At 65.8% G+C, this 54714-nt stretch carries 56 protein-coding genes and 4 pseudogenes (1 of these 60 only partly in view); 28 read left to right on the forward strand and 32 right to left on the reverse strand.

Going from position 1 to position 54714, the window contains the following annotated elements; genetic code table 11:
- The 6 genes and pseudogenes from AC3WMR_RS17775 to AC3WMR_RS17800 all read right to left on the reverse strand — a co-directional run.
- Window positions 1–311, reverse strand: a pseudogene (locus AC3WMR_RS17775) (transposase); the annotation flags it as partial.
- Between the two features lie 85 nt (window positions 312–396).
- A complete protein-coding gene (locus tag AC3WMR_RS17780) occupies window positions 397–720 on the reverse strand; it encodes a hypothetical protein (RefSeq protein ID WP_492265558.1) in 324 nt (107 codons plus the stop codon).
- Window positions 707–1546: an RHS repeat-associated core domain-containing protein gene (locus tag AC3WMR_RS17785; protein WP_492265559.1), complete on the reverse strand. Its 840-nt coding sequence runs from the start codon at window positions 1544–1546 to the stop codon at window positions 707–709. Before AC3WMR_RS17785 ends, AC3WMR_RS17780 begins: the two co-directional genes overlap by 14 nt.
- A gap of 170 nt (window positions 1547–1716) precedes the next feature.
- Complete coding sequence (locus AC3WMR_RS17790; RefSeq protein WP_492265560.1) at window positions 1717–2109, reverse strand: hypothetical protein; 393 nt, start codon at window positions 2107–2109, stop codon at window positions 1717–1719.
- A 250-nt stretch (window positions 2110–2359) separates the two neighbouring features.
- Window positions 2360–2773, reverse strand: coding sequence for an SMI1/KNR4 family protein (locus AC3WMR_RS17795; protein ID WP_492265561.1), 414 nt, complete (start codon window positions 2771–2773; stop codon window positions 2360–2362).
- A gap of 105 nt (window positions 2774–2878) precedes the next feature.
- Window positions 2879–3262: a hypothetical protein gene (locus AC3WMR_RS17800; RefSeq protein ID WP_492265562.1), complete on the reverse strand. Its 384-nt coding sequence runs from the start codon at window positions 3260–3262 to the stop codon at window positions 2879–2881.
- Between the two features lie 658 nt (window positions 3263–3920).
- Between AC3WMR_RS17800 and AC3WMR_RS17805 the strand changes: the two genes are divergently transcribed.
- Both AC3WMR_RS17805 and AC3WMR_RS17810 read left to right on the forward strand, forming a co-directional pair.
- Entirely contained in the window at window positions 3921–4109 is a 189-nt protein-coding gene (locus tag AC3WMR_RS17805; RefSeq protein ID WP_492265711.1) for a SymE family type I addiction module toxin, read from the forward strand.
- Entirely contained in the window at window positions 4073–4207 is a 135-nt protein-coding gene (locus AC3WMR_RS17810) for a SymE family type I addiction module toxin (RefSeq protein ID WP_492265563.1), read from the forward strand. The genes AC3WMR_RS17805 and AC3WMR_RS17810 overlap by 37 nt, the downstream gene beginning before the upstream one ends.
- 62 nt (window positions 4208–4269) lie before the next feature.
- Here AC3WMR_RS17810 and AC3WMR_RS17815 read toward each other — a convergent pair whose 3' ends face one another.
- The 10 genes and pseudogenes from AC3WMR_RS17815 to AC3WMR_RS17860 all read right to left on the reverse strand — a co-directional run bounded on the left by AC3WMR_RS17815 (window position 4270) and on the right by AC3WMR_RS17860 (window position 11940).
- Window positions 4270–4560, reverse strand: coding sequence for a MafI2 family immunity protein (locus AC3WMR_RS17815; protein WP_492265564.1), 291 nt, complete (start codon window positions 4558–4560; stop codon window positions 4270–4272).
- A 16-nt stretch (window positions 4561–4576) separates the two neighbouring features.
- A complete protein-coding gene (locus AC3WMR_RS17820) occupies window positions 4577–4900 on the reverse strand; it encodes a polymorphic toxin type 50 domain-containing protein (RefSeq protein ID WP_492265712.1) in 324 nt (107 codons plus the stop codon).
- Between the two features lie 3 nt (window positions 4901–4903).
- Window positions 4904–5020 (reverse strand): annotated as a pseudogene (locus AC3WMR_RS17825) (RHS repeat-associated core domain-containing protein); the annotation flags it as partial.
- Between the two features lie 147 nt (window positions 5021–5167).
- Window positions 5168–5599 (reverse strand): hypothetical protein, encoded by a 432-nt coding sequence (locus tag AC3WMR_RS17830; protein ID WP_492265565.1) that lies wholly within the window; start codon window positions 5597–5599, stop codon window positions 5168–5170.
- 301 nt (window positions 5600–5900) lie between these two features.
- Window positions 5901–6212, reverse strand: a complete 312-nt coding sequence (locus tag AC3WMR_RS17835; RefSeq protein WP_492265566.1) for a hypothetical protein — start codon at window positions 6210–6212, stop codon at window positions 5901–5903.
- Window positions 6213–6883: 671 nt separating this feature from the next.
- Window positions 6884–7255: pseudogene (locus AC3WMR_RS17840) on the reverse strand (alpha/beta hydrolase); the annotation flags it as partial.
- 59 nt (window positions 7256–7314) lie between these two features.
- Window positions 7315–7509, reverse strand: coding sequence for a hypothetical protein (locus tag AC3WMR_RS17845; RefSeq protein WP_492265567.1), 195 nt, complete (start codon window positions 7507–7509; stop codon window positions 7315–7317).
- A gap of 49 nt (window positions 7510–7558) precedes the next feature.
- Window positions 7559–8188 (reverse strand): class I SAM-dependent DNA methyltransferase, encoded by a 630-nt coding sequence (locus tag AC3WMR_RS17850; protein ID WP_492265568.1) that lies wholly within the window; start codon window positions 8186–8188, stop codon window positions 7559–7561.
- Between the two features lie 130 nt (window positions 8189–8318).
- On the reverse strand, window positions 8319–10175 hold the full coding sequence (locus tag AC3WMR_RS17855) for a phosphoenolpyruvate carboxykinase (GTP) (protein WP_492265569.1): 1857 nt from the start codon (window positions 10173–10175) through the stop codon (window positions 8319–8321).
- A 142-nt stretch (window positions 10176–10317) separates the two neighbouring features.
- Window positions 10318–11940 carry an acyl-CoA synthetase gene (locus AC3WMR_RS17860; RefSeq protein WP_492265570.1) on the reverse strand — a complete coding sequence of 541 codons (1623 nt, stop codon included), beginning with the start codon at window positions 11938–11940 and terminating at the stop codon, window positions 10318–10320.
- Between the two features lie 87 nt (window positions 11941–12027).
- On the opposite strand from AC3WMR_RS17860, the gene AC3WMR_RS17865 reads away from it, so the two are divergent.
- Window positions 12028–12753, forward strand: a complete 726-nt coding sequence (locus tag AC3WMR_RS17865) for a TetR/AcrR family transcriptional regulator (RefSeq protein ID WP_492265571.1) — start codon at window positions 12028–12030, stop codon at window positions 12751–12753.
- Here AC3WMR_RS17865 and AC3WMR_RS17870 read toward each other — a convergent pair.
- On the reverse strand, window positions 12717–13625 hold the full coding sequence (locus tag AC3WMR_RS17870; RefSeq protein WP_492265572.1) for an SDR family oxidoreductase: 909 nt from the start codon (window positions 13623–13625) through the stop codon (window positions 12717–12719). The genes AC3WMR_RS17865 and AC3WMR_RS17870 overlap by 37 nt on opposite strands.
- 140 nt (window positions 13626–13765) lie before the next feature.
- On the opposite strand from AC3WMR_RS17870, the gene AC3WMR_RS17875 reads away from it, so the two are divergent.
- The 5 genes from AC3WMR_RS17875 to AC3WMR_RS17895 all read left to right on the forward strand — a co-directional run bounded on the left by AC3WMR_RS17875 (window position 13766) and on the right by AC3WMR_RS17895 (window position 18720).
- On the forward strand, window positions 13766–14557 hold the full coding sequence (locus tag AC3WMR_RS17875; RefSeq protein ID WP_492265573.1) for an enoyl-CoA hydratase/isomerase family protein: 792 nt from the start codon (window positions 13766–13768) through the stop codon (window positions 14555–14557).
- Window positions 14558–14656: 99 nt separating this feature from the next.
- On the forward strand, window positions 14657–16036 hold the full coding sequence (locus AC3WMR_RS17880; protein ID WP_492265574.1) for an MATE family efflux transporter: 1380 nt from the start codon (window positions 14657–14659) through the stop codon (window positions 16034–16036).
- 73 nt (window positions 16037–16109) lie between these two features.
- Complete coding sequence (gene ertE, locus AC3WMR_RS17885) at window positions 16110–17411, forward strand: N-carbamyl-l-glutamate amidohydrolase ErtE (protein WP_492265575.1); 1302 nt, start codon at window positions 16110–16112, stop codon at window positions 17409–17411.
- Between the two features lie 30 nt (window positions 17412–17441).
- Window positions 17442–17777: a thioredoxin family protein gene (locus AC3WMR_RS17890; protein WP_175192475.1), complete on the forward strand. Its 336-nt coding sequence runs from the start codon at window positions 17442–17444 to the stop codon at window positions 17775–17777.
- Window positions 17778–17790: 13 nt separating this feature from the next.
- Window positions 17791–18720, forward strand: a complete 930-nt coding sequence (locus AC3WMR_RS17895; protein WP_492265576.1) for a DMT family transporter — start codon at window positions 17791–17793, stop codon at window positions 18718–18720.
- Window positions 18721–18797: 77 nt separating this feature from the next.
- Here AC3WMR_RS17895 and AC3WMR_RS17900 read toward each other — a convergent pair.
- Together AC3WMR_RS17900 and AC3WMR_RS17905 are read right to left on the reverse strand one after the other, a co-directional pair.
- Window positions 18798–19643: pseudogene (locus AC3WMR_RS17900) on the reverse strand (DMT family transporter); the annotation flags it as partial.
- Window positions 19634–20368, reverse strand: coding sequence for a GNAT family N-acetyltransferase (locus AC3WMR_RS17905; RefSeq protein WP_492265577.1), 735 nt, complete (start codon window positions 20366–20368; stop codon window positions 19634–19636). The gene AC3WMR_RS17905 and the pseudogene AC3WMR_RS17900, both read right to left, overlap by 10 nt.
- A 111-nt stretch (window positions 20369–20479) precedes the next feature.
- On the opposite strand from AC3WMR_RS17905, the gene pdxR reads away from it, so the two are divergent.
- A complete protein-coding gene (gene pdxR, locus AC3WMR_RS17910; RefSeq protein ID WP_492265578.1) occupies window positions 20480–21985 on the forward strand; it encodes a MocR-like pyridoxine biosynthesis transcription factor PdxR in 1506 nt (501 codons plus the stop codon).
- A gap of 114 nt (window positions 21986–22099) precedes the next feature.
- Here pdxR and AC3WMR_RS17915 read toward each other — a convergent pair whose 3' ends face one another.
- A complete protein-coding gene (locus AC3WMR_RS17915; protein WP_492265579.1) occupies window positions 22100–22738 on the reverse strand; it encodes a LysE family translocator in 639 nt (212 codons plus the stop codon).
- The gene (locus AC3WMR_RS17920) at window positions 22738–23370 is read right to left on the reverse strand and encodes a LysE family translocator (protein WP_492265580.1); all 633 of its coding nucleotides are present in this window, start codon (window positions 23368–23370) and stop codon (window positions 22738–22740) included. Before AC3WMR_RS17920 ends, AC3WMR_RS17915 begins: the two co-directional genes overlap by 1 nt.
- Before the next feature lie 242 nt (window positions 23371–23612).
- On the opposite strand from AC3WMR_RS17920, the gene AC3WMR_RS17925 reads away from it, so the two are divergent.
- Window positions 23613–24440, forward strand: coding sequence for a DUF72 domain-containing protein (locus AC3WMR_RS17925; RefSeq protein ID WP_492265581.1), 828 nt, complete (start codon window positions 23613–23615; stop codon window positions 24438–24440).
- A gap of 61 nt (window positions 24441–24501) precedes the next feature.
- Here the strand turns inward: AC3WMR_RS17925 and gorA are convergent, their stop codons facing one another.
- Entirely contained in the window at window positions 24502–25860 is a 1359-nt protein-coding gene (gene gorA / locus AC3WMR_RS17930; RefSeq protein ID WP_492265582.1) for a glutathione-disulfide reductase, read from the reverse strand.
- Window positions 25861–26016: 156 nt separating this feature from the next.
- Between gorA and AC3WMR_RS17935 the strand changes: the two genes are divergently transcribed.
- Window positions 26017–26640: a LysE family translocator gene (locus AC3WMR_RS17935; RefSeq protein WP_492265583.1), complete on the forward strand. Its 624-nt coding sequence runs from the start codon at window positions 26017–26019 to the stop codon at window positions 26638–26640.
- Between the two features lie 85 nt (window positions 26641–26725).
- Here AC3WMR_RS17935 and aceE read toward each other — a convergent pair whose 3' ends face one another.
- Window positions 26726–29389 carry a pyruvate dehydrogenase (acetyl-transferring), homodimeric type gene (gene aceE / locus AC3WMR_RS17940; RefSeq protein ID WP_492265584.1) on the reverse strand — a complete coding sequence of 888 codons (2664 nt, stop codon included), beginning with the start codon at window positions 29387–29389 and terminating at the stop codon, window positions 26726–26728.
- A gap of 198 nt (window positions 29390–29587) precedes the next feature.
- Here aceE and AC3WMR_RS17945 point away from each other — a divergent pair, with 198 nt between their 5' ends.
- The 4 genes from AC3WMR_RS17945 (at window position 29588) to AC3WMR_RS17960 (ending at window position 32502) form a co-directional block, all read left to right on the forward strand.
- A complete protein-coding gene (locus tag AC3WMR_RS17945; protein ID WP_175192484.1) occupies window positions 29588–30046 on the forward strand; it encodes a MarR family winged helix-turn-helix transcriptional regulator in 459 nt (152 codons plus the stop codon).
- Window positions 30047–30126: 80 nt separating this feature from the next.
- The gene (locus AC3WMR_RS17950; protein ID WP_492265585.1) at window positions 30127–30834 is read left to right on the forward strand and encodes an aspartate/glutamate racemase family protein; all 708 of its coding nucleotides are present in this window, start codon (window positions 30127–30129) and stop codon (window positions 30832–30834) included.
- Window positions 30835–30861: 27 nt separating this feature from the next.
- The gene (locus tag AC3WMR_RS17955; protein ID WP_492265586.1) at window positions 30862–31236 is read left to right on the forward strand and encodes a hypothetical protein; all 375 of its coding nucleotides are present in this window, start codon (window positions 30862–30864) and stop codon (window positions 31234–31236) included.
- Window positions 31237–31296: 60 nt separating this feature from the next.
- A complete protein-coding gene (locus tag AC3WMR_RS17960; RefSeq protein ID WP_492265587.1) occupies window positions 31297–32502 on the forward strand; it encodes a GGDEF domain-containing protein in 1206 nt (401 codons plus the stop codon).
- A gap of 67 nt (window positions 32503–32569) precedes the next feature.
- Here the strand turns inward: AC3WMR_RS17960 and AC3WMR_RS17965 are convergent, their stop codons facing one another.
- The gene (locus AC3WMR_RS17965; protein ID WP_492265713.1) at window positions 32570–34963 is read right to left on the reverse strand and encodes a mechanosensitive ion channel domain-containing protein; all 2394 of its coding nucleotides are present in this window, start codon (window positions 34961–34963) and stop codon (window positions 32570–32572) included.
- 298 nt (window positions 34964–35261) lie between these two features.
- Window positions 35262–35597 carry an ISC system 2Fe-2S type ferredoxin gene (gene fdx / locus AC3WMR_RS17970; RefSeq protein ID WP_492265588.1) on the reverse strand — a complete coding sequence of 112 codons (336 nt, stop codon included), beginning with the start codon at window positions 35595–35597 and terminating at the stop codon, window positions 35262–35264.
- Window positions 35598–35876: 279 nt separating this feature from the next.
- Here fdx and AC3WMR_RS17975 point away from each other — a divergent pair, with 279 nt between their 5' ends.
- The 5 genes from AC3WMR_RS17975 to AC3WMR_RS17995 all read left to right on the forward strand — a co-directional run bounded on the left by AC3WMR_RS17975 (window position 35877) and on the right by AC3WMR_RS17995 (window position 38891).
- Window positions 35877–36482: a hypothetical protein gene (locus AC3WMR_RS17975; protein WP_492265589.1), complete on the forward strand. Its 606-nt coding sequence runs from the start codon at window positions 35877–35879 to the stop codon at window positions 36480–36482.
- An 18-nt stretch (window positions 36483–36500) separates the two neighbouring features.
- Entirely contained in the window at window positions 36501–36938 is a 438-nt protein-coding gene (locus AC3WMR_RS17980; RefSeq protein WP_492265590.1) for a hypothetical protein, read from the forward strand.
- Between the two features lie 141 nt (window positions 36939–37079).
- A complete protein-coding gene (locus AC3WMR_RS17985) occupies window positions 37080–38036 on the forward strand; it encodes a sensor domain-containing diguanylate cyclase (RefSeq protein WP_492265591.1) in 957 nt (318 codons plus the stop codon).
- A gap of 37 nt (window positions 38037–38073) precedes the next feature.
- Window positions 38074–38403 (forward strand): YciI family protein, encoded by a 330-nt coding sequence (locus tag AC3WMR_RS17990; RefSeq protein WP_492265592.1) that lies wholly within the window; start codon window positions 38074–38076, stop codon window positions 38401–38403.
- Between the two features lie 101 nt (window positions 38404–38504).
- Window positions 38505–38891, forward strand: coding sequence for a VOC family protein (locus tag AC3WMR_RS17995; protein WP_492265593.1), 387 nt, complete (start codon window positions 38505–38507; stop codon window positions 38889–38891).
- Between the two features lie 187 nt (window positions 38892–39078).
- Here AC3WMR_RS17995 and AC3WMR_RS18000 read toward each other — a convergent pair whose 3' ends face one another.
- A complete protein-coding gene (locus AC3WMR_RS18000; RefSeq protein WP_492265594.1) occupies window positions 39079–39789 on the reverse strand; it encodes a Crp/Fnr family transcriptional regulator in 711 nt (236 codons plus the stop codon).
- Between the two features lie 238 nt (window positions 39790–40027).
- On the opposite strand from AC3WMR_RS18000, the gene AC3WMR_RS18005 reads away from it, so the two are divergent.
- From AC3WMR_RS18005 to AC3WMR_RS18025, 5 genes are all read left to right on the forward strand, one after another.
- Window positions 40028–41665, forward strand: a complete 1638-nt coding sequence (locus AC3WMR_RS18005; protein WP_492265595.1) for an acyl-CoA synthetase — start codon at window positions 40028–40030, stop codon at window positions 41663–41665.
- Between the two features lie 31 nt (window positions 41666–41696).
- A complete protein-coding gene (locus AC3WMR_RS18010) occupies window positions 41697–43466 on the forward strand; it encodes an acyl-CoA dehydrogenase (RefSeq protein WP_492265596.1) in 1770 nt (589 codons plus the stop codon).
- Between the two features lie 182 nt (window positions 43467–43648).
- Window positions 43649–44662 carry an ABC transporter substrate-binding protein gene (locus tag AC3WMR_RS18015; protein WP_492265597.1) on the forward strand — a complete coding sequence of 338 codons (1014 nt, stop codon included), beginning with the start codon at window positions 43649–43651 and terminating at the stop codon, window positions 44660–44662.
- Entirely contained in the window at window positions 44659–45477 is an 819-nt protein-coding gene (locus AC3WMR_RS18020) for an ABC transporter permease (protein WP_492265598.1), read from the forward strand. The genes AC3WMR_RS18015 and AC3WMR_RS18020 overlap by 4 nt, the downstream gene beginning before the upstream one ends.
- A complete protein-coding gene (locus tag AC3WMR_RS18025) occupies window positions 45465–46205 on the forward strand; it encodes an ABC transporter ATP-binding protein (RefSeq protein ID WP_492265599.1) in 741 nt (246 codons plus the stop codon). The genes AC3WMR_RS18020 and AC3WMR_RS18025 overlap by 13 nt, the downstream gene beginning before the upstream one ends.
- Before the next feature lie 45 nt (window positions 46206–46250).
- Here the strand turns inward: AC3WMR_RS18025 and AC3WMR_RS18030 are convergent, their stop codons facing one another.
- The gene (locus AC3WMR_RS18030) at window positions 46251–47480 is read right to left on the reverse strand and encodes an MFS transporter (protein ID WP_492265600.1); all 1230 of its coding nucleotides are present in this window, start codon (window positions 47478–47480) and stop codon (window positions 46251–46253) included.
- A gap of 150 nt (window positions 47481–47630) precedes the next feature.
- Here AC3WMR_RS18030 and AC3WMR_RS18035 point away from each other — a divergent pair, with 150 nt between their 5' ends.
- The gene (locus tag AC3WMR_RS18035; RefSeq protein WP_492265601.1) at window positions 47631–48080 is read left to right on the forward strand and encodes a winged helix-turn-helix transcriptional regulator; all 450 of its coding nucleotides are present in this window, start codon (window positions 47631–47633) and stop codon (window positions 48078–48080) included.
- Window positions 48081–48116: 36 nt separating this feature from the next.
- Here the strand turns inward: AC3WMR_RS18035 and AC3WMR_RS18040 are convergent, their stop codons facing one another.
- The 4 genes from AC3WMR_RS18040 to AC3WMR_RS18055 all read right to left on the reverse strand — a co-directional run bounded on the left by AC3WMR_RS18040 (window position 48117) and on the right by AC3WMR_RS18055 (window position 51777).
- Window positions 48117–49106: a pyridoxamine 5'-phosphate oxidase family protein gene (locus tag AC3WMR_RS18040; RefSeq protein ID WP_492265602.1), complete on the reverse strand. Its 990-nt coding sequence runs from the start codon at window positions 49104–49106 to the stop codon at window positions 48117–48119.
- A gap of 39 nt (window positions 49107–49145) precedes the next feature.
- Window positions 49146–49775: a glutathione S-transferase family protein gene (locus tag AC3WMR_RS18045; RefSeq protein ID WP_492265603.1), complete on the reverse strand. Its 630-nt coding sequence runs from the start codon at window positions 49773–49775 to the stop codon at window positions 49146–49148.
- Window positions 49776–49884: 109 nt separating this feature from the next.
- Window positions 49885–50772, reverse strand: a complete 888-nt coding sequence (locus tag AC3WMR_RS18050) for a LysR family transcriptional regulator (protein ID WP_492265714.1) — start codon at window positions 50770–50772, stop codon at window positions 49885–49887.
- Between the two features lie 51 nt (window positions 50773–50823).
- The gene (locus AC3WMR_RS18055) at window positions 50824–51777 is read right to left on the reverse strand and encodes a LysR substrate-binding domain-containing protein (protein WP_492265604.1); all 954 of its coding nucleotides are present in this window, start codon (window positions 51775–51777) and stop codon (window positions 50824–50826) included.
- Between the two features lie 101 nt (window positions 51778–51878).
- Here AC3WMR_RS18055 and AC3WMR_RS18060 point away from each other — a divergent pair, with 101 nt between their 5' ends.
- On the forward strand, window positions 51879–53249 hold the full coding sequence (locus tag AC3WMR_RS18060) for an MFS transporter (RefSeq protein WP_492265605.1): 1371 nt from the start codon (window positions 51879–51881) through the stop codon (window positions 53247–53249).
- Here AC3WMR_RS18060 and AC3WMR_RS18065 read toward each other — a convergent pair.
- Complete coding sequence (locus tag AC3WMR_RS18065; RefSeq protein WP_492265606.1) at window positions 53246–54139, reverse strand: LysR substrate-binding domain-containing protein; 894 nt, start codon at window positions 54137–54139, stop codon at window positions 53246–53248. The two genes, AC3WMR_RS18060 and AC3WMR_RS18065, sit on opposite strands and share 4 nt — an antisense overlap.
- Window positions 54140–54281: 142 nt before the next feature.
- On the opposite strand from AC3WMR_RS18065, the gene AC3WMR_RS18070 reads away from it, so the two are divergent.
- Window positions 54282–54714, forward strand: the 5' portion of a protein-coding gene (locus AC3WMR_RS18070; RefSeq protein ID WP_492265607.1) for a flavodoxin family protein. It continues 227 nt past the right edge of the window; the window shows 433 of its 660 coding nt (coding positions 1–433); the start codon lies at window positions 54282–54284; its stop codon lies beyond the right edge, outside the window.

Here is a 54714-nt window from a genome sequence, read left to right on the forward strand (position 1 = left end):
GCGCTTCATCAGATCATCCACGAGTACGCGGCGCCGCGAAGGCTTCAGAGCTTTTTTGCCAGAACGTCCTGCAACATTGCCTTGTCCAGCGACAGGTCCGCGACCAGGCGCTTAAGGCGATTGCACTCCTCTTCAAGCTGGCGCAGCCGCCGCAACTCCGAGGGGCCAAGCCCGCCGAATTTCTTCTTCCAGTTGTAGAAAGTCGCTTCGCTCACGCCCATTTTGCGGCAGACCTCGGGTACGGCCGTTCCCAGTTCGGCCTGCTTCAGCGCAAAGGCGATTTGCTCTTCGGTGTATTTCGATCTCTTCACGGCATGGCTCCTATTCCATATGGTGAAATCATGCCGGATTTCTCTAATTTAGATCGGTACTAAAAACTGGGTTAGGGTCAGTTCATCATTTTTCAGCATCAGAGAACCGCCTTTCATACTCAGACATATATTCAATCTCGCCCAACAATTTGCAACACCACTTATAGGGCATCTTGAAATATGGATTCCGAACCACTACCCCCTCAGAAAATACGTAATCTCCATCACCGCAGTCCATGTAAATATATATATATTCGCCTTCTCTTATCGAAAATCTGTGGCCTAAAAAACCAACTACCTCATCGGTCTGTGTAAGGCCAACGATATCCTCATCGAAAGGTCGTTCGTTATCGATATCAGCGAAGACACGTAACTCCTTCGGCCTATAATCCTTTTTAGCAAAGTCCACAGATATTTCCTCTTTGCGATTTTGGCACCGGATTTTCTCCGGCGGGGCCAAACAATTTCTTAGCCTGTTCTGGCGTTAAATTATCAACGGTTGCATGATTTGCGATGTGAGTTCCGCTGGAAGAATTAAGTCTCCCATCCAACGTAATTTTTCCGCCGCTTGCCTCAATGTCCGCTACCGTAGCAACACCTACTTGCCCATTCCTATATGGTGTAGCCAATGTTCCCAAAGATGCTCCCGGCTTTGCTCGAGTTGAGATGCCGGAAATCTTTCCATTTGTGCCTTTCGCTACTCCGCTTCCTGTTTCAAATTGTGATGCAAGGCATGTTCCCCCTCGGCAAACCAAATCGCTAGAAGCGAGAACATCATGCAACCCCAGCGGATCGATCCACTCAACCGGATTAGGCGCATACTGAAACAGGTTCAACCCGCCTGCATACCCGATGGGATCCTTGCTGATGAACCGCCCCACTTCAGGATCGTAATACCGGTAGCGGTTGTAATGCAGCCCGGTCTCCAGATCATGATACTGCCCCTGAAACCGGATCGGGTTCGTGATGGGCGTATTGCCCGACGCTTTCCGTATTGCCTCCCTTGCCACACCCCACGCGCGGTACTCTGCCGCCCATGCAATCTCGCCCTTTTCATCGGTGACCTCCTGCGGCGTGCCCAGGTGATCGCACTGGTACCACGCCATGTGGTCGATGGGCGGGGCAGGCGGGAGCGGTAGCCACAGCGGGTCTTCATCCTGCCGGTAGTTGTCGCCGTACACCGGTTCATCCAGCAGCGCGAGGGTGTCTTCGCGCACCGCCTGCGCGAGCGGCACAAAACTGCCTGGCTCATACACGTAGTGCGTGGTGCGCGCGCCCAGCCCATCGTAGGGGTAGTCGACTTACAAACGTTTATCCCCGTAGTGTGTGAGTCGAATGTAGGGAAGATATGTTCCGGTTTGTTATTCCCTTTAAGGCGTAGTCTGGTTCGCTATTTTTGTGTTATTCAAGTCTGAGGGCAAACAGTCATCGACGTGAACGAAACAAGGATTTGCGCGCCGAAGATGGCCGTGATTTCCATCATCTGCAGTTCGCCACGAACGACTCTTTCGACAACGTTGTGCGCAATCGTCGCTAGCTGCGTCTCGCAGTCCTTTTCCTCGACACCAGTCATCAAGGCGAACGCCGCTTCTCGAAGTTCAATCGTTGGCTCCCCGGTCACCCAATGCGTCATATCTTCAATGACGTTTTGCTGACGAAAATCGTTGACCAGTAGCCTCTTGACGCCATGCAACTGCAGGGCAAACTTTGCGCCGCTAGTGTCAATAATCGACAACACCACGTCGTGGCCCGCCTCATCCATCTGGATGCCCAACAACCGGCTTTCCATGAAGTTCATAAATATTCCTAAAATGATGCTTAACCACCTGCCCCAGATGCCGGTCTAGGCCATGGCGACACAGGCCGACCCGGTTCTTCACGAACACCACTAAGCCACTCGTGCACATGGTCCTGCTCATTTCCCTAATGGGGTTTGTCGATGTCGTATTGGGGCGTACCGTCCGTCAGGGCAGTACTGCCGCCCACGCCTAGGCCCTTGAATCCAGCCGCCACGTGGCCCTCTGTCGGGCGGATTGCTTCCTTCATCGTTATCCCGGTCGGCCGGGCGTAGTCAGGAAGGCCGCGAAGCTATCAGCAATCGCTGACGCCTGCCCTGTCTCGTGCGACCAAAGAACTACAACAGGCTCTCCGACGTCACCAAGCGTTCCGTAGTCGAAGCAGTAATAATCCCCCGTTCCAAATTCCGCAAACGGTAGCAACTGAGAGAGGTCGATAGAGCTACCTGAGAAGTTGTCTCGCCACTCTTGCCAATCCTCGTTGAAGTGACGAACTATCGACTCCCACGTTTTGCGGGGATCGCGTGCATCGAATACAGGAAACACAACCAAAGCACCCAATGCTTTGCCGTTGTTGTCCAGTAGCCAATCCGAGAACGACTTAGGAAAAGTTCGCGCCAATTCCGTCTCAGCTGCATGGATCGCATCTACTGTTTTGCCTATCACTCGCGCTAGCGGGTCACCTGACCGGCCGCATCGGTGAACTGCATCAACTGGCCACGGGCATTTCAGGTATTGTTTTTTTTAATCCGTTGCATGAGTCACTACACCTTAGGACCCAAGATAAAGATATTCAATTTGAAATGTTCCATTTTTATTAAATAAATCAAAGAAGACCGTATTTTCACTTTTGCAGCCATCAATCCAAAGTAAACACTCGACTCTCCAGCAAAAATTTTCACCCTCATCCCCATATGCAGCAAATGGTGTCCGACCCCCACTTGGGAAAAAAGCGATATCGTGTGGGGGAGGAGAAATTACGGCAATCTCTTTGTTTAAATTGACAGTAAGATAATCTTTTATTTCGTCCGCAACCGCATCACTTACACCGTATTTTTCTTTAAGATAAATATAGTCACCGACTCCCATGCGAGACAAAAAGTCTTCGATGAGCTTGTATGCAGCTTCTAGTATTTCTGTACGTTGTTCGTGCATTGCAACTCCCCCATCGCTTTCTTGACTTTGGAATATTGGTAGGCGAACCCGCTACCCCACCCAATCCAGCAAGATATCCTCTAGCTTTAAGAGTAGCGCATTTGGCTTCTTTCCCCTTCAAGGCCGCGCGCAGCGCGCCGGAGGGTAGCCTTGACGGCCGCTGGTTTGTCCCGCTGGGGCATGCGGTGCAAGACGACAGGGCGGCTTGCACCGCTTGCCGACGGCGGATTTTTATTTGGGCATTGCTGGTGTGATGTCATAAGCCATTTGGTGCCACGGCGCGAACGCGCACGCTTTTACGGGTCCAGGATGTGCGGCCTAACACCTCATCGTTTACGCCTGAACACGCTTGTTTACGCCTGTTTTCGTGCTTGTATACCCGAGAGGTTTTATGTTTTCGTGCTTGTATACCCGAGAGGTTTTATTTAGTGTTTTGACTGCGGCACACGATTATCTAGGGTTATTTGAATAACTGTGTTACCGCGAATGAAGCGCGGGCGGTGAGTGCTAGAACACTCGCCATCCGCTGACCACCACCAACTCAAAACGGGAGTTGATTATGGCTAAGGCCGATTCTAAACCACGTCCACCCGTCACGGAGCGACTCGTGACCATTCATCAGTCATGGCGACCACCGCATTACAGCGGGCTTTATGCGATGCAACCGGCTTTCTCCAAGGCACGCTACACATCGGTTGCCTGTATCAGGCTTGCTGGACGATGGCTTGAACAGGGGGGATTTCGGATAGGACAACGCATCAAGATCAATGTGGAACACGGCAGGCTACTATTACTTCGGAGTAAACACCAATGGGCTGCAACGCAGCCCATTTTTTGCCGAAATTGAAGCTGGCGGGGCGATGGACTGAGCATGCGGGATTTGAAGTAGGGCAGCGCGTCAAGATCGCCGTCGAACAGGGGCGGCTGACCATCACTGCCGAGTAGACGAGCTAGAGGGCCGCGTTGGCAGCAGCCCTTCGTTTACAAGGACAGATCAAAAGCGCACTTCAATCCTCGTGCCGAACAAAAATCCATCCTTTATGTGGATTTAGTTTTCCAACTGGCTCCTCCGTTTTTACAAGCTCTATTTTCTGCCTGGAAAACTGCGGACAGAATGCCATAATCTCAGTAATTGCCACATCTATCGCATCATAGTCCCCATCATCTGGATTTCTGCCCATATATCCATATATAGATATGGAATCCTCACAGTAATCGTATGCAATTGCTCGAACACCTTCCCTTATTGCACCGATAAAAGATGTAAAAATAATTAACTTTAAATTTACCTCATTCATTTCCATTCACCTTGGATCACGGTATGGTATCAGGCAAGGCGGGAACAATGTGAGCACCCTTTCCGCCACTACGGATTATGCCCCAAGATGTTGGCGTACCTGCTCCGGCGGGATCCATATGAGTTCCAATTACATCGCCAAAGTCAACCTTGACTTTGTTGCCAGTTATCGGCCTAACGCTTTCCACATTTCCGGCGTGATAGCGATCCAATAGCGCTTGAGCATCGGAATTCAGTATGCTTTTTCCTTGAGTGTAGTTGTTATGTCCAGGAATATGCTTTCCTTGGGCACCTTCATGAATTTTGGTAGAAATGCATGGAGTTAGCTCCAGCGGATCGATTCACGAGATGGGATTAGGCGCATACTGAAACAGGTTCACCCCACCGGCATACCCGATGGAATCCTTGCTGATGAACCGCCCGACCTCTGGATCGTAATACCTATACCGGTTGAAGTGTACGTCTCGTGCATCAATCGTGTTCACCGGCGCAACCGCCACCAGCGCTTCGCGCCCCCCCTCATCCTTCCCCCCTCCATCTCTCATCTTTCTTTTCTTTGGTTGGTTCGGCCATCTGAGCTGGGGAGATGGATGACGTGAAAGTCGCCACTATCTAGCGAAGGCCTGCTGCTGGTCAGAACGTCCGCTCAAGTAAAGACTCAGAATCTTCAGAGCTTCGGATCCGAGCAGCAACGTGACGCTCAGGACCAGACTCCCAACCCCGCTATATGAGAGCAGCCAGGGAATAAATGACAGGGAAGGCATCGCCAGCAGCACGCGAAGCGGTTCTTGCATATAGGCGCATAACCGGGCATGCCGGTCGCCGCGCAGAAACAGGAAGGCAGAGACCATCATGGATAGGGTGAGCAATAACGACAGGCCCAACAGCAGGCCAGCGGGCCAGAACGGCTGGTCGAGCTGACTGAACGAAATGAGGTCGGAATAGACTGGAATACGCCCCTGACCAATACTGGTCCAGAGAAAGTGGACGATGAGGAGCAGGTCCATGCTGCCCCAGAACAGGAATATGGCTCGTTTCACGACTATGGCTCTCCGCCGTTTTTTTCAAATATGAAATACAGAATATTCAGCCTGCTCATGGGTAGCGACGTTTAAGGCAAAACGCGGCACCGGGCTGGCCTGAGTGCCGCCATGGCAATGGCCAGATTTGCGGTTACCTGGTATTTCCAGTCGACCAGGGCAGGCTACCGACGCAGTGTCCAAGAGCGAAAATATCAGACCGATCGCCGCCAAAGCGCGTTTTCGCTGGGCAAAAAACTTAGCATGACACCTTATTTACGCCCCCACCTGAATCACGTTATTCCACAATCGGATATTATGATTATATTTCGACACCAAATCCTTCAGCATAGACCGTCAATTTTTTCCAGAATTCATATTCAAACACTCCCCCCGTGTCCAGGCCAAGTAATTTTCCAATTTTTATATAAACATCAAATTCAATATCATTAGGATTGAAGCCTGATTTCATCAACTCGATGAATACTCCCTCATAACCCATTTCATATTCATCGTGATCGATGAGGTGATGGACTGATTCCTCAGCTTCCCTATCCAGCACCCCCTCGTAAGTCTCCAGAAGTGCCAGAATCCGGCCTCTTATAAAAACATAGTCGATTTCATATTCGTTCATTTTTCTCTCGACAGCACGGTGGATTCGGCGCAATGTTGATCGGACAAGCCGTTGATATTTTTCCCTTGGAGAAAATAGGGTGCCAGAACGACGCCCAATTTCTTTACCATGATAATGAAACAATCAATTCCACGAATCACAATGAGCCACCATGACCTGTTCAATTTCGGCAGATGGCTTTGCGATTTTTTTTTACCTCTGCTAGTGCGCTCGGACTGACAACGAAATCCACTTCAGGCAATATTTTTGTTTTTGGGTCCCCCTCAGCCTTAGCCAGCATCACTACATATCCCCTACTCTCTTGTTGGTTGCTTCATTTTTTCATAGGGTTCATGTCACACCCGCTGAGGACCATAACCCCTACAAGGAATATTTTCTTTAACATGGCATCCTCAGAGTTTGTTGAAAGTTGAAAATCCTGTAGAGGCTGCCCCTCTTTGGAAATAATTGTGGATACCGCTCTATTCCCAACAACCATCAGACCAGTAACAATTGGCAATGGGCTGGTAAATGGTACAGAAATTGATTTTATTCCTCCCGCGTCAAGAGCACTTTGCGTATGCGTTGCACAAGTGTCTCTCTATGCATCTTTGGGCGCCTTGAAAACATCTGGCCATGGTGTGTTCCCGCAGCCACGGTAGTCTGGCTGCCTCGGTTCTGATCCACGTGGCTTATTGCCGTTTCGCCGCGCAAGTCGCCGGCACCGGGCGGTCGAACAACACGGCGATGCCGCAGGCCGACGTGAACATCCCCAGGTTGTCGTGCCCCACGCCCGGCAATTCCACGACGCGCTGATTGAAGGCGGCGGGGTGCCGGTTCTTCATGCAGTCGAAATAGGCGCGGCCGCGCGCGAGTCGGTTGGGGCCTTGCGCCATGCCGCCGCAGGAGCGGTCGATGAAATGGGTATAGGGATCGGTGTCCGCCTAGCCCAGCAGATACACCACGATCTTCCTGGCGTATCTTGCCTCGACCTCGGCAGGGTTTTGCGACGCGACATAGGGCGGACCGCCGTCAAGCTGGTACTTCCATTTCGTCGCGCGGGGCCGATGGCGGGCTCGCCGCTTTTCCAGCCCTCTTGGGTCCACATCAAGGTACTGGCGGACTACGAGAATTTCTCGACATCCGGCGCGGTCAGGAACTGCGGGCCGACGACCATCACGCTGCCGTCCGGCGTGCCGGCTCCCGACACGATTGCGGCACTCGGGGCGTCGCGTGTTGCGCATCCGGTGGCGGCCATGAGCAGCGGCCCAAGCAGCGCACACCATTTGAGGGATGCAAGGCATGTTCCCGTTTTCATTGCCACGCTCCCGATCACACTGCGAATCAAGATTTCCGGGGCTTCGTATTCAATCCACGCGGCGCCATACACTGGCCAGCCAGGGCTGCTGTTCCCTGGGCAGGCCGTCGGGGCGGTAGTAATGCTCAAGCTCCTCGAAGCCCGCGTTCTGCAGCAAGGCGCGCCAGCCGTCCAGGTCGTGGTAGGCGCCGTAGCGGCCGCGGTTCCAGCCTTCCTGGTTGCCGCCGCGGGGGTTGGAGCTGAACAGGACGCCTCGCGGCTTGAGCGCGGCGCGCAGGTCTGTCAGGACGCGAGGCAGTTCCTGGCCGGGGACATGAAACAGGACGGCGTTGGCGAAGATGCCATCAAACCGCGCCCGCGGCAGGGACAGGTGCAGGAAGTCCTGGTGCCAGACTTCGCAGCCGCTGGCCTGGCGGGCCATCTCGACGAAGCTGGGGGTGCCGTCCAGGCCGACGGGGTGGTGGCCCAGGGCGGCGAAGGTTTTCAGGTCGCGGCCGGGGCCGCAGCCCAGGTCGAGAATGTCGAGCGGCGCCTGGCCTTCGATGTGGCGCAGCAAGGCGGCGATATTCTGGCTGACGTCGTGGTCGCGGGTGCCGGCCTCGAAGGATTGGGCGCTTTCTTCGTAGTGGGCCAGCGTCAGGGACGTGATTTTGGCAAGGTCTTGGGCGTCGAGTTTCATGGGACGATTGTGCCGTAGTTCGTTGCGGTGCGATGCATTGCACGGGGTCCGGTGCCGGCTCGGACTCGCCGCCACGAAAAAGCCGCGCACGTCATCGTGCGCGGCTTGGGCTGCGAACGCGCCAGCCGCGTCAGGCGGCCAGGCGGCCTTCGATCTTGACCTTGGTGGCGGGCAGGTCGTCGGGCAGGCCCTGGGCCAGTTGGCCGAAGAGTTCGTCGTGCAGGGCCAGTTCGTCGCGCCAGGCGGTGGCGTCGACGGACATGACCTGGTCGAACTTGTCGGGGCTGAATTCCAGGCCGGTCCAGTCGATGTCCTGGTAGCTGGGGGACACGCCGAACACCTGGTCCACGCCGCCGGCCTGGCCGTCGATGCGGCCGAGCATCCAGCGCAGCACACGCATGTTTTCGCCGAAGCCGGGCCAGACGAACTTGCCGTCGGGCCCCTTGCGGAACCAGTTGACGCAGTAGATGCGCGGCAAGGTGGCGCCAGCGGCTTCGAGCAGCTTGCCCAGCTTGAGCCAGTGGTTGAAGTAGTCGCTCATGTTGTAGCCGCAGAACGGCAGCATGGCGAAGGGATCGCGCCGCACCACGCCCTGTTGGCCGACGGCGGCGGCGGTGGTTTCCGAGCCCATGGTGGCGGCCATGTAGACGCCTTCGACCCAGTTGCGCGCTTCGGTGACCAGCGGCACGGTGGTGGAGCGGCGGCCGCCGAAGATGAAGGCGTCGATGACCACGCCCTGGGGGTTTTCCCATTCGGGGTCGATGGACGGGCACTGCGCCGCGGGCGCGGTGAAGCGCGCATTGGGGTGCGCGGCCTTGCGGCCGGTTTCGCGGGCGATGGCCGGGGTCCAGTCCTGCCCTTGCCAGTCGATCAGGTGGGCGGGCGGGGTGTCGGTCATGCCTTCCCACCAGACGTCGCCGTCGTCGGTCAGGGCGACGTTGGTGAAGATGACGTTGGCCTTGAGCGTGGCCATGGCGTTGAAGTTGGTCTGCTCGCTGGTGCCCGGGGCCACGCCGAAATAGCCGGCCTCGGGGTTGATGGCGTGCAGGCGGCCGTCGGCGCCCGGCTTGATCCAGGCGATGTCGTCGCCGATGGTGCTGACCTTCCAGCCGTCCATGCCTTGCGGCGGGATCAGCATGGCGAAGTTGGTCTTGCCGCAGGCCGACGGGAACGCGGCGGCCACGTGGTACTTGCGGCCCTTGGGCGAGGTGACGCCCAGGATCAGCATGTGTTCGGCCAGCCAGCCCTGGTCGCGGCCCATGGTGGACGCGATGCGCAGCGCGAAGCACTTCTTGCCCAGCAGCGCGTTGCCGCCGTAGCCCGAGCCGAAGCTCCAGATTTCGCGAGTCTTGGGGAAGTGGACGATGTACTTGGTGGGGTTGCAGGGCCAGGCCACGTCGGCTTCGCCGGCGGCCAGGGGCTTGCCGACCGAGTGCACGCACGGCACGAATTCGCCATCGGCGCCCAGCACGTCGTACACCTGCTTGCCCATGCGCGTCATGATGCGCATGTTGACGGCCACGTAGGGGCTGTCGGACAGTTCGACGCCGATGTGGGCAATGTCGGAACCCAGCGGGCCCATCGAGAACGGCACCACGTACAGCGTGCGGCCGCGCATGGCGCCGTCGAACAGGCCATTGAGGGTGTCGCGCATTTCGGCGGGATCGGCCCAGTTGTTGGTGGGGCCGGCGTCTTCGGCGCGGTCCGAACAGATGAAGGTGCGGTCTTCGACGCGCGCCACGTCGGACGGGTCGGAGCAGGCCAGGAATGAATTGGGGCGCTTGGCGGGATTGAGCCGGCGCATCGTGCCGGACTGGACCATGAGTTCGCACAGGCGGTCGTATTCTTGCTGCGAACCGTCGCACCACTCGACGCGATCCGGCTTGGCCAGCGCCACCACGCTGGCGACCCAGTCGATCAGGCCGCGGTGCTTGACGTATGCGGGTACGTTCAAGGCCGCCAGGCCCCCGTCCAAGGGCTTATTCATCAGGGTTATCTCCATACTAAGGCTAATGGCGATACGGCCCCGATTGCATGGGGCCGTATACATGTTTGCGCCATCATACTTGCAGCGCTGGGTCGGCCGTCAACCCGACCAGACGGACGAGATTGTCACGGGTTGAGACGGCCTACTCGTAGCCCCCGTCGCGCAGCGCCCTGCGAATGATCTTGCCCGTGGCCGTGGTGGGCAAAGTGGTTACAAAGCGGATGCGTCGCGGGTATTCGTGGGCTGCCAGGCGGGTGCGCACGTGGGCTTGCAGGGCCTTGACGAGGGTATCGTCGCCTTCGATGCCGTCGTGCAGCACGACATAGGCCATCACGATCTCGGTGCGCTCGGCGTCGGGCACGCCCACCACCGCCGCCATGCGCACCGCAGCGTGGCCGAGCAGGCAGTCTTCGATGGGCCCCGGCCCGATGCGGTAACCCGCGCTGGTGATTACGTCGTCGTTGCGGCCGACAAAGCGGATGAACCCGTCCGCATCGCGAACGCCCTGGTCGCCGGTCAAGAGATAATCCCCGGCGAACTTCTCGGCGGTGGTCTGGGGGTTGTTCCAGTAGCCCAGGAACATCACGGGGTCGGGCCGCAATACGCCGATGTTGCCTTCCTGGCCATCGGCCATTTCGATGCCCTGGTCATCCACGATGGCGACCCGATGGCCGGGCGCCGCGCGGCCGATGGCGCCGATGCACGGATCGAACAGCGACGAACATGACGACACCAGCATGTTGCATTCGGTCTGGCCGTAGAACTCGTTGATGGTCACGCCCAGTACGCGCCGGCCCCAGTCGATCAGCTCGGCGCCCAGCGATTCGCCGCCGCTGGCCACCGAGCGCAGCGCCAGCGCGCCGGGCGCGGGCGGCTGGGCCATGCCGCGCATCATCTTCAGGGCGGTCGGCGGCAGGAAGGTATGCGTGACCCCATGGCGCGCCATCAGGTCGAAGGCCGCCGCGCCATCGAATTTCTCGAAGCGCCGCGCCAGCACCGGCACGCCGTGGTGCCAGGCCGGCAGCAGCACGTCCAGCAGGCCGCCGATCCAGGCCCAGTCGGCCGGCGTCCACATCAGCGCGGCCTGTTCCGGGAAGAATTCGTGCGACATCTCCACCCCAGGCAGGTGGCCCAGCAGCACACGGTGCGCATGCAGCGCGCCTTTGGGTTTACCGGTGGTGCCCGACGTGTAGATGATGACGGCGGGGTCGTCGGCCGCGGTCTCCACGGGGTCGAACGCGTCCGATTCGGCGTCCAGCGCGGCATGGAACGCCAGCGCCCCGCCCTCGCCCGCGCCGTCGATGCAATAGACCACTTTCAGGTCCGGCAGAGTGGCGCGGATCTCGGCCAGGCGGCGGCAGCCTTCGGCGTCGGTCACCAGCGCCGTGGCGCCGCTGTCGGCCAGCCGGTACTGGATGGCGTCCACGCCGAACAGCGTGAACAGCGGCACCGCCACGGCGCCCAGCTTGTACACGCCGATGTGCGTCACCGCGGTCTCGGGCGCCTGCGGCAGGTACACGGCCACGCGGTCGCCGCGGCGCACACCCTGGCGCCGCAGCGCATTGGCCAGCTGGTTCGAGCGCGCCTTGATCTGGTCGAAGCTGTAGCGGGTCTGCGTGCCGTCGTTCTTTTCGTGGATGAGCGCCAGGCGGCCGCTGCCGTCGGCCCACTTGTCGCAGGCGTCCACGCCGATGTTGTAGGCCGCGGGAATGCGCCACTGGAAGGTGTCCGCCAATTGCGCGTAGGTGTCGGTTCTGGACAGCATGATGATTTCGTCTCCGTGTCGTTATTCTTGTGTTCGTGTCGTTATGATAGGGGCCGTCGACCACCGCACAGCCCCGCCGCCGCACCCATGGAAAAAGCCGCTCCCGTCCCGATGCGCCGCCTGCCGGCCAGCGCCAAGTCCGAACAACGGATCCGGGACATCCTGCGGGTGGCGCGGCAGGTGTTTTCCGAAGCGGGCTTCCAGGCCGCCACCACCACCGAAATCGCGCAGCGGCTGGGCGTGTCCGAAGGCACGGTGTTCACGTATTTTGGCGGCAAGCGCGAACTGTGCGTGCGCGTCATCAGCGACTGGTACGACGAAATCATCGCCAAGGTCGAAGACAAGCTGCCGCACGTGCAGGGCCCGCGGGCGCAGTTGCATTACCTGGTGCACGCCCATCTGCGCCACCTGCTGGCCGAAGGCACCGGGCTGTGCGCCTTCATCCTGTCCGAAGGCCGCGCCCGCAACGACGATTTCGGTGAAGTCTACGCCGGCCTGCAGCGGCGCTACACCGCGCCCCTGATGCGCATCCTGGCGCAGGGCCAGGCCGACGGCCACATCCGCCAGGACATGCCGCTGCGGCTGTTGCGGTCGGCCGTGTACGGCCCGATGGAACACGTGCTGTGGGACGCCATCCTGCGCCACGCCAAAGTCGACGTGGCCGCCACCGCCGACCAGCTGGTCGACTTCCTGTGGCAGGCCCTGCAGCCGCCGCAGCGCGACGCGCTGGCGCTGGCGCGGTTTCGCGGCGAAGTGCAAGACGCCCTGCATCGGCTTCAATCTTCCGAAAACAAGGACGGCGGCGAATACTGAGGAAAGCCGTCGTAGGCCTGGCTTCTTTGTGCGGGCGGCAGCGTCCACGAATGGCGGGCGTTGGGCACGCCGCCGTCCACCCGGATGACGCTGCCATTGATGAAGGCGGCGGCTGGCGACAGCAGGAACACCGCCGCCGCGGCCAGCTCGGCTTCGGTGCCGAAGCGCTGCAGCGGCACCTTGGTCTTCAGGTCGCGCAGCACGGCGCGATAGCCCTCGTCGTAGCTGTCCATGCCGCTGGACGCGATCCAGCCGGGCGCCACCGCATTGACGCGCACGCCGGCATGGGCCCATTCGCAGGCCGCCGTTTCGGTCAGGTTCCAGACGCCCGCGCGGGCCGCGCCCGAATGCCCCATGCCGGGCATGCCGCCCCAGATGTCGGCCAGCATGTTGACGATGGCCCCGCCGTGCTGGCGCATGTGCTGCACATAGACCTCGCGCGCGACCAGGAAGGTGCCGTGCAGGTTGTTCTGCACCACCGCATTCCAGCCGTTGAAGCTGATGTCTTCCAGCGCCGCGGGAAACTGGCCGCCCGCGCAGTTGAACAGGCCGTCGATGGCGCCATGCGCGGCCAGCGCATCCGCCACCACGCCGCGCACGCCGGTTTCGCCGCGGATGTCGCAGGCGTGCAGCGTGATACGGCCGGCGGCTTCGGGGTAGATGCCCACGATCTCGTCGCGCACGGCTTGCAGTTTCTCGGGCTTGCGGCCCACCAGCGCCAGGCCCGCGCCCAGCGCGGCCAACTCATGCGCGGTGCAGCGGCCCAGGCCGCTGCCGCCGCCCGTGACCATGACGGTCTGGCCGTCGAACAGGCCGGGCCGGAACACCGACGCATAGCGCGCCGCGGCATCGCGGGCGGGGGTAAGGCTCATGTCTCGCTCCATCGTTCTGTTTTATTGAGGATAACTCAATATTTATCGGCAGCCCATCCAGAACCCGCGTATTACCCTATGGATTCGGCTCCAGGTTCCAGGTTAATAATTGAGGACGTATCAATTACCAGGAGACCCGCATGACCTCGCCCGCCCCGCTCCAGGTCGTTCACGACGGCCCCATCGCCCGCCTGACCCTGAACCGGCCCGACGTGCGCAATGCCTTCGACGAGACGTTGATCGCCGCCCTGACCACGGCGCTGCATCAGGCGGGCGACAACCCGGCGGTGCGGGTGGTGCTGTTGACCGGCGCGGGCAAGGCCTTCTGCGCGGGCGGCGACCTGAACTGGATGCGCAAGATGGCCACGCTGACCGACGCCGACAACCGCGCCGACGCCAGGCGCCTGGCCGACATGCTGCGCGCCGTGTGGTCCTGCCCCAAGCCGGTGGTGGCCGCCGTCAATGGCGACGCGTATGCGGGCGGCCTGGGACTGGCGGCCGCATGCGACATCGCGGTGGCCGCCGACCACGCCCACTTCTGCCTGTCGGAAACCCGCCTGGGGCTGCTGCCCGCCACCATCAGCCCCTACGTGATCCGCGCCCTGGGCGAACGCGCGGCCAACCGCTACTTCCTGACCGCCGAACGCTTTGATGCCGCCGCCGCGTTCCGCATGGGGCTGCTGCACGGCGTGGTGCCCGCCGATCAACTGCACACCGAGGCCGAGACGATCTGCCGCACGCTGTGCGACAACGGGCCGCAGGCGGTGCAGGCCAGCAAGCGGCTGGTGCGCGACTTCGCCGGGCAGCCGCTGGACGCGGCGCTGATCGCCGATTCCGTCGAACGCATCGCAGCCGTGCGCAGTTCGGACGAAGCGCGCGAAGGCGTGGGCGCGTTTCTGGAAAAGCGCGAGCCGGTGTGGCGGCAGCGGTGACGGCGCGCGCCTCGTGATGCCCCGGACAGGCATGGGGGCATCCTCGGGTTAACCCCGACGGGCGTTTAAGATGCGGGCTCCTATAACAAGAGACATCGCATGCCCGCCCTTCGCCGCGCCGCCTGGAAAGGTGAACTGGTTGCCACCCTGCTGCTGGCCCTGCCGCTGGTGCTGACCAATCTGGCCCAGATCGCCATGACCGTGACGGACGTGATGTTCATCGGCCACCTGGGCTCGCAGCCACTGGCCGCCAGCGCGCTGGGCGCCAACCTGTATTCGGCCATCGCCTTCTTTGCGCTGGGCCTGGTCAGCGCCACGGCGCCGATGGCGGCGCGGGCCGAGGGCGCACGCCGCAACTCGGTGCGCGACGTGCGCCGCACGGTGCGCCAGGGCTTTTGGAGCGCCGTGCTGATTTCCGTGCCGGGCTGCCTGGCGCTCTGGTATGGCGAACACATCCTGATCCTCTTGCGCCAGCCGCCCGAACTGGCGGCGCTGGCCGGCCAGTACCTGCGCGCGCTGCTGTGGGCCATGCCGCCCTTCCTGGGCTTCCTGGTGCTGCGCTCGTTCATGGCCGCGCTGCAACAGCCGCGCTGGGCCTTCATCGTGGCGATCGGCGCGATCCTGTTCAACGTGCTGGGCAATTGGGTGCTGGTGTTCGGCAACCTGGGCTTTCCGGCGCTGGGCCTGATCGGCGCGGGCGTGGCCAGCGCGCTGGCCAGCCTGTGCCTGTTCCTGGGCATGGTGATCGTGGTGCTGCGCGACCGGCGCTTCCGGCGCTATCGCCTCTTCAGCGACCTGTTCCAGCCTGACTGGCCGCGCCTGAAGGCGTTCTGGAAACTGGGCCTGCCGATCGCGGTGGCCACCGCCTTCGAGGTCACCATCTTCAACGCCGCCGCCTTCCTGATCGGCTGGCTGGGCGAAGCGGAACTGGCCGCGCACGCCATCGCCATCCAGATCGCCAGCGTGACCTTCATGATTCCCTACGGTGTCGCGCAGGCGGCCACCGTGCGGGTCGGTTACGCCCAGGGCGCACGCGATGCCCCCGCGGCCGCGCGCGCCGGCTGGACGGCCTTCAGCCTGGGTATCGGCGCGATGGTGATCGCCGCCCTGCTGATGGTGACCGTGCCCTATGCGCTGGTGTCGGTGTTCATGGACGTGCACGACCCGGCCAATGCGCGGGTGCTGGCCTTCGCGGTCAGCTACCTGGCCGTGGCAGCGGTGTTCCAGATCGTGGATGGCGCGCAGGTGCTGGGCGCGGGCATGCTGCGCGGGCTGCACGACACCCGCGTGCCGATGATCTATGCGGCGATCGGCTACTGGGGCGTGGGCCTGCCTTGCGGCGCGTGGCTGGCGTTCCAGGCTGGCTGGCGCGGCGTGGGCATCTGGAGCGGGCTGGCCATCGGGCTGGCGGTGGTGGCCGTGCTGATGATGCAGCGCTGGACCCGGCGCGCGCAACTGGGGCTGGTGGCGACGAGGTAATGGCGTGACATGCCATAGGGGTGACATGCCATAATCGCCGATGCCTTTTCCGCAACACCCCCTGCCTTACGCCATGCCTGCCTCGCCTTCCTCCCCCGCCGCTTCGACCGCTGCCTTGCCCGTCTTTCCGCCCCTGAACGCCGACCGCCTGTGGGCTCGCGTCCAGACCCTGTCGCGCTTGACCCTGCCCGACCAGCCCTGGACCCGCCGCGCGTTCTCGCCGCTGTTCCAGCAAGCCCGCCAGTGGCTGCGCGCCGAATTCGAAGCCGCGGGCCTGACCACGCGTGTGGATGCCGGCGGCAACCTGATCGGCACCCGCGCCGGCCGCAACCCTGGCCGCAAGCCGATTGCCACCGGCTCGCATTGCGACACCGTGCCCAGCGGCGGGCGCTTTGACGGCATCATCGGCGTGCTGGCCGGCATCGAAGTCGCCCACACCCTGCAGGAACACGGCATCGAACTGGAACACGACTTCGAAGTCATCGACTTCCTGTCCGAAGAACCCAGCGACTACGGCATTTCCTGTGTCGGCAGCCGCGCGCTCAGCGGCCAGCTCAGCGCCGACATGCTGGCCGCCCGCAACCCCGATGGCGAAACGCTGGCGCAGGGCATCGCCCGCATCGGCGGCGACCCGGCCGCGCTGAACGCCCCCTTGCGCGGCGCCCACGGCACGGCCGCATTCGTCGAACTGCACATCGAACAGGGCCCCGTGCTGGAAAGCCGCCAGCTGCCCATCGGCGTGGTCACCAACATCGTCGGCATCCGCCGCGTGCAGATCGTGGTCGAAGGCCAGCCCGACCACGCCGGCACCACGCCCATGGACATCCGCCGCGATGCCCTGGTGGGCGCGGCCCGCCTCATCGACGCCGCCAGCCGCCAGGCCAGTGCCGCCAGCGGCAATCCGCATTACGTGGTGGCCACCGTGGGCAAGCTGGCCATGACGCCCAACGCCGCCAACGCCGTGCCCGGCCGCGTCGAACTGACGCTGGAAATGCGCAGCGACAGCAATGCGGTGCTGGACGCATTTCCCGAAACGCTGATGGCCTCGGTGGCCGACGACCTGAAGGCGCTGCGCCTGACCGCCGGCTTCACCCAGCTGAGCCGCGCCCAGCCCACCGACTGCGCGCCGCTGGTGATGGACGCGGTGAAGGCCGCTGCCGACCAGCTGGGCTACGCCAGCATGCGCCTGCCCAGCGGCGCGGGCCACGACGCGGTCTACATGGCGCCCACCGGCCCCATCGGCATGATCTTCATCCCCTGCCTGAACGGCCGCAGTCACTGCCCCGAAGAATGGATCGAACCGGCCCAGCTGCTGGACGGCACCCGCGTGCTGTACCAGACGGTGCTTGAATTGGATCGAGTCCTGTCGCGCTAAGCTTGCGCCACCCAGACCCCCACGGACGCCATGGAACAGATTGAACTGAACGACAGCACCGCCGACCGCTACCTGCTGGACGCCCCCGGGCTGTCGCTACTGGTGTTCCACAGCCGCACCTGCGGCACCTGCCGCATTGCCCGCGAACAGCTGCCCAAGCTGGAATTGCCGGTCGAACGCGTCTGTTGGGTGGATGCCGGCGAAAACGGCGGCCTGGTCGAACGCTATGAAGTCTTTCACCTGCCCGCCATGTTCGTGACGCGCGACGGCGCGTTCTTCGGCCCGGTGCAAGCCACCCTGGCCGAATGGGACCTGCGCCAGCAGATCGGCCTGGCGCTGGACAGCTACCCCGCCGAACTGCCTTGAGCCAGGGCCTGCCATGACGCCCTTGCGCCGTCCGCTGGACACGCTGGCCAACAGCGTGATGCTGCTGCTGTGCATCTGCTGGGGGTTCCAGCAGATCGCCATCAAGCTGGTGGCCGCCGACATTTCGCCCATCATGCAGGTCGGGCTGCGCTCGACCTTTGCCGCGCTGGTGCTGGCGGGGGTGGTGTGGCGGGCCGAAGGCGGGCGGGCGCTGCGCGACGGCACCCTGGGCGCCGGCCTGCTGGTGGGCCTGCTGTTCGGACTGGAGTTCCTGGCGGTCGCGCAGGGGCTGGTCTACACCACGGCCTCGCACATGTCGGTGTTCCTGTACACCGCGCCGATCTTCACCGCGCTGGGCCTGCACTGGCGCATGCCCGAAGAACGCATGGCGCCGCTGCAATGGCTGGGCGTGGCGGTGGCGTTCGGCGGCATCGCCGTGGCCTTCCTGGGCAACGGCAAGCCGCAGGCCGGCGGCAGCGACATGCTGCTGGGCGACGCGCTGGGCTTGCTGGCCGGGCTGTTGTGGGGCGCCACCACGGTGGCGATCCGCCGCACCGCGCTGTCGGAAGCCGCGCCGGCCAAGACCCTGTTCTACCAGATGGCCGTCGCCGCCGTGCTGCTGCTGGGCTATGCCGCGGCCACCGGCAACGCTGGCATCCTCTACACGCAGGCGGCCGTGCTCAGCGTGGCGTTCCAGTCGGTCGTGGTGGCGCTGTCCAGCTACCTGGCGTGGTTCTGGCTGCTGCGCCGTTATCTCGCCTCGCGCCTGTCCATCCTGTCGTTCATGACGCCCCTGTTCGGCGTGTCGTTCGGCGTGCTGATTCTGGATGAACCGCTGGATGGCGCCTTCGTGGTCGGCGCCGTGATGGTCCTGGCGGGCATTTCGCTGGTCAGCGGCGCGGGCTTGCTGCGCGAGAAGTTTCGGCGGCCGCCGCGCCCCTGAGCCTGACCCTTGCCGATTGCCTGGCCCGACGCGCGCGCCGGGCTTTTCTTTGCCCCCAGGTTCAGCACGATCAGCGCCGCCCCCGCCAGCACCAGCGCAAAGCCCCACCAGTCGGCCGGGGCCGGACGGTCGCCCACCAATGCCATCGCGCCCAGCACCCCCACCACCGGCACCATCAAGGTGGTCAGCGCCGCCACCGTGGCGCTGACCCGTTCGCTCAGCACGAACCACAGCCAGTAGGCCACCGCCGTGCCCAGCACGATATGGAAGGTCAGCGCTGCCGCCACCCGCCCGTCCCACCCCTGCAGCGGAAACGATTCGCCGGCCAGCAGCACGCCGGCCAAGGCGCAGGCCGCGCCTACCGCCAACTGCCAGGCCGTGATGACGATGCGGTGGCCGCTCACCGGCCAGCGCTTCAGGTAGACCGTGCCGGCGGCCCACCCGAAGGCGGCGGTGAGCGGAAACACCAGGCCGCGCGCGGCGGCCAGGTCGTGTTCGGCGAAAACGGCGTGCAGCACGGGCCAGGCCAGCACCGCCACCCCTGCCCCGCCCAGCAGCAAGGCCAGCCCGCGGCGGCGGTCCAGGCGTTCGCCCAGCACGGCCCAGGCCAACAGCGCCGACATCATCGGCATGGTGAAGGTCAGCACCGCCGCGCGCGACGTGCTGGTGCTGAGCTGCGCCCAGGCGACCGCCAGGTTGAACACCGCCACGGCCAGGATGCCGCCCACCACGATGCCCAACCACGCGTCGCGTGGCGGCAGCAGGGGCAGCCGCTTGGCGCGCGCCAGCGCAAGCAGCAGCAAGGCCCCGCTGCCCAGACCCAACAGGCGCAGGGTGAACGGCGGACAGATCGACAGCACGATCTTCACCGCCGGCCAGTTCAGGCCCCAGAACAGGGCCAATGCCACCGGGATCAGGCGCACGCGGCCTTTTCCTGGGCGATCAGGTCCGCCAGGCCCTGGCGCTGGCCGCCTTCGGCATCGAAGTTGTCGGGGCTGAGCCAGCGTTCGTAGGCGGTGCGCAAGGCAGGCCATTCACTGTCGATGATCGAGAACCAGGCCGTGTCGCGGCTGCGGCCGCGGTACACGATGGCCTGGCGGAAAATGCCCTCGAACTGAAAGCCCAGGCGGGCGGCGGCCGAGCGCGACGGCGCATTCAGGCTGTCGCACTTCCATTCATAGCGGCGATAGCCCAGCTCGTCGAACGCGCGGCGCATCAGCAGGAATTGCGCCTCGGTGGCGATGCGGGTGCGCTTGAGCAGGCGCGAGAACGCCACGTGGCCCACTTCGATCACGCCATGGTTGGGGTCGATACGCATCAGCGACAGCGAGCCGACCGCGCGGCCGCTGGCCAGGTCGATGACGGCGTGGTGCAGCGGATCGCTGCCCGGCTGCGCCTGGTGCTGTTCGGCGAACTTGCGGTAGGAGGCCTCGTCGGGAAACGGGCCCGCGGTCATGTAGGTCCAGTCGCTGCCGTCCGGCGCCTGGCTGAAGGCATGGAACAGGTCGGCCGTATGGCGCTCGGCCGACAGGGGTTCCAGCCGGCAGTAGCGGCCCTCGATGGGCGTGACCGGCGGACGCGGGCGCGGCGTCCAGTCAGGCAAGTCGGGGCCGACGGGTTGTTGGTAAGCATTGACGCGGGGTTGCATGCTGCTGGCCTCATCCAGGTGGGGAAACGCCGCCGGCGGTGGCGACGCAAGCCGGGCCGTTGCATGATGGCAATCGGCCCTGGCATGCACTCACGATAGCGAAATCGTGGCATGATAAAAAGCACCACGATCCCTGAATTTAATAGAGCCATGATAGACGGTGCCGGTTTGTTGTCCAGCCCCCTGGCGCGCGGGCCCGGCGCGCTGCCGCGCCAGCGCCAGCTCATCCAGCGCCTGAAACAGGCCATCCTGGCCGGCCAGTTGCCGGCCGGCGGCAAACTGCCCGCCTCGCGCGTGCTGGCCGACGAGCTGGCCATTTCCCGCAACACCGTGCTGATCGCCTACGAGCAATTGACGGCCGAAGGCTATGTCATTGCCGACCGCCAGGGCACCCGGGTCGCGCCCCTGTCGGCGGCGGCGGCCAGCGCCGCCAAGCAGGCCGCCACGCCCGAAGCGCCCGCGTTTCGCACCGCCCAGCGGCTGTCGCGCATCGTGGCCACCCGCGCGCCCAACGACGGCGCGCTGCCGCTCACCCCCGGCACCCCGGCCCTGACGCAGTTTCCCATCAATGCCTGGCGCCGCGCACAAGACCGCGCCCTGCAGGCCGCCCCCACCGCCACGCTGGGCTACGGCCCGCCCGTGGGCGAACCGGCGCTGCGCGAGGCCATCGCCCAATACCTGCGCGTATCGCGCGGGGTGCGCTGCGACGCCGACCGCATCGTCATCACGGAGGGCGCGCAAGGCGCGCTGGCCCTGTGCGTGCAGCTGTTGACCAACCCGGGCGACACCGCCTGGCTGGAAGAACCCGGCTACCGCGGCGCCAAGGCCTCGTTTCATGCGGGCGACCTGAACGTGGTCGCCATGCGGGTAGACGCCGACGGCATCGCCATCCCCGATGACGCCTGGGACAGGCAGCCCCCGCGCCTGATCCAGACCACGCCCACCCACCAATACCCGACCGGCGCGGTGCTGTCGCTGGCGCGCCGGCTGGACCTGCTGGAACGCGCCCGCCAGGCTGGCGCCTGGATCATCGAAGACGACTACGACAGCGAATTCCGCCACCAGGGCGAGCCCATTGCCGCCATGCAGGGCCTGCTGCCCGACGCCCCGGTGCTGTATGTGGGCACCTTCAGCAAGACCATGTTCCCGGCCCTGCGGCTGGGCTTTCTGGTACTGCCGCAAGCGATTGCCGGGCCGGCCATGCCGTCGATCATCGAAATGCTGCGCGGCGGCCACCGGCTGGAACAGCTGACCATGGCCGCCTTCATCGAAAACGGCCAGTTCTCGCGCCACCTGGGCCGCATGCGGCGGCTGTACCGCGACCGCCAGGCGGCGCTGCGCGACGCGCTGGCGCAGCACCTGGGGGTCGACCACGAGGTGCTGGGCGGCCACAGCGGCCTGCACCTGACCGTGCGCCTGCCGCCCGACCTCCCGGACCGCGCCATCGTCGAACAGGCGCGCAAGCTGGGCATGAACCCCAACGCGCTGTCGACCTTCGCCATCACGCCGCAGCCTCAGGACAACGGCCTGGTGATCGGCTACAGCAACACCAGCGCCGATCGTTTTCCGGGGCTGGTCAAGCAATTGGGCAAGCTGGCGATGGCGGCGCGCGGGTGATGCCACGGCGGCAACCGTTGCTGCGACAGCCGTTGCTGCGGCAGCCGTCGCTGCGGCAGCCGTCGCTGCGGCAGCCGGTATGGCGGCCGCAACGGCGCCTTCGGAAACCTTGGTTCAGGTCTTGCTGGTCAGCAATTTGATCGCGGCGGCAGCAAAGAACACCCCCAGCACGCCATCGATGACGCGCCGCGCGCGGGCATAGCCGCGCGCCATGGCCGGGCTGGAAAACACCACCGCGCACAGGCTGTAGAACGCCATGCCGGTCAGCGTGCACGCCACGACGATGGCCGTTGCCACCCAGTGCGGCGCGCCAGGTTTCAAGCCCAGCGAAATGATGGCGATCCAGGCCAGGATGGCCTTGGGGTTGCTGATCTGCACCGCCCAGCCGCGCGCAAAATACCCCAACGCACCCCGCCGCGCTCCGCCCGCCATCGCCGGCAGTGCCTGCCGCCTGGCCGCCGAACGCAGCGACTTCACCGCCAGCCACAGCAGATACAGGCCGCCCGCTATCTTGATGGCCACCAGCGCCCCGGCATACGACGCCAGCACCACCGACAAGCCCAGCGCCGTCAACACGCCCAGGCTGCACGAGCCCATCGCCACGCCCAGGCCCAGCGCGACGCCCGCGCGGCGCCCGGCGCCCATCGCGGTGCCCAGGGTCGCCAACACCGCCGGCCCCGGGCTGACGGTCGCCAGCACGAATGCGCAATACGCCAGCAGCATGCCGGGCAGATAGGACGGGACGGCGTCCATCAGCGCCGCGAATCCAGCGCCATGCGCAGCGCCAGGCCGGCCAGCACCGTACCCATCAGCCAGCGCTGCACCACCATCCACAGCGGGCGTCCAGCCAGGAAACCGGCAATGGACCCGGCCATGATCGCGATGACGGCGTTGACCGACAAGCTGACCGCCACCTGCGTCATGCCCAGCGCAAGCGACTGCGTGAACACGCTGCCGTGATCGGGCTGGATGAACTGCGGCAGCAGCGACACATACATCACCGCCACCTTGGGATTGAGCAGGTTGGTCACCAGCCCCATCGAGAACAGCGTGCGCGGGCTGCTGGGCGGTAGTTCGCGCACCTGGAACGGCGACCGTCCGCCCGGGCGCACCGCCTGCCAGGCCAGATACAGCAGATACAACGCGCCGCCAAAGCGCAGCGCATCATAGGCATACGGCACCGCCATCAGCAGCACCGTGATGCCGAACGCCGCGCACAGCACGTAGAACACGAACCCCACCGCCACGCCGCCCAACGAAATCAGACCGGCCTTGGGGCCCTGCGAAATCGAACGCGACACCAGGTAGATCATGTTGGGCCCGGGCGTGAGCACCATGCCCAGGGCGACCAGGGCGAACGTCAGAAGATTGGCAATGTCAGGCATGATGAACCGGCGCGCGCCGGGCGGCAGTGAAGGAAGTGCTCTGCACGTTATCTGAAATCTGTATCGGAACAGCACGGTTTTTCTTGCGCCGCCGGGTTGCCCCCCCCGACGCGGCATCCTGGCAACACCCGGGCTGAACAATCGCTGACAATCCGCGCTTTTAAATGTGGACGGATGGGATGCGCGGCCGGACAGGGATAGAGTGACAGAGACGCACCGCACCATCGGAAAGGATCCCGCCCATGCCCCTGCGCAAACCGCCCGCCGCGCACAAGCCGGCCGCCATCCGGGTCGGCATCGGCGGCTGGACTTATGCCCCGTGGCGCGGCACCTTCTATCCCGAAGGCCTGCCCCACGCCCGCGAGCTTGAATACGCCAGCCGCCAGCTCACCGCCATCGAAATCAACGGCACCTACTACAGCAGCCAGAAGCCGGCCACCTTCGCCAAATGGCGCGACGAGACGCCAGACGATTTCGTGTTTTCGCTGAAGGCCTCGCGCTATGCCACCAATCGCCGCGAACTGGCCGGCGCGGGTGAATCCATCCATCGCTTCGTGCACGGCGGCATCGCCGAGCTGGGCCCGAAGCTGGGGCCCATCGTGTGGCAGTTCGCGCCCACCAAGGTGTTCCACCCGGACGATTTCGGCGCCTTCCTGGCGCTGCTGCCCGATGCGGTCGACGGCCTGCCGCTGCGCCACGTGCTGGACGTGCGCCACCCCAGCTTTGCCTGCGACGAATACCTGGACCTGGCCCGCCGCCACGGCGCCGCCACCGTCTATACCGATAGCGAAGACTACCCGTCGCTGGCCGACCGCACCGGCGCCTTCGTGTATGCGCGGCTGATGCGCGCCAGCACCGCCTTCAAGGCCGGCTACGCGCCCAAGGTGCTGGACGCCTGGGCCGAACGGCTGCATACCTGGGCGCGCGGTGCGGACCCGGCCGACCTGCCCCGCGCCGGCACGCGCAAGGCGACGGGCGGCGCCAAGCCGCAGGACGTGTATGCGTTTTTCATCAATGGCGCCAAGGAACGCGCGCCCGCTGCGGCGCGCGCCATGATCGAACGGCTGTAGCACGGACGATGTCCGAGCCAAGCCCCCGCACCGCCAATAACGGCGCGGGCACCGGCCTGCCCTAGTTCGCCACCGGCGTGCGCAGCGTCACGAACTCTTCGGCCGCCGTCGGGTGGATGCCGATCGTCTCGTCGAATACCTGCTTGGTCGCGCCCGCCTTCAACGCGATGGCGATGCCCTGCACGATCTCGCCGGCATCCGGACCCACCATGTGCACACCCAGCACGCGGTCGGTCTTGGCGTCGACGATCAGCTTCATCAGCGTCTTTTCCTGCGACTCGGTCAGCGTCAGCTTCATCGGGCGGAAGCGGCTTTCGAACAGCTTGATCTCGTGGCCGGCCTCGCGCGCCTCTTCGGTGGTCATGCCCACCGTGCCGATGTTGGGCAGGCTGAACACGGCGGTGGGGATCAGCTTGTAGTCCACCTTGCGGTATTCCTCGGGACGGAACAGGCGGCGCGCCACCGCCATGCCCTCGGCCAGCGCCACCGGCGTCAGCGGCACCCGGCCGATGACGTCGCCCAGCGCCAGGATCGACGGTTCGGCCGTGCGGTATTCGTCGTCGACGGCGATGAAGCCCTTGTCGTCAAACTTGACGCCCGTGTTTTCCAGGCCCAGGTTGTCCAGCATCGGACGGCGGCCGGTGGCATAGAACACGCAGTCGGCCTCGATCACCGAACCGTCTTTCAGCGTAGCGGCCAGCACGCCGTCTGCGCGTTTGTCGATACGCGCCACGTCGGCATTGAAGCGCAGGTCGATGCCCTTCTTGGTGAGCTCGTCGCGCAGGTGCTCGCGCACCGCGCCGTCAAAGCCGCGCAGGAACAGCGGGCCGCGGTAGACCTGGGTGGTCTGCGCGCCCATGCCATTGAAAATAGAAGCGAATTCGACCGCGATGTAGCCCCCGCCCACCACCAGCACGCGCTTGGGCAGCGCCGGCAGGAAGAAGGCCTCGTTCGAGGTGATGGCGTGTTCCTTGCCGGGAATGTCCGGCACCTGCGGCCAGCCGCCGGTGGCCACCAGAATGTTCGCGGCGGTGTACGTCTTGCCGTCCACCTCGACGGTGTGCGGGTCGGTGATGCGAGCGTGGGCTTCCAGCAGCGTCACGCCGCTATTGACCAGCAAATTGCGGTAAATGCCGTTAAGGCGCTGGATTTCGCGATTCTTGTTGGCGATCAGCGTGGCCCAGTCGAAACTGGGCTGGCCGGCGGTCCAGCCAAAGCCGTGCGCCTGTTCGAAATCTTCGCTGTAGTGGGCGCCATAGACCAAGAGCTTCTTGGGCACGCAACCCACGTTGACGCAGGTGCCGCCCAGGTAGCGGCTTTCGGCCACGGCCACGCGGGCGCCGAACCCGGCCGCAAAACGGGCCGCGCGCACGCCGCCCGAGCCCGCGCCAATCACAAACAGGTCAAAATCGAATGCCATGGTGTTTCCTTCGTGGCCGCCTTGCGGCGCCGCGTTCACTGTCCGGGAAACCTGTATTTTGCACCACCTGACCCGGGACCCGCCCCATCGCCCCACGCCTTGCGATACATTGGCCGCCAGGGCGACGCCGCCGCCCCCTACTCTGGAGCAAGACCCATGTCGCTGGAAACCTGGCTGGCCTTCCTGGGCGCGTCCGCCCTGCTGGTGATGTTGCCCGGCCCCACCATCCTGACCGTCATCAGCTATTCCATCACCCATGGCAAGCGCGCCCGCCTGCCGCTGGTGCTGGCCGTGACGCTGGGCGATTCCACCGCGCTGGCGCTGTCGCTGCTGGGCCTGGGCGCGCTGCTGTCGGCGTCGGCGTTCTGGTTCACCGTCGTCAAGACCGTGGGCGGCTTGTACCTGCTGTACCTGGGCTTCAAGCTGCTGCGAGCCGGCGTGGCCCCAGCCACGCTGCCCCAAGCCGACGCCGCCGGTTCGCGCTGGAAGCTGTTCGCCAACACCTACCTGGTCACGGCGCTGAACCCCAAGGGCATCATCTTCTTCGTGGCCTTCCTGCCGCAGTTCATCGACCCGGCCGGCGACGTGACCCGCCAGCTGTGGACGCTGTCGGCCACCTTCGTGGCCTGCGCCGGCGTCAACGCCACCGTCTATGCCCTGTTTGCCGGTTCCGCCCGCCGCCTGCTGGCCTCGCCCAGGGCGCAGCGCGGCTTCAACCTGGGCGGCGGCGCGCTGCTGTCGGCCGCGGGCATCTGGGCCTTGCTGGCGCGCCGCGCCTGATGGCGCGGTTTCTGCCAGGAAGCAGGGCGACCAGCGCATATCGCGCCGCCGCCCTGCCCTGACGCCGCCCCGCCTCAGCGCCGACTCAAGGCAGCGCCGCCGACACGGCCTGCGGGTCCAGCCCATAGCGCCGGATCGCATCCGCCGCCTGCTCGGCCGGCAACACGCCGTCATCGGCCAGCGCTTTCAGGGTGGCCAGCACGATGTGATGCCGGTCCACCTCGAAGAACGCCCGCAGCGCCTGGCGCGTATCCGACCGGCCAAAGCCGTCGGTGCCCAGCGTCACATAGCGACGCCCCGCCACGAAGGGGCGGATCTGCTCGGCCACCGTCTTCATGTAGTCGGTGGCGGCCACCACCGGCCCGGCGGCATCTGCCAGGCAGCTTTCGGCGTAACCGCGGCGCGCCGCGTCCAGCGGATGCAGGCGGTTCCAGCGTTCGGTTTCCTGGCCATCGCGGCGCAGCTCGGAATAGCTGGTGACGCTCCAGACGTCGGCCGCCACGCCGTAGTCCTGCCGCAGCAGATCGGCGGCGGCCAGGGTTTCGGCCAGAATCGCCCCGCTGCCCAGCAACTGCGCGCGCACCTCGCCCGGCCCACCCTCGCGCAGCCGGTACATGCCCTTCAGGATGCCGCTTTCGGCGCCTTCGGGCAGCGGCGGGTGCGCGGTCTTCTCGTTGATCAGCGTCAGGTAGTAGAAGACGTCTTCCTCTTCCTGGTACATGCGGCGCAGGCCGTCCTGCACGATCACCGCGATCTCGCAGGCATAGGCCGGGTCGTAGGCGATGCACGACGGAATCACCGAGGCCAGGACGTGACTGTGGCCGTCGTCGTGCTGCAGCCCTTCGCCTTCCAGCGTGGTGCGGCCCGACGTCGCGCCCAGCAGGAAGCCGCGCGCACGGATATCGCCCGCCGCCCAGGCCAGGTCGCCCACGCGCTGAAAGCCGAACATCGAATAGAAGATATAGAACGGAATGGTGGCCACGCCGTGCGTGCTATAGGCCGTGGCCGCCGCGATCCATGACGACATTGCGCCCGATTCGTTGATGCCTTCCTGCAGGATCTGGCCGCGGCGGTCTTCGCGATAGACGCTGAGCTGGTCGGCGTCTTGCGGCGTGTACAGCTGGCCCACATGCGAATAGATGCCCACCTGGCGGAACATGCCGTCCATGCCGAAAGTGCGCGATTCGTCGGGCACGATCGGCACCACCTTGGCGCCGATGTCCGGGTCCTTCAGCAGTTGCGCCAGGATGCGCACGAAGGCCATGGTCGTGGAAAACTCGCGCCCGTCACTGCCCTTCAGGTGCGCGGCAAACGCGGCCAGCGCCGGCATGGCCTGCGGCCCCGGGCCGGCGGGCCGGCGCGGCAGATGGCCCCCCGCGCGCTGGATGCCCGCGTCGAAATAGGCCTGCTCGGCGCTGCCGGGCGCCGGCTTGATGTACGGAATCTCGGCCAGCCGCTCGTCGGCCACCGGAATGCCGAAGCGGTCCCGAAACGCCCGCACCGCGGGGTCCGCCATCTTCTTTTGCTGGTGGTTGGTATTGGCCGCCTCGCCCGCCGCGCCCATGCCGTAGCCCTTCACCGTCTTGGCCAGGATCACGGTGGGCTGGCCGCGATGCGCCAGCGCCTGGGCGTAGGCCGCATGCACCTTGACCGGGTCGTGCCCGCCCCGGTTCAGCGCGCCGATCTCATCGTCGGACAGGTGCGCCACGCGGTCGAGCAGCACCGGGTCCGCGCCGAAGAAATGCTCGCGCACATAGGCGCCGCCGCGCGCCTTGAACACCTGGTATTCGCCATCCACGCACTGCATCATGCGGCGCCGCAGCCGGCCGTCGTGGTCCTGCGCCAGCAGCGCGTCCCAGCCGCCGCCCCACACCACCTTGATCACGTTCCAGCCCGCGCCGCGGTAGACGCTTTCCAGTTCCTGGATGATCTTGGCGTTGCCGCGTACCGGGCCGTCCAGCCGCTGCAGGTTGCAATTGACCACGAAGATCAGGTTGTCCAGCTTCTCGCGCCCGGCCATCGCCACGGCCGCCAGCGTTTCGGGCTGGTCCTGTTCGCCATCGCCCAGAAAGCCCCACACCCGGCGATCTTGCGCGGGAATCAGTTCGCGGTCTTCCAGGTAGCGCATGTAGCGCGCCTGGCAGGCCGCCATCAGCGGCCCCAGCCCCATCGACACCGTCGGAAACTGCCAGAAGCCCGGCATGGTGCGCGGGTGCGGATACGAGGCCAGCCCGCCGCCGCCGATCTCGCGCCGAAAGCGATCCAGCTCGTCTTCCGAGATGCGCCCTTCCAGGTAGGCACGCGCGTAGATGCCGGGCGCCGAATGCCCCTGGATATACAGCATGTCGCCCAGGTAGTCCGGCGTGGCCGCGCGGAAAAAGTGGCGGTAGCCGGTTTCATACAGGGTGGTTGCCGACGCGTAGGTGGCGATGTGACCGCCCACGCCCGAGGTCTTGCCGGCGCGCAGCACCATGGCCATCGCGTTCCAGCGCAGGTAGGCGTCCAGGCGCGATTCGATGCCCACATCGCCCGGAAACGGCGCCTGCCCCGCCACGCCGATGGTATTCACGTACGGCGTGGCGCCCGGCGCGGCGTAGCCGCCCAGGCGCTCGCGGTCCTGGTTGATCAGCTGGTCCAGCAGGTAGTGCGTGCGCGGCAGGCCTTCGTGCGCCAGCACGGCCTGCATCGCGTCCAGCCATTCCCGGGTTTCCTGCGGGTCGGCGTCGATAGGGTCGATCTCGGTTTCCATGGCTTGCTCCTTTGGGGAAAGCGGCGCCTGGACGGAAAGCACCGGCGCCTTCATTTCATATCGTGAATTGCATTTGCATAATGTGCAATTGCAATCGTATGAAGGTTCCCGAACAATTGCAAGTGCAACTGTTGGCGGTTTTTCCGGTCGCGGCCTCTACAATCGCGACAGCAAAATCTCCAGACAAGGAACGACCGCATGGCCACGGGCAAGCCCGACGCGTGGAGCCTCTTTCTGACCGCGCATGCGCTGGTGGTGGAAGAGATCGAAAAAAGACTGTCCGCCGCCGACCTGCCACCGCTCGCGTGGTACGACGCGCTGTGGGCGCTGGAACGCGCGCCGCAGGGCACCGCCCGCATGTTCGAGATGGCCGAACGCATGGTCATCGCGCGCTACAACCTGACGCGGCTGATGGACCGGATCGAAGCCGCCGGGCTGGTCGAACGGTTCCGCAGCGACGAAGACCGGCGCGCCACCTACGCCCGCATCACGCCTGAAGGCCTGGCATTGCGGCGCAAGATGTGGAAGATCTATGGACCCGCGATTGACGAGCTGTTCCTGTCGCGGCTGCCCCAGGCGCAGCAGGACGCCATGGCCGAACAGTTCCGCGGCATCGCCCGGCATGTGCGGGCGTTGACCAAGAGCACGGTTGAATAACACGGCGGCAGCGCCTGCCTGGCGCGCCATCGTGGCGCCGCCGCCTGGCGCAGACCCGCACACGCAAGGAGAAGCCTCGCATGACGTCCCGCCCGCCCCTGCACATCGGCATCGTCGCCTGCTCGGCCGAAGGCGCCGCGCTGTGCTATCGCACGATCTGCGCCGAAGGCGCGCAGGCACTGGGCCCGCATGCCCACCCCGAGGTCTCGCTGCACACCCATTCGCTGGCCGACTATGTGGCGTGCCTCAACCAGGGCGACCTGGCCGGCGTGGGCGCGCTGATGCTGTCGTCGGCCGGCAAGCTGGCGCGCGCAGGGGCCGACTTCCTGATCTGCCCTGACAACACCATTCACCAGGCGCTGGGCCACGTGCTGCCGCAATCGCCCCTGCCCTGGCTGCACATCGCCGAAGAAGTCGCCATGGAAGCCGCCCAGCGCGGCTTTCGCCGCATCGGTATCACCGGCACGCGCTGGCTGGTGGACAGCCCCGTCTACCCCGACAAGCTGGCGACCCGGAGCCTGGAATGCGTGCGCCCGCCGGAATCCGACCGCGGCCTGCTGGCGCGGATCATCATGGACGAGCTGGTCTATGGCGATTTCCGGCCGGCGTCGGTGGCGCTGCTGCAAGGCGTCGTCGAACGCCTGCGCGACGCCGGTTGCGACGCGGTCGTGCTGGGCTGCACCGAACTGCCGCTGGTGCTCAACGACGGCAACTGCGCGCTGCCGACGCTGGATTCCACCCGCATCCTGGCCCGGGCCGCGCTGCGGCGCGCGTTGCAGGGCGAGTGACACAGCCATTCATCGAAGAGACTTCCCATGACCCACCTATCGGATGACGGCGACGATGCCGGTTTTGTCGAACCCGATGTCCAGCAGACCTTCGCGCTTTTCAGGCAGATCGGATTCGTTCCGCCCCTTCACGAGTCGGACGGCGACCTGCCCGGCTACACGTTCGCGGGCCGAGCCGAGATCAAGCTTGCGACACTGAGACCGGACGAGCCGCTGGGCGTGACGTCGCCCATTCCGGAAGAAGCGAAGGAATTCTTCGTCAAGCTGGCGGATTTTCGTCAGGAAATTCAGGTCATCACGGACCCGTCCGGCACGTGGGTCTTTGAACCCGGTGCGGCGCCCGAGCATATTCCGCTCCCGGACGCGCCCGCGCCCCGCAAATCCTGGTGGAAAGTCTGGTAACGCATGGCCGCCAGCTAGCGGCCAAGCCGGAATTCCGCGTCCCCTCTTGCCCTCCCCACTATGGTTGCCTCCACTCTCGTTGCCATGCTCTGCGCACACCTGCTGTGCTTTTCGGGCATGTTCTTATTGATCAGCCGTCGCCTGCCTGGCAACAGGATGGGGATGGATTATTTTGCCGTGGGCAACCTGTTGCTGGCGTCGGCCTACATCCTGCAATTGCTGGAAGGCGGCCCGGCCTGGAGCCTGATGAGCGTGGTCAACCACATTCTTACGCTGGCGGCCCCACTGGCCTACTGGCTTGGCGCCATGCGTTTCTTTGGGCGCCAGGTTCCGCTGTGGCGTCCGTTGCTCACCTTTGCCGCGGCCTATGGCCTTGCACAATTATTGGTGCAATGGAACGCCGGCCCCGCCGCCCGCTACGCCATGCTGGCGGCGATGGCGACCATGCTGTTCTTTGCCATGACCCTGACCGTGATCTACGGCGTGCGCACGTTTGCCAAAGACCTGTACGGAGAAATGATCTTTTTCTCGCTGCTGATCGGCGGCATCTGTGTCCTGAACGCGCTGAAATTCATGAAGATCGTGGACGATGGCCTGGACGCGCTGCACATGGACAGCCGCTTCCAGATGATCTTCTACATCTACATGTCCACCCTGGCCACCATCGTGCCGCCCGCCATCGTCTGGCTGGTGCTGCGGCGGCTGACGGACAGCCTGCGCAATATCGCAGCGCGCGACCCCATGACGAACCTGCTCAATCGCCGAGGGCTGGTGGATGCGCTGAAGCAGTACTTCAACGCGCGACAGGCCGCGCCGGCCTGCCTGCTGCTGCTGGATGTGGATCATTTCAAGCGCATCAACGATACCTACGGCCACCAGGCGGGGGATGAAGTCATCTGCCAGGTGGCCGACCTGCTGCGCGCCACCGTCCGTCGCGGCGACCTGACAGGTCGTATCGGCGGAGAAGAATTCGTGGCCATCTTCCTGGATGCCGACACGCAAGGCGTCGCGTTCCTGGCCGAGCGCCTGCGTGCCAATATTGAAAGCCAGGCCATCAAGGTGGCGGGATCCGACCAATGGCTGCGCTGCACCGTCACCATCGGAATTTCGCCCCACTTCCATGGCGTGCAGGGGCTGGAAGACGCACTGCGACAAGCCGATTCCGCGCTCTACCGCGGCAAGGCGGCGGGACGCAACCGGATCGAATGGGCCGACGTCCCTTACGGCGTTGCCCCCCAACCCACTGAACCGGCCATCATGGCGTAAGTGGCGGGTTCCCTGGCAGCCAAGCCATCCAAGGCTGCCCTGAAACCCGCTCCTGTCCGCTTCACCGCTACGTGCGCGGCGCCTCGTCTTCGGCTTCCTGACGCGCTTCGAGCTCATTGCCCAGCACCTCGGCCGAATCGTCGGTGCTGGATTCCGACACCAGGGGACGGCGGGTGTGCCCCGCCGCCCGGGCGTTGTCACCCTCGTCGGGCCGTTCGGCCTGCACGGCCACATTGGCCGGCGGCGCGTAGCCGCGCTTGTCCTGCCCGAAGTACACGACCGTGTGCGGGTACGGCAGCTCGATGCCGGCGGCGTCGAAGTGCTTCTTGAGCAAGCGGTTGTAGCCGCGCTGCACCGCCCACTGCATGCCCGGCGTGGTCTTGATCAGAATGCGGATGGTCACACCCTTGTCGTTGACGGCCGTGACCCCGGCCACCGTCATCTCTTCCAGGATCTCGGGCCCCAGCACCGAATCGGTCATCAGCTCGGCAAACGCCGCACGCAGATGCTCGATGGCGTCGTCCACGCTTTCGCGGTGCGCGATGGTGTATTCGCCCAGGTGGTACGAGAAGTCGCGCATGTGGTTGGCCACCACGTCCACCGACGAAAACGGCACCAGGTGGTAGCCGCCGTCCAGCGTGCGTATGCCCACGGACCGTATCGTCATCTTCTCGACCGTGCCGAACACGCCCGCGACCTGCACCACGTCGTTCTCGTTCATGCCGTTTTCCAGCTGGATGAACACCCCTGTGATGATGTCCTGCACCAGCTTCTGTGCGCCAAAGCCGATAGCCAGGCCGACCACGCCGGCACCGGCGATCAGCGGGCCGACGTCAATGCCGATCTGCGACAGCAGCACCATCAGCGTCATCGTCACGATGACGATCAGCGCTGCATTGCGAAACAGCGCCAGGAGCGTACGTTCGCGCGCGCTGGGCATGCCCCGCCCTTCTCGCTGGCTCAGGCGGTGTTCGATGATGCTGGCGATCACGGTCCAGGCCAGCGCCGCGATCAACAGCACGATGACGATATTGAGCGTCACCTTGATCGCTGCGCCCCCGGCATCCGACGCCAGCCAGCGCGACAGGTCAAAGGCGCGCCAGGCGTCCAGGATCAGCAGCACCGCCACGATGCGGATGATCCAGCCGACCAGCTTCAGGATGGCCGGCACGTAGGCATTGACGCGCGCTTCCAGCAACGGCAGGCGCTGGCGCAGGTCGTCGGACAAACGAATGGGTTTGGCCAGAAAGGCGTTCAGCAGCACGATCAAGAGGCTGCTCACCCCGATCACCAGGAGCGTCTGCGCCGTGGCGCGGGCCATGAAAGGCAAGGCATTGGTCGGATCGACCTGGCTGACCACCAGCAAAATGGTGAAGTAGCCAATGCCCAACACATGCCATATGCGCGACAGGAAATGCAGCCGCGCCCCCAGGAACGTGGCGGCCCCCGCAGCGCGGCGGTCGAGATGCTCGCGCACGGCCTGGCGGTTCTGCCAGATGGTGCGCACGGCGTACACATAGACCGCCAGCATGATGACCATGCCGGCCAGCCGGCCCAGCGCGGGCGACAGCGTGGCCGACATCACCGGATCGATCAGCAGCGTGCCATACCCGGCCGCCGCCACGATGCGCACCAGCCAGCCATTCCAGAACCTGGCGGATGCGTCGGCCATCGGCAAGAGCCGCAGGTGCGGGTGCCGCACCGCGAACACCGTGCGGATCACCACTTTGATGATCTCGACCGACACGAAGGCGCGCAGGAATACGGCGGCCAGCGTGTCCAGCGAGCCGCGCCCGGGCGTGCCCCACAGGGCTGCCGCGCCGCCGGCCATCGCCGCCAGCACCACGACGCCCACGTCGATCGCCAGGGCCCCTATGATTGCGCCCGCCCGCCGGCCCAGCACCCGGATGGGCAATGGCGTGCCGCGCGCGGACGGGGCGGCCGGCTTGCTGCCGTGTTCCGCCACCCAATGGTCGATGCGCGTGTAGATGCGCATCGCGATCAGGCGCAACAGAAGGAAGGCGATGATCGTGGCCACCGCCGCCATCAGCAGCGGCATCAAGGCATGGCCCGCCGTGCCGCTGTCCATGCGCAGGCTGCGCCCCGAGGCCAGCGCCACCATGTCTTCCACGCCTTGCCCCATGTCGGTGGCCACGCCGGTCAGGAAGCGCTGCACGTCATCGGCCATGCGCTCCTGCAAGCCGGGCGTTGCCTGCGCGGGCGGCGCTTGCGAGGCCGCCGCGCGCGAGGCGGCCGGGTCTGTCCCGGCCGCCTGCGCACGCAGCGCATCCACCAGGGCCTTGCGCGCGTCGGGATTGTCCAGCAGATCGGCCAGCGCGGCGGGGGATAACGCGCTGGGGGAAGCGGTGTCGGCAGGCGCTGCCGCCACCGCGGCCGGCAGCAGCGGCGTTGCCGCCCTGGCATCCGCCTGCCAGGATAAAGCCACGCAACTGAGCATCATCGCCATCACCAGCGCCAGCCACGGCCTGCCTCGCCTGCGCCGCCACAGGCTGGCGGCATATTGGCGAAACGGGAAAGCGATCGATACTATCGTTGCGGATAGAACCACTAAGAAATCTCCTCTACGAACAAGATGAATCCGGCCGCACGAACCCCGGCGGCAAGCCAACATCTTGCCAGACTACAATTTCAAGCCACTCGAATCCCAGCCGGAAAACATTTTCAAACATTTTTCAGGGCCATCGCGGCGTGTCGATCCGCCTGTTATGGCAGACGCTTGCCGTGCCTGCCTGCGCTGCTCAGGTCTCCCTGGCGTGATTGACCGTGTACTTCGGGATATCGATGGTCAGGTCCTCGGCCCCCACGATTGCCTGGCAGCTCAACCGTGACTGCGGCTCGACGCCCCAGGCGCGGTCCAGCAGGTCTTCTTCGGACTCGTCCACGGCATTGAGCGTGTCGAACCCCTGGCGAACGATGCAGTGGCACGTCGTGCAGGCGCGGCTTTGCTCGCAGGCATGCTCGATCGGAATGCCGTGATCGAGCAAGGCCTCGCACAGCGACATGCCTGCCGGCACGTCCAGCACGGCGCCGGCGGGCGCGAGGTCGGGATGGGGAAGAACGGTGATTTTCGGCATGGTGTCGCCCCTGGCGAGTCTGATCGAAACAAGATCGCCAGCGTAAAGATGGCTACGCAGGGAAGGTCAAGCGGGTTCGGCGAGGCCGAACGCGGACAAGCGATAATCGCTCGACGATATTTCGCGGAGGTCGCAGTGAATTCCTTTGAGGGCAAGCCGAATCCAACGCCGCCTGCGGACACGCCGGTCCCGCAGGATCCCCTGGCATGGCAGCGACACTGGCATCAGATCCTGGATACTTGCGACGATCACCCGGACGAAGTGGCCGACGACAAAGGCGTGCCTGATCCCCTGCCGGACCTGGACCATGACTTTCGCCTGCTGTTCAATTTCTGGTCCGCCGACTGGCCCAGCGGTGCGGATGCGCGCAAACGGGCCTTCGCGATCCTGCCCCGCGGCGATCAACTGTTGGCCCGCATTGAAGATTATCTGTCGACCCCGGCCCAGGCCATCGATGCCGACCAGGCCACGATGATCTTGCGCCAGGGCGTGGCCATCACCCGGCGCGCGGGCTTCGAGGCCCCCGACCCTGCCGGCCCGGTGCGCGTGCTGGCCCGCCCGGCGGTGTCCTTGAACGACGCCTATTCCCGTGCCGAATCGCCCTTTGTCGACGTGCGCGATGCGATGGATGACATGGCGGAGAACGAAGCGGGTGAAGCGGGGGCCGCGGCGTACCATTTTCTATCCGAGCCGCTGTACCGCCTGGCCACCACCTATGACGTTTCCAGCTGGATCGTCTGGCCGCTGTGCAGCCGCCTGACCGCGCCGGCCGATGACCCCACCGTGGCCGCCATGCGCTTGTGGCTGGGCGGCTGGTCGTCCGGGTGGGACGAAGATGGCCTGTTCCTGTACGACCGCAGGCAGGAATTCGGGCTGGCGCCCTGATCTCGCAGGAACAACCTGATGACGGACTCCGATCGCTCGAACGCCGGCCAGGCGGTCATGCAGCCTTGCACGCACGATGGCATTGCCGCCCAGGAAACCTGGCAGGACTGCACGGCGGCCCACGGCGGCCGCCTTCGATTGGTGCTGCTGGCGCCAGACCCGCAATCGGCGGCGCCGCTACTCGAACAGGCCGCGCGTATCGCCGATACCCTGTCCGTGCGCACCGACGCGGCTCTGCGCTACCTATGGGAAGCCGGCCGCGAACCCGCCGGCCCGGACGCGCCGCCGAACACCTTCCTGCAAGGCTTTGCGCCGTCCGACCTGGTGCTGGCCGCTGGCGGCGGCTATGTCCTGCACCTGGCGCCGCTTGACGATGCCTGGTTCATGGACGGCTACTGGCCGTCGCTGCAGTTTTCCGCGCAACACGAGCCGTTGGGCTGGGTCTGCGAGTCTTGACGCGAACCCTGAACGCATTGGGCGCGTCACCACGCGAAATCGCTACCGTCAGTCATCGGCCGGAAACGATCATTCCGTCATTCCCCGGCCATCGGCTTCAGGCTACAGTGATTGTTCACGTGGATCGAGGACGGATGGGGCATGGCCGACGCAAGCACGCTTTTGAATGACAACGCGGTATACAAGACCCTGCTGGAGTCGACCAAGGCGATTCCCTGGAAAATCGACTGGGCGTCCATGAAATTCGCCTATATCGGCCCCCAGATCGAGGCATTGCTGGGCTGGAGCGTCGACAGCTGGGTCAGCGTCGAAGACTGGGCCATGCGCATGCACCCCGAAGACCGCGAATACGTGGTCAATTTCTGCGTTTCGCAATCTCAGGCGGGCGTCGACCATGAAGCCGACTACCGCGCCCTGACCAAAGACAACGGCTACGTCTGGATTCGCGACGTCGTCCATGTGATGCGCAATGAGCAAGGCGAGGTGCAGGCGCTGATCGGCTTCATGTTCGACATCACCGAACGCAAGAAGACCGAAGAACAGTTGCTGAGCCTGCAAAAAGAGCTGGAAGCCCTGTCGTTCAAGGACGGCTTGACCAATATTGCCAACCGGCGCCGCTTTGACAGCAGTTTCGAACTGGAATGGGAACGGGCCGGCAAAGAACGCCAACCGTTGTCCATCTTGCTGCTGGACGTGGATTTCTTCAAGCAGTACAACGACTTGTACGGCCACACCCAGGGTGACAAATGCCTGGTGGATATCGCGCAGACGCTGAGCCTGGCGCTGGATGGCCCGCGCGATCTGGTGGCGCGCTACGGCGGTGAGGAATTCGTGGTGCTGCTGCCCGAGGCCGATGCCGCGACCGCCCTGAAGGTGGCCGAACGCTGCCAGCGCCTGCTGGAAAAGAAAGCCATCATGCATGCGCTGTCGCCCCACGGCCGGCGCGTTTCGGTGAGCATGGGCGCGGGCACCCTGATTCCTGACGGCAACGCCACGCGGGATGCCTTCATCAAGACCGTGGACCAAGCGTTGTACGTGGCCAAGAACAACGGCCGCAACCGCATTGAACATGTGCAGTGGGAGAGCGCGGCGCGCTAGCTGCCACGCTGGCCTGCCGCATTTTCAGGAGACCCGCATGCCCAAGTTCATCACGATCGGCTACGGAGACCAGGCCGGCTACGACCGCACCGCCGCCCCCTTGCGCGATGCCGCCCATGCGCACGATGCCGATTTGCGGCAACAAGGCGTGTTGATGGGTATTGCCGGCCCCCCGGTGCAGGTGCGCAATCACGATGCGGCGGGGGTGGAAACGACCGCGGCGCCCTACATGGCATCGGCCTTGCCGGTGGCAGGATTTGCCATCATCGAGGCGGCCGACCTGGCCGAGGCGATAGCACTGGTGTCGCGCACGCCGTGTGCGGTGGCGCAAGGGGTGGTCGAGGTTTGGCCGTTGCTGGAACCCTAGCCTGATCCCGCCCGCGGGTTGCAAATCGAAGCGTTCCTGTTCAGCGCGTTAGCCTATGCTGACCGGCCGGGGTTTCCCCACACTCTCTCAAGGAGCTGCGAATGCTGGACCATGTCGAAATCAACGTGAGCGACTTCGAGCGCAGTCGGGCGTTTTACCTGAGCGCGCTTGCGGCGATCGGATATGTGCCACGCAAGGCATTGCCTACCGGCATGGGCTTTGGCGTGGGCGAGCCGGACGAGTCGGGCGACCCGGGCGGTGAATTCTGGATTCATCCGGGCACGCCCAGCACCCCGCGCGTGCATGTGGCCTTTCGCGCCCGCAGCCGCGCCGAGGTAGATGCCTTTCATCGGGCGGCGCTGGAAGCCGGCGGCAGGGATAACGGCGCGCCCGGCCTTCGGCCGCAGTATCACCCGCATTATTACGGCGCCTTCATCCTGGACCCCGACGGCTACAACGTCGAGGCGGTCTACCACCGCCCGGCGTGATCGCCCTCACTTCTTCTTGCAGTCGATCACGCTGGCTTCGGTGATGACATTTGCATCGGACCGCTCAAATGGGTGAAACCCCAAACCCGGGCAATGCTGTTTGCGCGATGCGTCGTCCCCGTGATCGCGGCCCTTTCCCAGGGGTGCTGATTCTGGTCAACCGCTGCCCGGCGCGGTAGCGCCACGCTCAAAGCTGATCCGCCCCGAACAGCCTTAACCGCCCCAGGTCCAGCACCTGGATCTGGTTGTAGGCCAGCCCCAGGATTCCCTGGTCCGCCAGCGTCTGCAAGGCCTGGTTCACCCGCTGGCGCGACAGGCCGGTCAGGTATCCCAGTTCTTCCTGCGAGATCGCCAGCGTCAGGTCGGTGGACGGATACAGCTGCGGGTTGAACAGCTGCGCCAGGGACTGCGCCACGCGCGCATCGGCGTCCAGCAGGCGATGATTCTGGATCGAGGCGATGAACTCGCCCATCCGGTTGTTCAATTGCCCGATCACGAAGTGCGAGAACGGCAGGCTGGCAGACAGCAATGCGTGGAAGGTGTCCACCGGCACCCACAGGACCAGCGACGGCTGGATCGCAACGACGTCGTATTTGCGCAGTTCGCGCTTGATGACGCTGCCCTCGCCGAACCAGCCGCCGGGCGGCACGCCGGAAAACGTGCAAGAGCGCCCGGATTCGTTGTAGATGGCGAGCTTCAGCAGGCCGGCATGCACGCCCAGCCAGTAGTCCGACGGCGCGTTGCGGCGCGCGATCCAGGCGCCGCTGGCGACGTGGTCGGCACGCGACGTGGCCAGGACCAGGGCTTGATGCTGAGCATCCAGCGCGCCGAACCAGGCACAGGCGCCGAACAGCTCGGCAAGCGCGTTGGCGGAAACAGCGTTTGAAACATCGGGCATGGAAAGAACCGTGTAAAACTAGCAGTTGGCACGTGCGCGGAAGGTCTGTCATGCAGGCGACAGACAGGTTTCTCCGGCGACGGATACGCTACTCGCAAGCAGCGCGATACAGCAAGCGAATGCAGCACGCGACCCCGGCAAGCGAGCGGCCCCACGCGGACGGCAAGATCCGCGATTCCGATCACGCTTTCCGCACACAGGCTATCCGGGCGCGCCATGCGCCCGACAGGAGACAACGATGAGCAGCATGTTCGAACACGGCCTGGCGCGCCGGGACGCCAACTATGAGCCGCTGACCCCGGTGGATTTCATTGCGCGGGCCGCACAAGTGTACGGCCAGCGATTGGCGGTGGTGCACGGCAAGGTGCGGCGCACCTGGGCCCAGACCTATGAACGCGCGCAGCGCCTGGCCGGGGCGCTGGCGGCGGCCGGTATTGGCCGCGGCGACACGGTGGCGGTGATGCTGCCCAATATTCCCGCGATGGTCGAGGCGCATTTCGGGGTGCCGATGCTGGGCGCGGTGCTCAACACCCTGAATACCCGGCTGGATACCCCCAGCGTGCTGTTCATGCTGGGCCACGGCGAGGCCCGGGCGCTGATCGTGGACACCGAGTACGCCGACGTGGCGCAGCGCGCCCGGGCGGAATTTCCGCATCTGCAGGTGATTTCGGTGCACGATCTGGACAGCGCACCAGCGACGCTGCCGGGCGCGACGGATTACGAGGATTTCCTGGCGGCGGCCCCCGCCCGCTTCGACTGGCAGCCGCCGGCAGACGAGTGGGATGCGATTGCGCTGAATTACACGTCGGGCACGACAGGCGACCCGAAGGGCGTGGTCTACCACTACCGCGGCGCCTACCTGAACGCGGTGAGCAATATCCTGGAATGGGATATGCCCAAGCACCCGGTGTATCTGTGGACGCTGCCGCTGTTTCACTGCAATGGCTGGTGCTTCGCCTGGACGGTGGCGGCGCGCGCGGGGGTCAATGTGTGCCTGCGCAAGTTCGATCCGAAGACGGTGTTCGACCTGATCCGCAGCGAAGGCGTGACGCACTACTGCGGTGCGCCCATCGTGCAAAGCGCGCTGGCCAATGCGCCGGCCGAGATGCGGGCGGGCATCGACCACACCGTGCGCACGATGGTGGCCGGCGCAGCCCCGGCGCCCGCGGTGATCGCGAAGATGAAGGAAATCGGCTTTGAACTGACGCACGTGTACGGGCTGACCGAGGTCTACGGCCCCGCCGCCGTCTGCGCGCGCCAGGAAGCCTGGGATGCGCTCGAAGACGAGCAATTGGCCGCGCTGACCGCCCGGCAGGGGGTGCGCTACCACCTGCAGGCCGGCGTATCGGTACGCGACCCGGAGACCATGCAGGAAGTGCCGGCCGACGAGCAGACCGTGGGCGAAATCATGTTCCGCGGCAATATCTGCATGAAGGGCTACCTGAAGAACGAACGCGCCACCGAAGACGCGTTCAGCGGCGGCTGGTTTCATACGGGCGACCTGGGCGTGATGACGCCAGACGGGTATATCCGCATCAAGGACCGCAGCAAGGACATCATCATCTCGGGCGGCGAGAATATTTCCAGCATCGAGGTCGAGGACGCGCTGTACCGCCATCCCGCCGTGGCCGCGGTGGCGGTGGTGGCGATGCCCGACCCGAAATGGGGCGAAACGCCCTGCGCCTTTGTCGAACTGAAACCCGGCTGCAGCGCGACCGAGGCCGAGATCATCGCTCACTGCAAGCTGCTGCTGCCCGGCTTCAAGGTGCCGCGCGCGGTGCGCTTTGGCGAGCTGCCCAAGACGTCCACCGGCAAGATCCAGAAGTTTGAACTGCGCGCGGCGGTGGGTTCCACCCGCGCGATCGATGCCACCTGATTCCCCTTCCACACGCCAGGAGCGCTACGCCATGACGTACCAAGCCCCCGTGAAAGACATGCTGTTCGTGCTGAACCACCTTGCGGGCCTGCCGCAGGTGGCGGCGCTGCCGGAATACGCCGAAGCCACGCCGGACACTGCCCAGGCAGTGCTCGAAGAGGCCGCGACCTTTGCCGCCGATGTGCTGGCGCCGCTGAACCACCCTGCCGACCGCGAGCCCAGCGCCTGGAAAGACGGCGCGGTGACGACGGCGCCGGGCTTCAAGCAGGCGTTTCGCCAGTACGCCGAGGCCGGCTGGCAGGGCATGACGCATCCCGAACAGTACGGCGGCCAGGGCCTGCCGGGCCTGTTGGGCGCACCTTGCGCCGAAATGCTGAACGCGGCCAACCTGTCGTTCGCGCTATGCCCCTTGCTGACCAACGGCGCAATCGAAGCGCTGCTGACGGCCGGTTCGCCCGAGCTGCGCGAACGCTACATCGGCCCGATGATCTCGGGTCAGTGGACCGGCACGATGAACCTGACCGAACCGCAGGCAGGTTCCGACCTGGCCTTGCTGCGCAGCCGCGCGCAGCCGGTAGGCGACGGCAGCTACCGGATTTCGGGCACCAAGATCTTCATTACCTACGGCGAACACGACCTCGCCGAGAACATCGTGCACCTGGTGTTGGCGCGCCTGCCCGATGCCCCCGAGGGCGTGAAAGGCATTTCACTGTTCCTGGTGCCCAAGTTCCTGGTGAACGAAGACGGCACGCTGGGCGCGCGCAATGATGTGACCTGCGTATCGATCGAGCACAAGCTGGGCATCAAGGCCAGTCCCACCGCGACGCTGCAGTTCGGCGATGCGGGCGGCGCCATCGGCTACCTGGTGGGCCAGGAAAACCGCGGGCTGGACGCCATGTTCATCATGATGAACGCGGCCCGCTTTGCCGTGGGCGTGCAGGGCATCGCGGTGGCCGACCGCGCCTACCAGCACGCGCTGGCCTATGCCGCAGACCGCGTGCAGAGCCGTCCGGTGGACGGGTCGTCGCGCGAATCCGTGACCATCATCCATCACCCCGACGTGCGCCGCATGCTGGGCACGATGCGTGCGTTGACCGAAGCGGGCCGTGCGCTGGCCTACTACACCGCCGGCCACGCCGACCTGGCCCACGCCAGCGCCGACCCGGCCGCCCGCGCCCGCCACCTGGCGGTGCAGGAATTCCTGGTACCGATCGTCAAGGGCTGGTGCACCGAGGCGTCCATCGACGTGGCCAGCCTGGGTGTGCAGGTGCACGGCGGCATGGGCTTCATCGAAGAGACCGGCGCCGCGCAGTACTACCGCGACGCCCGCATCCTGACCATCTACGAAGGCACCACCGCCATCCAGGCCAACGACCTGGTCGGCCGCAAGACGCTGCGCGACGGCGGTGCGGTGGCGCAGGCCCTGATCGACGAGATCCGCCAGACGGAAGAAGCGCTGCAAGCGCGCAGCGAGCCGGCCGCCCGGCTGGTACTGACGCCGCTGCGCCAGGGCCGCCTGGCGCTGGCCAACACGGTGGACTTCGTGGTGGCCAATGCTGCCGCACACCCCAACGCCGTGTTCGGCTCGGCCGTGCCCTACCTGCTGCTGGCCGGCACCGTGCTGGCGGGCTGGCAGATGGCGCGCGCGCTCTTGGCGTCGCTGGACCACCAGGCCGAAGACCCGGCCTTTCACCAGGCCAAAATCGCCACGGCCCAGACCTACGCACTGCACAAGCTGACGCAGGCGCCGGGGCTGGCGGCGGTGGTGGCGGGGTCGATCGAGTACGCGGTCCAGCCCTGAATCGACCCGATCGTCTCCCCCCAAAGACCGCCATGGCGGTCTTTTTTCATGGGCGACAGCGCGGTTAAACATATAACTAAAAAGAATAAATAAAAGAAATAAACATATCTAAAATTATTAAGCGGACACTGCCCGCAGGCAAGACGCCAGCCGTATCAAGGCGTAGTACAGGACCCTTCCCCATGCTTCGCAAGCTGTTTTCCGCCGCCCTCATCGCCACCGCTTTCGCCGTTGCCCCCGCCCATGCCGCACCGCCCGCGCTGGAAATCGGCTACCTGCCGATCCTGCCGGATGCGCAGTTGTTCGTGGCGCTGGAAGAAGGCACCTTGCAGGCCCCGGGCGCCCCCGCCCCCAAGCTGGTGCAGTTCCAGAGCGGCCCCGCGCTGACGCAGGCGCTCCTGGCCGGCCAGCTGGACGTGGCCTACGTCGGCATCGGCCCGGCGCTGGTGGCCAGCGCCAAGGGCGCCGGCATCAAGGTGGTGGCGTCCAACATCGTGGAACAGGTGAACGTGGTGGCGCTGGGCGCGCTGGCGCCGTATTTCGCGTCGGGAGATCCGGCCACCGCCTTTGCGCGCTTTGCCAAGGACAAGGGCAGAAAGCCCGTCATCGCCAGCTACCCCAAGGGCGCGGTGCCCGAAGCCGCGCTGCAATACTGGCTGCGCAAGCAGATCAAGGCCGATCCGGCCAGCCTGGAACTGATCTACCAGGGCGAAGCGCAGATCCAGCAGTCGCTCCTGACAGGCGCCATCGACGGCGCGGCCATTCTGGAGCCCACCGTGACCACGGTGCTGACGCGTGCGCCGGAATCACGCGTGGTGGCGCGCGGCTCGCAGCTGTTTCCGAACCAGCCCGGCGCCGTGCTGCTGGTGCGCGACAAGCTGATCGCCGATCACCCCGAGGTGGTGCAGCAGCTGGTCAACGCCCAGTTGTCCGCCACGGCCCTGCTCAAGAACGACCCGGCGCGCGCCGCGGGCCACGTGCAGAAATACGTGGGCGGTGGCCGCCTGGACCGCGCCCTGGTGGAAAAGGCCATTCGCAGTTCGCACGACCAGTTCGTGGCGGACCCGCACGCCATCGTCGACGCCACCGCCGAGCTGCAGACCTTCCAGGCCAGCCTGGGCACGGTCGAAGCGCCGCCGGTGGACGTGAAGCAATTGTTCGACACGCGCTTCTTTGACAAGGCCGCCAAGCCATGAGCCAGACCGCCCAGGCCCATGCCGCCCCGGTGGCGGGCACGCGCGGCGAAACGCCGCCCTGGCACGCCGCCGCGCGCCGCGCCGCCTACGGCATTGCGGGGCTGACGATCTTCATCGGCATCTGGAAGGCCGCGCTGATCTGGCAGTGGGCGCCCCCGGGCACCCTGCCCGACCCGTTCGCGCTGCCCGCCACGCTGATGCAGGAATGGCAGTCGGGCCGCTTGCTGCCCGCCATCGGTTCAAGCCTGGTGCATTATTTCTGGGGCCTGGCGGCGGGCACGGCGCTGGGCTTTGCCGTCGGCCTGGCCGCGGCCACGCTGCCGCGCTTTGATTTGATGCAAGCCTATCTGGCGCGCATCCTGCGGCCGATTCCGCCGCTGGCCTGGGTGGTGTTCGCCATCGCCTGGTTCAAGGTCAGCCATGCCGGGGCGGCGTTCGTGATCGCCATCGGCGTGTTCTGGGTGAACTACTTCGCGACCTACAGCGCGGTGCGCAACGTGGACCCGCGCTTCTATGAGCTGGCGCGCGCCTTCGGCCACGGGGGTTACGTAGCGCGTGCGTTGACCGTGACGCTGCCCGCCATTGCCCCCGGCGCGCTGTCGGGCGTGCGCACGGGCATCGGCCAGGCCTGGATGACGCTGATCGCCGCCGAACTGCTGGGCGTGCCCGGCATGGGCCAGGAAATGAACGCCGCCGCGGGCGTGGGCGCCTACGACGCGGTGGTGGTGTACATGCTGATCATCTCGCTGGTCTACACGATCTGCGACCTGGCGTTTTCCGCTGTCGAAGGCAAGGTGCTGCAATGGCGTCCGTAATTGAGTTTTCCAAGCTGTCCTACCAGCACCCCGGCGCGGCAACGCCCGTCATCCAGGGCCTGTCGCTGGATATCGAGGCCGGCAGCTTCGTGGCAGTGGTGGGCGGATCGGGCGTGGGCAAGTCGACGCTGCTGCGCGCCGCGGCCGGACTGGCCGAGCCCGCTTCGGGCGAAGTGCGCTTTCAGGCGCCGGCGCGGCCCGGACGCCGCAGCCGCGCGGTGGTGTTCCAGGACAGCCGCCTGATGCCCTGGCGCACGGTGGGCGGCAATGTCGGCTATGGGCTGGAAGGCCTGGGCCTGGATCGCGCGGAGCGCCAGCGCCGGGTCGACGCGGCGCTGCAACTGACCGGCCTGGCCGACTACGGCCGCCGCTGGCCGCACCAGTTGTCTGGCGGCCAGGCGCAACGCGTGGGCATCGCCCGCGCGCTGGCGGTCAAGCCCGACCTGCTGCTGATGGACGAACCCTTCAGCGCGGTCGACGCCATTACCCGCCGCAACCTGCAGCAAGAGCTGATCCGGGTATGGCAGGCGTCGGGCGCGGCCGTATTGTTCGTGACGCACGACATCGAAGAAGCCGTGTTCCTGGCCGACAAGGTCGTGGTGCTGGGCGGCTGCCCGGCCAACATCGCCGGCAACTACGCCATCGACCTGCCCCGCCCGCGCGACCGCGCCGATCCGGCGTTTGCGCGGCAGGTGGCGGCGATCTCGCATACGCTGGAACACCACTGAACGGCGGCGGCACCGGCCGGCCCGCTCGCCGCATTCAAGCCCACTTCACCCGCGGGACGTCGCGCAGGCCGCCGGCAGGGCCGCCTTGCGCGGCAAGGTCACGGCCCAAAATACGGCGGCCACCAGGCCCAGTCCCGCACCCAGACCGCATACGCCCAGCCAGCCGGCATGCGCATAGACGTAGGTCGACGCAATCGACCCCAGGCCGCTGCCCACCGCATAGAACATCATGTAGCCGCCCACCAGCCGGCTGTGCGCCTGCGCGCCGATGCTGAAGATCATGGTCTGGTTGGTGACGTGCAAGGCCTGCGCGGCAATGTCCAGCAGCAGCACGCCCAGCGCCAGCGCCCACAGGCTCTGGTCCAGGAACGCAATGGGTATCCAGGCCAGGCACAGCAGCGCCAGCCCCGCCCCCGTGGTGCGCTGGCCCAGGCCACGGTCGGCCAGTCGGCCGGCGCGCGCCGCCACCAGCACACCGGCCACGCCCACCAGCCCGAAGGCGCCCACGGCGGTATGCGTCAGGGAATGCGGCGGCGCGCTCAGAGGCAGCACCAACGCCGTCCAGAAAGCGCTGAAGCTGGCGAACATCAGCAGTGCGATCACGCCGCGCACCTGCAGCACGCGCTCGGTCGCCAACAACGTGAACAGCGAGCGCAGCAGCGCGCCATAGCCCAGGCCGGCCGTCGCCAATTCACGGCGCGGCAGCCAGCGCGCCAGCACCAGCGCCAAGGCGGCGGCCAGCACGGCCGACACCAGGTACACGGCGCGCCACCCCCACAGGTCGGCAACGGCGCCGGCCAGCGTGCGCGCCAGCAGCAGGCCGATCACCACCCCACCCTGCGCCGCCCCGACCACCCGGCCACGTTCGGCCGGAGCGGCCAGGGCGGCCGACAGCGCCAGCAGGCCCTGCGTCATGGCCGTGCCGAGCAGGCCCAGCGCCAGCATGCCGGCCAGTAGCCAGGGGGAATTCGTCGCCCCGGCCACCGCCGCCAGCGCCAGCACCAGCAGGCCCAGTTGCCCGAGCATCAGGCGGCGCCGGTCCAGCAAGTCGCCCAACGGCACCACCAGCAGCAGCGCAAGCGCGCAGCCCACCTGCGTGGCGGTGACCACGATGCCCACCGCCCCTTCGTCCAGGCCGAATTCACGGCCCATGGCGTCCAGCAAGGGCTGGGCGTAATACACGTTGGCCACGCTCAGGGCACAGGCCACGGCCAGGAGCAGCACCAGGGCGGTGGGCAGGCGGGTGGCGGACGGGGGGTCGGATCGTTCTGGCATGTTGGCCTCAATTGGTTTCATAACAAAACCAGAATGCTAGGTCTTAAGGTTTTATAATGCAACTACAAATTCGCGATTTACGTTGACGTTCAACCGAAGGGCCGCACGCCCTTCCCCAATGCCGCATCGGCCGGCAAAGGTCCGCACGACATGGTCAAACGCACCAGCCTTGAAGGCGCCTGCTGTCCGGTGGCGCGCTCGCTCGACGCCATTGGCGACTGGTGGTCGCTGTTGATCGTGCGCGATGCGTTCGACGGCCTGCGCCGCTTTGGCGAATTCCAGAAAAGCCTGGGCGTGGCCAAGAACATCCTCAGCGATCGCCTGCGCACGCTGGCCGCGCACGGCATCCTGGCCACGGTGCCGGCCTCGGACGGCAGCGCCTACCAGGAATACGTGCTGACGGAAAAAGGCCAGGCACTGTTTCCCGTCATCGTCGGCCTGCGCCAATGGGGCGAAGACCACTACTACGGCCCCGCCGAAGCCCATTCCCAACTGATCGACCGCAAGCGCGGCCAGCCCGTCAAGCGGCTGGAAATCCGCGCCCAGGATGGGCGTTTGCTGGGGCCGGACGACACGCTGGTGCAGAAGGTCGACAGCTGATTGCCTGGATGCAATGCGGGCGCAATGCACACTCGGCTAAGCCGCTGCCGTGCCCGGCCAATGTCCCGTCGCCAGGGCCGTCGGCGAATAGCTGTTGAAACGCCAGCGCAGGGCCAATGCCCCGGGGCGCGCGCGCACCCGCTGCACATGCACCCGCCACAGGCGCTCCGCGCCTTCGAAGGCAGCGATCTCCGGGCTGTCCAGCACCACCTCGGCGCGGCCCGACAACTGCAGCACGTCGCCGCGTTCGAAGTCGATGAACAGCAGGCCGGCGCGCGGATTGATCACCAGGTTGCCCAGCGTATTGAAGAAGCGGTTGCCGGAGAAATCCGGAATCGTCAGCGTATTGCCATCGACCCGCACAAAGCCCGGCTTGCCGCCGCGATGGGACACATCGACGCGGCGTCTGGCGTCGTCGGTGTCGGCATAGCTGGTCACGAACAGGGTGTCGGCTTGCGCGATGAGCGCGCGGTCGGCCTCGTTCAATGCCGCACGCTCATGCCCCGCGCCGGGAAAGCGCAGCGCGGGCGAACGCGAGAAGTAGAATTCGCGCGCCTGGATGTATTGCGGGCAGTTGCCGAAGGACTCGCCCACCGAAATATCGAAGCGCTTGCCGTCCCAGGCACGGATCTGTCCGTTCATGCGGTTGCGGCGGCGCGAGTGCAGTTCGATACCCAGCAAGGCGATGGCCTGCCCTTCCCCCAGGCCTTCGGACAGCGGATCATCGGCGTCGGGCACGGCCGCCACGCGCAGCGTCGTCGGGTCCGGCGAGCGCAGAAAGCCAGGTTCTCCTTCCAGCACGCCGGCCCACGGATCGCCCTGCGCATCGACCGCACCGGCCACCACGAAGGGCAACTGCTCGAAGAAGGTCCGGTGCTGGTCGGGCATGTAGTCGCGAATCACCTTGGCGCCGACTTGCGCCATGCGCTCGGCCATGCCGATGTGGGCCTGCAATTGGCGTTCGCCGGCATGCCAGGGCGCGGCGGGGGCCGGGTCTGTGACAGTGGCGTTGGCGTTGGCGGTCATGGTGGGTTCCTTGGCGGTATCAGGCGCTTGGCCGCGGTATCAGGCTGCCAGCAGCCCGACGGGCGTGGTCACCATCGGCACGAAACCCGGCAAGGCCTCGATCCGCGCCAGCCACGCGCGCACCTGCGGATACGCCGCCAGCGACACATTGCCTTCGGGTGCATGCGCCACATAGGCATAGCAGGCGACATCGGCAATGGTGGGCGCGGCGCCCGCCAGGTAGCCAGTGGCGGCCAGTTCGTGTTCCATCACGGCCAGCAGCGCGTGGGCCCGCGTCAGCGTGGCCGGCACGTCATAGGGCGCGCCAAACACGGTGACCAGGCGCGCCGCGGCCGGGCCGCCGGCCAACGGACCGGACGCCGCCGACAGCCAGCGCTGCACCGCGGCCGCGCCCACGGCGTCTTCGGGCAGCCAGGCCTGGCCGTTGTAGCGCTTGCACAGGTACACCAGGATGGCGGTCGAATCCGCCACCACCACGCCGTCGTCGTCGATGACCGGCACCTGGCCGAACGCATTCAGCGTCAGGAAGTCAGGCTGCTTCTGCGCGCCGCTGCGCAAGTCCACCTCGACCACGCGGTGCGGCACCTGCAACAGGGACAGCATCAGCGCAACGCGGTGGGCGTGGCCAGACAGGGGAAAGCTGTAGAACGTCAGGGAAGCGGAGGACATGGCGCAATCTCAAGAATGGAAACAGGCTTCCATCTTGAACCGGCCCGGCCCGCCAGAGAACCGCCAGCGGGCGCAAGACACTATTGCGAAAAAAAGTCGGTATCGGCAATCACCCCGGCAGCGCCGCCAGGTCTCGCCGCAACGCGTCGACGCAGAAATCGACGAAGCTGCGGACCTTGGCCGAACTTTTTCGGCCTTCGGGGTAGACGACGTGCACCGGTATCGGCGGCAGTTCGTAGTCGCGCAGCACCACTTGCAGCGCGCCGCTGGCCAGGTGGTGGGCCACTTGATAGGACACCACCTGCGTCAGGCCCCAGTCTTCGCAGGCTGCCTTGATCGCCCCCTGGAACGAGGTGACCGTCAGTTGCGAGGCCATCGGCAGGCGCCGCGGCTGGCCGTCCTGCAGGAAACGCCACTGCGGCCCGCGGCCTTCCATGGCGGCCGTGATGGTGCAGAACTGCGCCAGCGCGTCGGGCGTGTCCGGCGCGCCGAAACGCTGCAGGAACGCGGGCGAGGCGCACACCACGCGCCGCACGTGACCCACCGAGATGGCGGTCAGCGACGAGTCGGGCAGCGCGCCGATGCGCACGGCTACGTCCACGCCTTCATCCAGCAGGTTCACCACGCGGTCCACCAGCAAGGCGCGCACCGAGACCTCGCGATGTTCGCGCAGGTAGCCCAGCACGGCAGGCATGACGTGCAGCTCCCCAAACAAGGATGGCGCGGTGATGTGCAACGACCCGCGCGGCGCGGCCATGGCGCCGGCGGCCGCGTCGTCGGCCTGGTCGACGTCTTCGAGAATGCGGCGGCAGTCCTGGGCGTAGCGCTCGCCGGCTTCGGTCAGGCGCAGGCTGCGGGTGGTGCGCACCAGCAGCAGCGCGCCCAGCCGGCGTTCCAGCGCGGAAACGCTGCGGGTGACGGCGGGGGCCGACATGGCCAGGCGGCGGGCGGCGGCGGCAAAGCTGCGGGCTTCGGCCACGGCCAGGAACACGCTCATTTCGTGGAATCGGTTCAAGGCGTCGTGCCTCCGTGATGGCGTAGCGGCTCGTCAGGCCGAGAGGGGCCGTGGCTGGACGGCGGACGAGACATTGCTGGCCGACAGGTACGGCGTGGCGGGCAAGGCGGCGACGCTGTCGCGCACGCATTGGCGCACGATGTCTGCCAGGGCCGCGGCGACGGGGCCGGGTTGACGCTGAGCGCCGTACAGCGACAGCGTGAGGCTGGGCAACGGCGGCAGGCCCAGCTCACCCGGTGCCAGTACCCGCAGGCCGGCAGGCAGGCCAAGCGGCGTGCGCACCATCAGCCCCAGGCCGGCGCTGACCGCCGCCCACAGGCCCGCCAGGCTGGGGCTGATGAAGGCCGACGTCCAGGCGATGCCGGCGCGGTCCAGCGCGTCGGTGGCGCGGCTGCGAAAAAGGCACGGCGCCTCGAAAGCCACCAGGGGCAAGGCGCTGCCGGCGCCGGCCCAGGCCAGGCGGGACGCGCCCGGCCCGATCCAGCACATCGGCAGTTCCGCCAACCGCGTTGCGTGCGGCGGCGACGCATCGACATCCCACGCCAACGCCAGGTCCAGCTCGCCCGCGGCGATACGTTCGAGCAGGTCGGCATTGCGCGCCACGCGCGCTTCGATGCGGACCTGCGGGTGCGCGCGCGCAAACTGGCCCAGTACCTGCGGCAGCAGGATTTCACCGAAGTCCTCTTGCAGACCCAGGCGCACCTGGCCCTGCAACTGCGCGCCGCGCACCGCCACGGCGGCCTGGTCGTTCAATTCGAGTAGCCGGCGCGCGTAGGCCAGCATGGTCTCGCCCGCGTCGGTCAGCGCCAGGCCTCGGCCGGCCTTGCGCAGCAGCGGCACCCCGGCCTGGTCTTCCAGCTTTTTCAACTGCGCGCTGACGGCGGACGTGGATCGCCCAAGCCGGTCGGCCGCGCGGCCGAAGCTGCCCAATTCGACGCCGGCCACGAAGCTGCGCAGCACGTCCAGGTCAAAAGTGATCGATCGCATGATCGTCCTGTTTTTCAAAACTTTCAGTTAAATATTTCCTGATTTTCAGAACCATCTTACGAGCGCAGACTGAGACGCGTCAATCGTGCCTGGAACACGCCATGTCTCTGTCCACCTTGTCCGCCTCGGCCACCCTGCCGGTCTCGCTCCCCCTTCGCCCGCCCCATCGCTGGAAAGTGTTGGCGGTGGGCGTGGCCGCCAATGCGGCGTTTTCGGCCGCCGCGGCCGGGCTGCCCGCCACGGCCGTCTTCATGCGCTCGGGCTACCGCCTGGACAACGACCAGTTGGGCCTGGTGCTCGGCCTGATGGGCCTGGGCGTAGCGCTGTTCGAACTGCCTTGGGGCATGCTGGCCGACCGCTGGGGCGACCGGCCCGTGCTGCTGGGCGGCCTGGGCGCCACGGCGGCGGCGCTGGCCTGGATGAGCGTGTTTGCCGCCCCCGCGCACGGCGTCGCGCCGGCTTTGTGGCTGCTGGCGCTGGGCCTGCTGCTGGTGGGCGTGATGGGCGGCAGCGTCAACGGCGCCAGCGGCCGCGCGGTGATGGCGTGGTTCGACGAGGGCGAGCGCGGCCTGGCCATGAGCATCCGCCAGACCGCCGTGCCGCTGGGCGGGGGGCTGGGCGCGCTGGTGCTGCCGTGGCTGGCGTCACAGATCGGCTTTGCGGCGGTGTTCGGGCTGCTGGGCGGGCTGTGCGCGGGGGCTGCGCTGTTGACGCTGGGATGGTTGCGCGAACCGGATCGGGCGTCGGTCAAACCGGCTCGCGCCGCGATTGCTGGCCGTGGGCTGAACGGTGTTTCCCCTGCTGGCGCGCCCCCCGCCCAAGCCACATCGTCCAACGCGCCCCCTGCCACGCACCCGGCGCCATCCAGCCCGCTGCGCGATGCTCGCGTCTGGCGGGCCGCGCTGGCCATCGGCCTGCTGTGCAGCCCGCAATTCGCGGTGCTGACGTTCGCCACGGTATTCCTGCACGACTACAGCGGCGCGGGCATCGCCACGCTGACCGCGGTGATGGTGGCGGTGCAGGTAGGCGCGATGGTGGCGCGCATCGCCAGCGGCCGCTGGACCGACCGCCGCGGCAACCGCCGCGCCTACCTGCGCGGCTGCGTCTGGCTGGGTTTCGCGTTGTTCGCCGCGTTGGCCGGCGTCGCGTGGGCCGTGCGTGACACGGCCACCGATCCCGCCGCAGTCGCGGCGGTGGCCGTGCTGCTGGCGGTGGCGGGCATCTGCGTATCGGCCTGGCATGGCGTGGCCTATACCGAACTGGCCACGCTGGCCGGCGCACAGCGCGCCGGCACCGCGCTGGGTCTGGCCAATACCTGCGTCTATCTAGGGCTGTTCCTGACGCCGCTGGTGTTGCCGCACCTGGTGGCGGCGTCGTCCTGGTCGCTGGCGTGGGGAGTGGCGGGCGGGTTGATGCTGGCGGCGCTGCCGTTGCTGCCGCGAACGGCGCGAGATCTGCCGCCTGAACCTTAGCCCTTGAACTCCTGCCGCAACCAGGCCAGGAATGCCTTGACCGGCGGATGCCGTTCCCGCCCCGGTGCGCACAGCGCGGTGTAGGCAGCGCCCGGCACGCTGACCTGGGGCCGCAGCGGCACCAGCGTGCCGGCCTTGACGCTGTCGGACACCATCACCGAGCTGGCCAGCACCAGCCCCTGCCCCGCAATGGCGGCCTGCAACGCGTAGTGCTCTTCCTCATAGGCGTGCACCACGGCCGGCCTGCGCCACGCCGGCAGCCCGGCCGCCGCGCACCATTGCTGCCAACCTTCTTCATACAACGCGGAATCACGCCAGCGTACGGTCACCAGCGCGGGCCGGGTCCGGCCTGCGCGCTGCGCCTGCGCCACCACTGCCGGCGCGCCATAGACGCCAAACCATTCCTGCAATGCGCAGGCCGCGTGCAGCGCCGGATAGCGCCGGCTGCTGTAGCGGATCGCCACGTCGACGCTGGCGTCCTGCAACAGGTCGATGGTGTCGGCCTGCGCCAGCAGGCGCAATTGGTACTGCGGATAGGCCTGGTAGAAGCGCCCCAGCCGCGGCACCAGCCACAGGGCCGCGAAGGAATGCGTGGTGGACAGCGTCAGCGCCCCCGCCGCACTGGCTGGGCGCAGCGCGTCGAGCGTCTGCGCGATATCGAGCAAAGCGCCGTGCGCGCTGGCGAACAGGCGTGCGCCGCTGTCGGTCAGGCGCACGCCCTGCGGCACCCGGTCGAACAGCGCCACCCCCGCGTGGCGTTCCAGCGCCTTGATCTGGTGCGACACCGCCGTGGGCGTGACAGACAGCTCGGCCGCGGCCAGCTTGAAGCTGCGCAGCCGCGCGGCGGCTTCGAACGTGCGCAGCGCCGTGACGGGCAATGAGGCGAACATGAGGGGGTCCTTGTGGATGAATTCAATTCATCGTAGGCGAGAAATGCTCGTTTGTCGCGGCCCGGGCAGGTGCCTACAGTGGGGATACGGCTGGGGTGGCCTTGCCGGCCTGCCCGCCTTTCCTTCATTCGAGGCACTGAACATGAATTCAAATCATCATTTGAAGTTATTGATCCTGGCAGGGAGCCCGCGCCGGGACGGCAACAGCGCCGCCCTGGGTGCCGCCGCCCAACGCGGCGCACAAGCGGCGGGCACGTCAGCCACGTTGCTGTTCCTGGACGACTACATCAAGGGCTTTCTGCCCGACCTGCGCCACGCGTCGGCGCCCGATGACCGCTATGCCGAGCTGTTCCTGGAACACTACCTGCCTGCCGACGGCGTGTTGTTCTGCACGCCGCTGTATTGGTATGGCATGTCGGCCCAGACCAAGGCGTTCTTTGACCGCTCGTTCACGCACTATGCCGGCACGGGTCCGGAGCCCGGGCGGATCAAAGCAGCCATGGCCGGCAAGCGCCTGGGCCTGGCGGTGGCGTCGGAAGAAACCTATCCCGGCGCGATGCTGGGCGTGGTGCACC

This window comes from Achromobacter sp. FW305-C-28, assembly GCF_058783235.1.

Excerpts from the sequence above, each read along its gene's own strand:
- AC3WMR_RS17790 (WP_492265560.1), bottom strand. The coding sequence starts at position 2,109 with ATGAACTTCATGGAAAGCCGGTTGTTGGGCATCCAGATGGATGAGGCG.
- AC3WMR_RS17800 (WP_492265562.1), bottom strand. The coding sequence starts at position 3,262 with ATGCACGAACAACGTACAGAAATACTAGAAGCTGCATACAAGCTCATC.
- AC3WMR_RS17805 (WP_492265711.1), top strand. The coding sequence starts at position 3,921 with ATGCAACCGGCTTTCTCCAAGGCACGCTACACATCGGTTGCCTGTATC.
- AC3WMR_RS17810 (WP_492265563.1), top strand. The coding sequence starts at position 4,073 with ATGGGCTGCAACGCAGCCCATTTTTTGCCGAAATTGAAGCTGGCGGGG.
- AC3WMR_RS17815 (WP_492265564.1), bottom strand. The coding sequence starts at position 4,560 with ATGAATGAGGTAAATTTAAAGTTAATTATTTTTACATCTTTTATCGGT.
- AC3WMR_RS17835 (WP_492265566.1), bottom strand. The coding sequence starts at position 6,212 with ATGAACGAATATGAAATCGACTATGTTTTTATAAGAGGCCGGATTCTG.
- AC3WMR_RS17845 (WP_492265567.1), bottom strand. The coding sequence starts at position 7,509 with ATGAAAACGGGAACATGCCTTGCATCCCTCAAATGGTGTGCGCTGCTT.
- AC3WMR_RS17850 (WP_492265568.1), bottom strand. The coding sequence starts at position 8,188 with ATGAAACTCGACGCCCAAGACCTTGCCAAAATCACGTCCCTGACGCTG.
- AC3WMR_RS17855 (WP_492265569.1), bottom strand. The coding sequence starts at position 10,175 with ATGAATAAGCCCTTGGACGGGGGCCTGGCGGCCTTGAACGTACCCGCA.
- AC3WMR_RS17860 (WP_492265570.1), bottom strand. The coding sequence starts at position 11,940 with ATGCTGTCCAGAACCGACACCTACGCGCAATTGGCGGACACCTTCCAG.
- AC3WMR_RS17865 (WP_492265571.1), top strand. The coding sequence starts at position 12,028 with ATGGAAAAAGCCGCTCCCGTCCCGATGCGCCGCCTGCCGGCCAGCGCC.
- AC3WMR_RS17870 (WP_492265572.1), bottom strand. The coding sequence starts at position 13,625 with ATGAGCCTTACCCCCGCCCGCGATGCCGCGGCGCGCTATGCGTCGGTG.
- AC3WMR_RS17875 (WP_492265573.1), top strand. The coding sequence starts at position 13,766 with ATGACCTCGCCCGCCCCGCTCCAGGTCGTTCACGACGGCCCCATCGCC.
- AC3WMR_RS17880 (WP_492265574.1), top strand. The coding sequence starts at position 14,657 with ATGCCCGCCCTTCGCCGCGCCGCCTGGAAAGGTGAACTGGTTGCCACC.
- ertE (WP_492265575.1), top strand. The coding sequence starts at position 16,110 with ATGCCTGCCTCGCCTTCCTCCCCCGCCGCTTCGACCGCTGCCTTGCCC.
- AC3WMR_RS17890 (WP_175192475.1), top strand. The coding sequence starts at position 17,442 with ATGGAACAGATTGAACTGAACGACAGCACCGCCGACCGCTACCTGCTG.
- AC3WMR_RS17895 (WP_492265576.1), top strand. The coding sequence starts at position 17,791 with ATGACGCCCTTGCGCCGTCCGCTGGACACGCTGGCCAACAGCGTGATG.
- AC3WMR_RS17905 (WP_492265577.1), bottom strand. The coding sequence starts at position 20,368 with ATGCAACCCCGCGTCAATGCTTACCAACAACCCGTCGGCCCCGACTTG.
- pdxR (WP_492265578.1), top strand. The coding sequence starts at position 20,480 with ATGATAAAAAGCACCACGATCCCTGAATTTAATAGAGCCATGATAGAC.
- AC3WMR_RS17915 (WP_492265579.1), bottom strand. The coding sequence starts at position 22,738 with ATGGACGCCGTCCCGTCCTATCTGCCCGGCATGCTGCTGGCGTATTGC.
- AC3WMR_RS17920 (WP_492265580.1), bottom strand. The coding sequence starts at position 23,370 with ATGCCTGACATTGCCAATCTTCTGACGTTCGCCCTGGTCGCCCTGGGC.
- AC3WMR_RS17925 (WP_492265581.1), top strand. The coding sequence starts at position 23,613 with ATGCCCCTGCGCAAACCGCCCGCCGCGCACAAGCCGGCCGCCATCCGG.
- gorA (WP_492265582.1), bottom strand. The coding sequence starts at position 25,860 with ATGGCATTCGATTTTGACCTGTTTGTGATTGGCGCGGGCTCGGGCGGC.
- AC3WMR_RS17935 (WP_492265583.1), top strand. The coding sequence starts at position 26,017 with ATGTCGCTGGAAACCTGGCTGGCCTTCCTGGGCGCGTCCGCCCTGCTG.
- aceE (WP_492265584.1), bottom strand. The coding sequence starts at position 29,389 with ATGGAAACCGAGATCGACCCTATCGACGCCGACCCGCAGGAAACCCGG.
- AC3WMR_RS17945 (WP_175192484.1), top strand. The coding sequence starts at position 29,588 with ATGGCCACGGGCAAGCCCGACGCGTGGAGCCTCTTTCTGACCGCGCAT.
- AC3WMR_RS17950 (WP_492265585.1), top strand. The coding sequence starts at position 30,127 with ATGACGTCCCGCCCGCCCCTGCACATCGGCATCGTCGCCTGCTCGGCC.
- AC3WMR_RS17955 (WP_492265586.1), top strand. The coding sequence starts at position 30,862 with ATGACCCACCTATCGGATGACGGCGACGATGCCGGTTTTGTCGAACCC.
- AC3WMR_RS17960 (WP_492265587.1), top strand. The coding sequence starts at position 31,297 with ATGGTTGCCTCCACTCTCGTTGCCATGCTCTGCGCACACCTGCTGTGC.
- AC3WMR_RS17965 (WP_492265713.1), bottom strand. The coding sequence starts at position 34,963 with ATGATGCTCAGTTGCGTGGCTTTATCCTGGCAGGCGGATGCCAGGGCG.
- fdx (WP_492265588.1), bottom strand. The coding sequence starts at position 35,597 with ATGCCGAAAATCACCGTTCTTCCCCATCCCGACCTCGCGCCCGCCGGC.
- AC3WMR_RS17980 (WP_492265590.1), top strand. The coding sequence starts at position 36,501 with ATGACGGACTCCGATCGCTCGAACGCCGGCCAGGCGGTCATGCAGCCT.
- AC3WMR_RS17985 (WP_492265591.1), top strand. The coding sequence starts at position 37,080 with ATGGCCGACGCAAGCACGCTTTTGAATGACAACGCGGTATACAAGACC.
- AC3WMR_RS17990 (WP_492265592.1), top strand. The coding sequence starts at position 38,074 with ATGCCCAAGTTCATCACGATCGGCTACGGAGACCAGGCCGGCTACGAC.
- AC3WMR_RS17995 (WP_492265593.1), top strand. The coding sequence starts at position 38,505 with ATGCTGGACCATGTCGAAATCAACGTGAGCGACTTCGAGCGCAGTCGG.
- AC3WMR_RS18000 (WP_492265594.1), bottom strand. The coding sequence starts at position 39,789 with ATGCCCGATGTTTCAAACGCTGTTTCCGCCAACGCGCTTGCCGAGCTG.
- AC3WMR_RS18005 (WP_492265595.1), top strand. The coding sequence starts at position 40,028 with ATGAGCAGCATGTTCGAACACGGCCTGGCGCGCCGGGACGCCAACTAT.
- AC3WMR_RS18010 (WP_492265596.1), top strand. The coding sequence starts at position 41,697 with ATGACGTACCAAGCCCCCGTGAAAGACATGCTGTTCGTGCTGAACCAC.
- AC3WMR_RS18015 (WP_492265597.1), top strand. The coding sequence starts at position 43,649 with ATGCTTCGCAAGCTGTTTTCCGCCGCCCTCATCGCCACCGCTTTCGCC.
- AC3WMR_RS18020 (WP_492265598.1), top strand. The coding sequence starts at position 44,659 with ATGAGCCAGACCGCCCAGGCCCATGCCGCCCCGGTGGCGGGCACGCGC.
- AC3WMR_RS18025 (WP_492265599.1), top strand. The coding sequence starts at position 45,465 with ATGGCGTCCGTAATTGAGTTTTCCAAGCTGTCCTACCAGCACCCCGGC.
- AC3WMR_RS18030 (WP_492265600.1), bottom strand. The coding sequence starts at position 47,480 with ATGCCAGAACGATCCGACCCCCCGTCCGCCACCCGCCTGCCCACCGCC.
- AC3WMR_RS18035 (WP_492265601.1), top strand. The coding sequence starts at position 47,631 with ATGGTCAAACGCACCAGCCTTGAAGGCGCCTGCTGTCCGGTGGCGCGC.
- AC3WMR_RS18040 (WP_492265602.1), bottom strand. The coding sequence starts at position 49,106 with ATGACCGCCAACGCCAACGCCACTGTCACAGACCCGGCCCCCGCCGCG.
- AC3WMR_RS18045 (WP_492265603.1), bottom strand. The coding sequence starts at position 49,775 with ATGTCCTCCGCTTCCCTGACGTTCTACAGCTTTCCCCTGTCTGGCCAC.
- AC3WMR_RS18050 (WP_492265714.1), bottom strand. The coding sequence starts at position 50,772 with ATGAGCGTGTTCCTGGCCGTGGCCGAAGCCCGCAGCTTTGCCGCCGCC.
- AC3WMR_RS18055 (WP_492265604.1), bottom strand. The coding sequence starts at position 51,777 with ATGCGATCGATCACTTTTGACCTGGACGTGCTGCGCAGCTTCGTGGCC.
- AC3WMR_RS18060 (WP_492265605.1), top strand. The coding sequence starts at position 51,879 with ATGTCTCTGTCCACCTTGTCCGCCTCGGCCACCCTGCCGGTCTCGCTC.
- AC3WMR_RS18065 (WP_492265606.1), bottom strand. The coding sequence starts at position 54,139 with ATGTTCGCCTCATTGCCCGTCACGGCGCTGCGCACGTTCGAAGCCGCC.